Source organism: Streptomyces sp. C (assembly GCF_000158895.1).
GTDB classification, from domain to species: Bacteria; Actinomycetota; Actinomycetes; order Streptomycetales; family Streptomycetaceae; genus Streptomyces; species Streptomyces racemochromogenes.
Window position 1 is genome coordinate 133403 of the sequence record NZ_GG657751.1, and the last position, 55805, is coordinate 189207.

Genomic DNA, 55805 nt, shown 5'->3' on the forward strand with positions numbered 1-55805 from the left:
CGCGGCGGGGGGCGGGGGCAGGGACGGCGCCGACGGCGGGGACGGCGGGGACGGCGGGGACGGCGGGGCGGACCGCTGGCCGGGCACGGTGCCGGCCGACGCCGCCGCCGCTTCGGTGGGCTCGCTCATGCGGTCCACCTCGTATCCGGTCGTACGGCGCGGTGCGCGCGGATGCCGCACCGCTGCGGCTGCGCGGGGCGGGCGGCGGGGGAGGTCCGCCGCCGCTGTTCGAATCCGAGGCGGCAGGGGGCGGGTGCGGGTTCGGGATGCACGGTGTCCTCCATCTGGGCGGCCGGTTGGCACTGGTGCTCCAAGAACGCCCCGCTCCTACGCCCGTAACGGCCCCGGAAGGGCGAATCCCTCGAACGCGAATACGGCCCCGGCGGGCGGGCCAACAGCCGCCTGCCCGCCCACCTTTGAACCCACACGTTCGAGTGGTCGGCGGCGCCCGGCACCCGATCAGGGGCTTGCGCGGCCTGCGGCGGACCGGTTGGCGCGGCGGCGCGTGAAGTGGCCGGACGTGACGATCGACGCTGCCGTCTCCGACTTCTACTGCCATCAGGTGCTGTCCGGCCGGGTGCCCGTCGAGACCGTTGCGGAGACGGATCACGCGCTCGACCGCTGACGCCTCCGCCTCCGGACGGAGACCCCGCACCGATTCGGCCGGGGTCTCCCCGGCCGCTCTACTTCACCGCCGGGTATGCGGAAGTCGGCGGTACGGGGGCGGGGGGCGGCGACGAAACCGGCCCGCGGGTCGGCCCGGAGGTGGACGCGCTCGCCGTCGGAGCGGGCGTGGCGGTCGGGACCGACGTGCACGTGGGGCTCGGCGACGGAGCCGGCGAGGAGGCCGGTACCGGCGTCGGAGTCGGGGCGGCGGTGGGCACCGCCGTGGACGTCGGAGCCGAGGTCGGAGTCGGGGCGTACGTCGGAACCGCCGTGGACGTCGGAGCCGAGGTCGGAGTCGGGGCGTACGTCGGAACGGCCGTGGACGTCGGAGCCGAGGTCGGGGCCGGCGTCGGGAACGGCGCCGGCGGCGGAGCCTGAGTCGGAGCCGTGGTCGGCCCGTACGGTGACACCGCCGTGGACGTCGGAACCGAGGTCGGGGTCGGCTCGTACGAGGGGGCCGGCGTGCGTGTCGGAGCGGAGGTCGGGCGCCACGTCGGGGCCGGCCCCCGGGTCGGAGGCGGGGTCGGGGTCGGTGACGCGCAGGTGGGGCTCGGGCTCGGTGCCGGATCCGGCGTCGTGGGGTCGGCGGCCCGGGCCATGCCGGTCGCGAGGGCGATCCCGGCTATGACGCCGGACGCCGCGACCGCGGTCGCGGCCGTGGCCGTACGGACTCGGTGTGTGCGCATGTGGTGGTTCCCCCCTGGTCAACTCGTCGGCGCGGTCGCCGACCATGATCCAGAGCCAACACCCTCCGTCGCCGACCCGCAACAGGCTTCCACGGCGTCCCTACGGGAAGTGCAGGGCCCTCAGGGCGCGTTCGGCGTGGTCACGCCCTCCCCACCACGGGCCGCCGTCGGCGCAACGCACCCCCGGCGCCCGGGCCGCCCCGGCCCGGTCACGTGCGGGCCGGGGAGTGGACGAGGGCGAGCTCCCGCGCCGTCAGGGGCGGGCCGGTCAGGGGCGGGCGGCGGGGGCCTCGTACGGCTCCCAGCAGGACGCGCGGCCTGGCCAGCGCGGCGAGCGGGGTCTGGAGGGAGGTGACGTCGGTGAGGTCCTTCACCATGGCGAAGCTGCCGCAGCTCGTCGTCACCAGGCGGTCCACGTAGCGGGCCAGGATCCTGTCCCTGCGGTTCGGGCTGCCGCCCCGCACTCCCGGGTAGAAGATGTCCTGCCCGGTGGCCAGGTCCCAGGCGGCGTCGACCCGCTTCGCCATGGCCCGCTGGACCTGCCGCGCGAGATGCGGGGCGTCCACGCCACGGGCGCGGGCCTTGTCGCGGAGGACGGCGGCCGACTGCGCGGCGACGGACATGCCGTGCCCGTAGACGGGGTTGAACGCGGCGAGGGCGTCGCCCAGGACGACGAAGCGTTCGGGCCAGTCCCGCACCTGCTCGAAGTACCGGCGCGTGTTGTGCGTGCTCCTGCTGACCGTCACGCCGGTGAGGGGCTCCAGCCGGGAGATGATCTCCCCGACGACGGGATGGCGGAGCCTGCGGGCGAAGGCCTCGAAGTCCTCGGCGTCACCGGTCGGTTCCCCCTCCCGGGTACCCGTCTGGGTGACGATCCACCGGCCGCCCTCGACCGGCAGGATGCTGGCGCTCTGCCCCGGGCACCCGCCGCGGGGATCCGCGTGCACGCTGACGATGGGGAAGCCGGCGCTTCCCGCCGGGGCGCGGAAGACCCGGGTCGCGTACACCAGGCCGAGGTCCACGGCCCGCTCGGGTGCGGGGCGCACCCCCAGGTCCGCCAGGTACCGGGGCGCGCGCGAGCCGCGCCCGCTCGCGTCGACGACGAAGTCGGCGTCCAGGGTGCGGTGGCGGCCGTCCGCGCCGCGGACCCGGACCCCGGTGACCCGGGAGGCGCTGCCGGACAGGCCTTCGACCCGGGTGTCCTGGAGGACGGCCACTCCCCCGCCGGTCAGGACGAGGTCGCGCACGACGGAGTCCAGGAGGTCGCGGCTGCACCCGATCACGAAGTGGGTCTCGCGGTCCCAACGTCTGAACCAGCCCTGCCCGCTGAGCGCGACCATGCCCGTGGGGACGGGGATGCGGTTCGCACCGGCGGCCAGCCAGCGGTCGGTGATCCCCGGGAGGAGTGCTTCGGCGGCGCGGGCTCCCCCGCTCCAGAGCATGTGCGCGTGACGTGCCTGGGGGAGGCCCCTGCGCGGGAGCGGCCGGGTCGGCAGTCGATCGTTCTCGACGACGAGTACGTCGTCGACCGCACCGCGCAGCGCACTGGCGGCGAGCATCCCGGCCAGGCCGCCGCCGATGACGACGGCGCGCCGGCGGACCGTTGGGACGGGGGCGTCGGCGCGGACCCCGGTGGTGGTCGGCTCGGGCACGTGACTGCTCTCTACGATCTCTGCGGGCCGCCGGACGGGGGGTGCTCCCGTCGGCGAGGGTGGGGTGCGCGGGCCCGCGTCCTGTGCGGGCCGTGGCGTCGGGTCACTCGGCCCGGCCGGAGCGGGCCGGAGGAACGTCCCTGGAGGCGGCGACGCAGGGCGGGACCGCGCACAGCGGCCGCCGCGCGGCGGCGCCTTCGAGCAGCGACATGGCCCGTACGGCGTCGGAGAACCGTACGAGTCCGTCGTCGCTCTCGGTCAGGGACTTGAGGCCGCCGTCCCCGTCGCCCTCGCCGGGATGGGGACGCAGGGAATCGAACGCGGCGATGACCAGCGCGGCGCGCGCCGCCGCTTTTTGGTTTTTTTCGCGCCGGGCCCGGTCGGGCGCCGCTCGTCGGGCGCCCGCTCGTTCGGCCCGCCCGGGCTCCAGATTAGGGGGCAGGAGGCGCAGACCGTTCCCGGATGTCGCAGGTCCGCCGCAGGTGGCGCCTGCCAGGACGCCCACCACGGTATGCGCACCAGTTCGTACGGGATCACCGCGCGCATGGCCTCCCACAGCGGCCGGAGCCTCCTGTAGCGCGAGCGCCGGCGCCACCACCCCACCAGGCCCTGGCCGACGGCGGGCAGGGCGAACCCGACGCACTGGAGCAGGGAGGCCAGGGCGGCCAGGGAGGGGGCCACGGTCGTACTGACGGCGTCCCAGTCGCGGCCCGCCCACCGGGCGCCGACCGCGAGGAGCTTGAGCACGGCGTAGCCGAAGTTCAGGACGCCTCCGGCGACGATGAGGACGAGCCCGGCGCGCAGCAGGCCGCCCACGTCGCGGGCCCAGCGGCGGCACAGGACGGACAGCAGGACGGTCGCCACCGCGTGCGCCAGAACGTAGAGGACGATCATCTCCCGGATGAACGGCGTCGTGGCGTAGTACGTGTCGAAGTCCCGCAGGCGTTCGTCGGGCGCGTCGCCCAAGGCGAACAGGGCGAGCAGCGCCACGATGACGGCCCCGTAGACGCCGGCGCACCAGCGGGTGGCCCTGCGGCGCTGTTCGTCCGGTCCTCCCCGCCACGTCAGCATCAGGATGATCACGCTGGCGCTCCCGGCGGTGACCAGCGCGAAGACCAGCGGGGCGGAGAAGTTGGCGACGCCGGTGAGCCGGTTGACCTGGGACACCGTCGACGGTGCGGCGAAGAAGAAGACCACGGCGCCCACGGGAATCACGACGCCGACCGAGCGGACCAGGGGGTCGCGCCAGTGGCGTACGAGGCCCGGCACCCTCATCGCGAAGGAGACGAGCAGGAGGGCGGCGGGAAGGTAGTAGTAGAGGTTGTTCACCTCGCCCCCCTCACGACCGGTTCGCCCCGCGGCGGCGCGGGAGCCGGCGCGGGAGCAGGCTCAGGAGCCGACGCGGGAGCAGGCGCGGGATCCGGCGCGGGAGCAGGCTCAGGAGCCGGCGCGGGAGCCGGCGCGATCACGTGCTGTAAGCCGGTGTGCTCGGCCACGTTCCTCTGTTCGACGAGGGCGCCGACGGACTGCCGAGCTTCCCACTGCTTGATCACGCTTCTCCCCAATGCCCTTGTCCGCGTGAGGCGGGCGTGCGCGCCCAGGCGGATTCCACACGGCCGGTCTGCCCGGCCGCCGCACCCAGTCGGCGGCATGCCTCAGCGCGTGCCGCCGGCCGGATCCTGCTCCCCCTCGGCCGCGCGCTCGTCCATGTAGTTGTCGAGCCACTCCAGCAGCCTGGTGCGTCCCTGGTCGGGCAGCAGGGCAGCGCGCAGGGCGATGCCGTCGACGCCGTGCCGCTCGTACAGACTCGGCCGCCGGGTGCCGGCGGGGGCGGCCGCCGCGAGCGCGCCGCGCTCGCTGTGCTCCTGGTACTCCTGGAGCAGCGACTTCTCCACGGCGGCCAGCGCGCAGCTCAGGGCCTCGGTGTCTTCCGACTGGAGGAAGCCGGCCGGGCGCCCGAAGAACCGTTCCAGGCGTGCGCAGTGGTCCATCGTCGGCCGGCGGTCCCCGCCGAGCAACGCCTGCACCTGCTGCCGGGAGATGCCGCTCTGCCGGGCGATCTCGCCGTGCGAGAACTTCCGGCCGTTCTCCTTGCGGTACGTCTCGTGGAGGAGGTCGAGCCGCTGCCGGAACCTCTTGTGGATGTCCGGCTCACCCGCCGGACGCCCCTGGAGGAGTGCCCGTACGACGTCGAGTGGAACTCCGGAGGCGAAGTGCAGTTCCTCCGGGACCAGCACCTCGTCCCGGCTCCGGCCGAGCTTGGCCGCCAGATCGACGATCCGTGCCACGGCCCCGGCCAACTGCGAGGCGGTCGCCGCGGATACGGAGAAGGCTGCTGTCACCGGCTGGTCTCCCGAAGTCGCGCTTGCGCAGGACTGATCACCCCGGTGTGCCGGGGAGGCGGAGCCGCCGGAGCGGCAACTGCCGCCCCGATGCTGCCACAACCGTGGCAGGAGCTCATAGGCCTCCGGGCAGACTGCCACAGCAGTGGCAGCAGGTCGGTGGCGGCCCGCCTGCCGGCCGGCCGCCCTCACGAGACCGCTCGCCGTACCCCTCCGCTTCCGGGGCGGCCGTCACCCGACCCGGGAGGAAGGATCCCGGTTGGGCTCGGCGGCGGCCCTGCGCTCGGCGTCGGTCAGCGGCGGTGCCTGGAGGTGCGGCTTCTTCGGGCCGAAGAGCAGGGGGACCAGCACGTCCGGGGAGAACAGCCGGGTCGCGGGCTTCTCCAGGCTCATGACGTCCAGCAGGGCGCCGAGCGCACGGGGGCTGCCGGCGGCCGTCTCGACGACGCGGTCGACGAACCGGGTGAGGAGCCGCTCGACGGCCTTGGGCGGTGTGGCGCCGGCATCCGGGTAGCAGGCGTCCTGGCCCACTGCCAGGTCCCACGCGGCCGACACGGGCCGCGCCGCCGCGCGCTGCACGCGTCGGGCCGTACCGGGGGTGGTGGGGCCGGCGGAGGCCAGTACGGCCCTGAGGGCGAGGGCGGACTGGGCGGCCACGGTGAGACCGTGCCCGTAGACGGGGTTGTAGCCGGCGACGGCGTCGCCGAGGACGACGAACCCGTCCGGCCAGTCCTTCATCTTCTCGTAGTAACGGCGCTGGTTGGCGGTGCTGCGCGTGGTCACGACGCCGCCCAGGGGTTCCGCGTCCTTGATGAGTTCGCCGATGACGGGGTCGCCCAGGCCCAGGGCGAAGGCGGTGAAGGCGGCGGGGTCCTTGGTGGGTTCGCCGCCGCGCGAGCCGGAGAGGGTGACGATCCACCGGCCGTCCTCGACGGGGAGGATGATGCCGCCCTGGCCGGGGGCCTTGGCCGGGTTGGCCTGTACGTTGACCAGCGGGAAGCCCTCGCCGGTCGTCCCGGGGGCCCGGAAGGCGCGGGTGGCGTAGGCGACTCCCGCGTCGACCCGCCGCTCGGTGACGGCGGGCAGGCCGAGGGCCTGGAGCCAGTCCGGGGCGCGTGACCCGCGCCCGGAGGCGTCGACGACCAGGTCGGCGGTCAGGGTCCGCGTCCCGGTGCCGATCCGGGCGGTGACACCGGTGACGCGGCCCGCCGTGCCTTCGAGGCGCTCGACGGCGGAGTCCTCGTGGACGGTGATGCGGCCGGTGCCCGGGGCGCGCCCGCGCAGGACGCGCTCGCGCAGGACGTGATCGAGGAGGTTGCGCGAGCACACGAGGATGCGGTGGGGGGTACCGCTGCCGAAGCGGCGGAACCAGACCTCGTTCGGGGCCCGGGAGACCATGTCACCCATGATGGGAACCAGCCGGCCGCCCTCGGCGACGACGCCGTCGACGAAGCCGGGGAGGAGTTCCTCGAAGGCCCGCACGCCGCCGCTCCAGACGAGGTGCGCGTGGCGGGCCTGCGGCACCCCCTTGCGGTCCTCGGGGCTGGCGGGCAGCGTGTCGCGCTCCATGAGCGTGACGTCGGCGAACTCGGCGAGTACGGAGGCGGCGAAGAGGCCGGCGGCACTGCCGCCGATCACGAGGGCGGTGGGCCGGCCTGAGTTGGCTGCTGTCTGTGACATGTGATGCTTTCTGTCGTGGCCGCCTGCCGGCGGAACCTCGCGGCGGTCCAGGTGCGGCGGAGCGCGGGAGAGCGCGAGAGCGCGTGGGTGTGGTGGTGTGGTGTCGGTGACCTTGGCGCCGGCCTCACAGGCCCGGCCGGGCCTGCCGCCCGGCGGGGACTCCTCAAGTGCGGCAGCACCGAGCGCTCCCCCAGCGCCCGGGACGGATGCTGGGATGCTGCGATCACCGAGTTACGTGTAGTCACCATACGTGTTGCGGCCATCTTTTGGGCCGGCGTGGGTCCGGTCCCCGTTCTCCCGTCTGCCCCTCCGGCCCGGCCGGGCAAGAGCGTTCGGCTGACGGCGTCCGGGTCGGGACGTCACCATGGCTCCATGACCGTCCCCAGCCCTGCCCAGCGGCTCGCCGACCACGTCCAGCACCTCCTCGGCACAGGGCCGTTCCCGCCGCCCGGCGGATGGACCCACATGGGCGCCGTCATCTGCGACGTCAGCTTCCAACCCCGCTGCAACTACGAGGCCACCCTGCGGCCGCGGCTCCTGCGGCTCCAGGCGAGCTGGCCGGACGCGAGCACGGTCAGCGGGTTCCGGAGCCGTCTGGCCACGGAGGACCTCGCCGTCGCCATGCGGTTCAACCACGCCCGGAAGGTCGCGACGGCACGCGCCATCACCGACCTCCTGGCCGGCCACGGGGTCGACACCCGCGACGACCTCCGTACCTGGCTCGACCACCAGTCCAACCGTGCCGCACTGCGCACGGTGAAGGGGGTCGGGCCGAAGAGCGTCGACTACGTCGGCAACCTCGTCGGCCGCTCGCAGGTCGCCGTCGACGTCCATCTGCGCGCCTTCGCCGCGGACGCCGGTGTCGCGGGGCTCCCCTACGAGCGGCTGCGCGCGGCGTACGAGGAAGCCGCCGCGCTCCTCGGGCACGACGAGGCCGGCCTGGAGCACGCCGTGTGGCGGCACGGGGCGGGGGCGAAGGCGGGGGCCGGGACGGCGTGACCGACGCCCCGGCCTCGGCGCCCACCGCGGCCGTGTGAGGATCGGCCATGGACACCACCACGGCCACCCCCACTGCCACCCCCACCCCCGCCCCCACTTCCACCCCCACCCTCACGGAGCGCCGGTCGCCCTGGGTCGTCTTCACGCGCCGCGACGACCCCTGGGTCACCGCCGGGGCGGCGGCACTCCGGGAACAGGGCGGGCGGGTCTTCCGGCTGGACGGCCTCGAGATGCGGGAACCGGCTTCGCTGTTCGCCGCCTTCGCCCGGTCCCTGTCGTTCCCCGGCTACTTCGGCCGGAACTGGCCCGCCCTGGTGGACTGCCTGCACGACTGGCACGGCCACGGGGGCGACAGCAGGGACATCGCCGTCCTGATCGACCACGCCGACGCGCTGCTCGACGCCGGGTTCACGGGCCTCTTCGTGTCCGTGCTCTGCGAGGCGGCCTGGAAGGCCAACCCCCAGCTGGACGCCGACGGGATCCCGCACGAGGACTGGCCGCCGTTCACGCTCCACTTCGTCTTCCTCCTCGAACACGTCCCGCCCGCCGCCTTCGAGCCGGCCGTCCGGCAGGGCCCGGACGTCGTCGTGGCCGTGGAGGACGGCCGGCTCAGCGCGACCCTCACCGGCGACGACTGGCCGGAGGGGGTGCGCGGCGGAAGCTGACCCGCTCGGGCACGGTCGCGCGTACGCCGTTGTCAGTGGCGGCTGGCAGCATCCCTGAGCACCCCACCTCAAGGAGCTCCATGGGTACCTGGGACGTCGGCCCCCTCGACAACGACACCGCCGCGGACTTCGGCGGCACCCTCGACGAGGCCGCAGAGGCCGAGCGGCCCGGTCTCGTACGGGACGCGCTCGTCCGCGTCCTCGACGCCGAGGACACCCTCGACCAGCACCTGGCCGTCGAAGCGGTGGCGGCAGCGGCGCTCGTCGCCGCGCAGTGCCCCGGAGGGCGGCCCGTCACCAGCCCGTACGGGCCGGACCTGCCCGTCCCCGAGCTTCCGGCCGGCCTGCGGGACCTCGCCGTACGCGCCCTGGACCGCGTCGCGGCCGAGCCGTCCGAGCTGCGCGGACTCTGGGCCGACACCGGCAAGTATCCTCACTGGCTCCGCGGCCTGGACCTCCTGCGCAGGGTGCTGGCCTTCCCCGCCCCGCAGCCGGTGGCCCGTTCCTGGGCCCGGATCGACGCCTGGACGCGCCGGCACGCTCCCGCCTCTTACGCCCTGCTCGCGCCGCCGGCCGACCCCGTGGAAGTCGAGACGGCGCAGGAGGCGATGGGGGTCCGCTTCCCCGCCGACCTGCTCGAATCACTGGCCTGCCACAACGGGATCACCCAGTGGGCGAACCTGCTCCCCGGCCAACCGCCGATGTCCGTCGCGGGGATACTCGCCCACTGGCGGATGTGCGTCGAGATCGCCGGTGACGACCCCGACCTGACGCAGTCCCACGGCGACGGCGAGGACGACGAACCCTGGTGGCACCCGCAGTGGATCCCCTGGGCGCAGAGCGACGGCGACTCCCAGGTCATCGACATGCGCGAGGGGCCCGGCCGGGGCCGCCTGGGCACTGCGGCACACGACGACACCGGCCACTTCGGCGACGGCTGGCCCTCCCTGGCCGTGTACCTGACCGCGGTGGCCGACGCGCTCGACCACGGCGGAGAAGCGGACGACATGGCTCCGTACCTCACCCCGCAGGGAGAGCTGTGGTGGGACTTCCCGGGCGAGACCGAGCTGAACGGCGAGCCGCTCACCCCCGCCCCTCCGGCGGGCGGCCCTCCCGGGCGGGGCTAGGGGGTGTCCCGCGAAGTCTCGGGCTCCGGGCGGGATCGGGACGACGGGTTCCAGAGGCGGTCGGCCTCGCCGCGGGCGATGTGCTCCTCGTAGATCCGCACCTTGTACCGCATCACCTCCAGGGTCTCCCGCAACTCCTGGATCTGCGCCTCCACCTGGCGCTCGTGCCGGCGCAGCAGTTCCAGCCGCTCGTGTTCGTTGCCCGGGCCCTGGCGGGCCAGTTCGACGTACTGCCGGATCACCGGCAGCGGCATGCCGGAGGAGCGGAGCTTGGTGCAGACCGCCAGCCACTCCACGTCCGCCTCGTGGTAGACGCGGCGGCCGTTGGACAGGCGGCGCACCGGGTTGGCGAACAGGCCCTCCCGCTCGTAGAAGCGGAGCGCGTGCACGCTCAGCCCGCTGCGCCGCGCCACCTCACCGATGCTCAAGTCCACGAGTGACCCCCGTCACAGAGTTGTTGATCTAGACCCGACTCTAGCTTCTAGCCTCGGACCATCAGCCAGTCAGCCAGTCGGCACGTCAGACGATCGGATTGTGGGAGAACATGGGCGTTTGGTTTGTCACCGGGGCATCGCGCGGGCTCGGCGCGGAGATCACCCGTGAGGCGCTGCGCCGGGGGCACAGTGTGATCGCCACCGCGAGGGACGCGTCGGCACTGCTCAAGGCGTTCCCCGAGAGGCCGGACGGACTGCTGGCGGTGGACGCGGACGTGACCGAGCCGGAGCAGCTGGCGGCCGCGGTGGAGGCCGGTCTGGCGGAGTTCGGCCGGATCGACGTCGTGGTCAACAACGCCGGCTACGGACTCGTGGGCGCGATCGAGGAGACCTCCGACCGGGCCGCCCGGGACCTCTTCGACGTCAACGTGTTCGGCGTCCTCAACACGCTGCGGGCGACCCTGCCGACGCTGCGCGCCCAGCGGTCGGGCCACGTCGTGAACATCGGCTCCGTGGGCGGCTTCGCCACCGCCCCGGCGGTCGGCCTGTACGGCGCGTCGAAGTTCGCCCTGGAGGGCATCACCGAGGCGCTGCACGGCGAGCTCGCCCCGCTCGGCATCCGCGTCACGATCATCGAGCCGGGCGGCTTCCGCACCGACTTCCTCAGCGGCTCCAGCATCCGCGTCGAACCGGCGGCCATCGCCGACTACACCGCCGGCGCGGGGCCGGTGCGCGAGGCGCTGGCCGCGAACGACGGGCTCCAGCCGGGCGACCCGGTCAAGGGGGCCAAGGCCGTCGTCGACGTCACGGAGGCCGCCGAGCCGCCGCTGCGCCTCCAGCTCGGCGCGGACGCGGTCGAGCGGGTCGAGGCGAAGCTGGACCTGGTGCGGCGTGAGCTCGACCAGTGGCGCGGTACCTCCCTCTCCACCGCCATCTGAAGCACCGTCAGCTGTCCCGCCCTCCGGGAATAGGGAGCGCGGGGCGGCGAGTTGCCCGGACTGCAAGATCGACATGTGGTTCGGGAGGGGCGGGGCAAGACAACGGTCCACGGCACGGCGGTGGCCGGTTTCGAAGGCGCGGGCGCGTACGCTCGGCCCGTGACCGATCACGGCATCGCCCTGCCTGCTGGGCGGTCCAGGACGCGGTGGGCGCCGCTGCTCGTGACGAACAACCGGTTGGCGTTGAGCGGGTCGTACCACGCCGACCGGGGCGGGGCAGCCGGGGCCGTGGCCGTGGCCGCCGAGGCGGTCGTGTCGGGCACGGACGACCTGCCCGCCGGTTCCTGAGCCGGTCCGCCTCCCGACGACGCTCCCGGCGGCGGCCCTGCGCGAACGGCTATGACCGGGCGGTCCGTGTCACCCCGGGCATGCGCAGGGCGTCGGCGGCCGCCGGCGACAGCATGGAGTCCCGCAGCTCCGCCACGGGGATCCAGCGTGCGGCGTCGGTCGAACCGTCGACCTCGGCCACCGCCGGCGCCCCGCTTCGAGCTCTACGGCGTAGAACAGCGCGGTCAGGTTCCAGCTCACGCCCCGCCGCTCGACCGCGTACGTCCGCGCGTCGAGCAGCCGGGCAGCGGCGAGTTCGAGCCCCGTCTCCTCCCGGAGCTCACGGGCCAGGGTCTCCACGGGCTGCTCGCCCGGGTCGATCCCCCCGCCCGGCAGGTGCCACAGCCCCGGGGCGAATATCGGCGACGCGTCGGTCAGCCGGGCCAGCAGCAGCCGGCCGTCCTCCACCGCGATGCCGTACACCGACACCCGATTCCGCACGCGCGCTCCGTCCGCCACTGCCCCACCCCTCCCGCTCCGACAGCCCGAGGCGAGAACTCCAGCCCCACCAAGACCGCCCCCAGGGGTGTCCCCGAGACGCCCGGATGTCAGACGAAGCAGATGCTGTTCGGGTCGACGTCATGCCATCCGGGGCCGGTGTGGCGGTCGTAGCCCGTCGTGATGGCCGGCTACACGTGGGGTGGCGGGCGGCCGGTTGCGGTGACCGGGTCACGCGCCCGCGTCCGGCCGGCGTCCCGGCCACTACTGAGCGGTATGTCGCCCCTGCGGTACCGGGGGCGGGCGGGGCGCGGGATAATCGGGGGCATGGTCACGCCGTACTCCCCCGCTCCCGGCCCGTCGGCGGCCGAGGTGCTGCGCGCCCGGTACGCGGGCAGGCTCCCCGCCGCCCTCGACGAGCTGGCGGGCCCCGAGCACGGCGTGGTCGAGCTGCCCCTGCACGTCGCCTGGTCGGGGCTGCGCTCCTACGACCTGGACCGGCCGCGCCTGCGGATGGGCCTGTACCGCACGGTCCTGGCCGAGGGGCAGCACGAGGACCTGGTCAAGCTCCTCAACCGCGACCTGCTCGCCGCCCAGTGGCCGGTGCTGCGCACCCTGGTCAGCCGGCACGTCCGCCAGGTCTGGGAGGAAACCTTCCCCGAGCTGGCCCAGGCCCAGGCCCAGGCCCAGGCCCCTGCTCCGGCCCAGGCCCCTGCTCCGGCCCAGGCCCCTGCTCCGGCCCCGGCCCCGGCGGCCGGGTCCGCGGCGGCGTGAAGCTCAGCGGGCTGCACCGCCGCCTCCTGGACGCCGTGATCGACATCGGCTCCCCGTACCCCCTGGTCCTCGCCGGCGGGTACGCCGTCCAGGCCCACGGCCTGGTGGAGCGCGTCAGCCAGGACCTCGACGTCGCCACCGAGAACCCCGCCCCCATGGCCGACATCGCCGCCGGCCTGGAGCAGGGCCTGGCCACCCGCGGCTGGCGCGTGGAGACCATCGCGGTGGACCCGCTCTCGGCCCGCCTCGTGGTCACCGATCCCGCGACCGGCGAGCGCTGCGAGCTCGACGTGCTCAAGGAGCACTTCTGGACCCCGCCGGCCCGGACCGAGTACGGGCCCGTCCTCGCCCTCGACTCCGTCATCGGCACGAAGGTCCGGGCCCTGGCCGACCGCGGCACCGCGCGCGACCTCATCGACGTCCACGCGGCCTCCCGGCACCGCACCCGGGGCGAACTCGAACGGCTCGGCGAACGGCACGGCCGCGACGAGTTCCGCCTCGCCGACCTCCGCGACCGGCTCGCGGGCGCGGAGTGGACCGACGACGAGGAGTTCACCGCCTACGGCCTCACCGACCCCGAGACGGCCGCGGTCCGCGCGTGGGCGCTGGACTGGGCCACCGACCTCGACCGGCGCCTCCACGGCGACGACGAGGTCTGAAGGACCGGCTGCTGCTCGTCCGGTGGCGGTGGACACGGCCGCCCGGCGGCGCCGTCCCGGGGCGGGCGCCGGAAAATGCCGGGGAGGGAGACCGGCGGTGGTGCGAGACTCGGCTCCATGAAGCCCAATGATCCCAAGGACGATCTGCACCGCTACCTCAAGGCGGCCCGCGAAGCGATCGTCTGGAAGCTGGACGGACTGTCCGAGTACGACGTCCGCCGCCCCCTGACGCCGACCGGCACCAACCTCCTCGGCCTCGTCAAGCACCTCGCCAGTGTCGAGCTCGGCTACTTCGGCCCGACCTTCGGCCGCCCGCACGGCGAGGCCCTGCCCTGGCACGAGGAGGGCTCCGAGCCCAACGCGGACATGTGGGCGACCGCCGACGAGTCGCGCGAGGACGTCCTCGGCCTCTACCACCGCGCCTGGGCGCACGCGGACGCGACGATCGAGGCGCTGCCGCTGGACGCGATGGGCCGCGTCGCGTGGTGGAGCGAGAACGCGGACGTGACGCTTCAGCGGGTCATGCTGCACATGACGGCCGAGACGAACCGGCACGCCGGCCACGCCGACATCGTCCGCGAACTGATCGACGGCACGGTCGGCATGCGGAAGGACAGCGGCAACATGGACGGCGGTGACGAGTCCTGGTACCAGGAGTACCGCGACCGCCTGGAGGCCTCGGCCAAGGAGGCCGAGGCCAGGCACGGCTCACGCTGACCGGCTGAGCCGCCCGGACCCTGCCGTTCCCTTTCAGTCCCTGCCCGTTCCCGCAGGTCAGAGCGGGAGGCCGAGGCGGCTCAGGGACTGAAGGGACCGAGTTTTCGAAATCCGTACGTATGGGCGGGCGGGGCCGCGTCAGGCGACGGTGCGCGTGGCTGCGCCCGCGGCTCCGCGCTGGGAGCGCTCCGTCTTCATGCCGACGTGCCGCGGCTCGACCGTACGGGGGTCCACCGCCTCGCCCGGGGCGCCGGCCCGGTACAGGCCGTCCGGTTCCGCATCGCGGTCGTGCGGGAGGAGGTAGAAGACGCGTCGCTTCTGGAGCCCGCTGTCGGGGTCGGCCTCCGCGCTGTCGCAGAGTTCGGCGAAGCCGACCATGCGGCCGTCGCGGTAGTAGCGGGGCTTGCCGCGCCTGCGCGGGGTCTTGTCGAGGGCCTGGCGTACGTAGTCGAGCTGTGCGGGGTCTTCCAGCCACACCACCTTGTCCTCGTGGGTGAGATCGCTTGCTTGAAGTAGCGAGCTCATGGCCTTGGTCCCTTCTCGGTCTGACGACGTACCTGTTGCGCGGTCCGGAGTGACCACGCTACCGGGCGCCGGGCACGGGCTATCGCGGTGTGCGGGGCGGCGTCCTGTGGCCGGCTCATTCGTTGCGTGTCCATGGTAGGTGGCCGGATGCGGTGGCGGACAGTAGGCCCGGGCGGTTCACCCCCGGGCTGCCCCGTTCGCCGGGCGCGCGCGCCCGCCTCGTACCGGCTCATCCGGACTCGTCCGCGAGCAGGGCGAGGCCGGGGTAGAACTTCTGGCCGTTCGAGCGGAGCATCTCGCCGGGCGAGGAGATGCCGACCTCGGCGCGGATGCGGGTCGCGAAGGCGCGGGTGGTCGCGGGGCGCAGGCCCTCGCCCTCCTGGCACCAGGTGCTGTAGGCGCGGTACAGCGCGCCCTGTTCGACCTTGAAGTCCCGCGGCTCCTCACCGCCGTCGCCGCTGGTGCAGCATTCGGCGAGGAAGCGGCCGATGTGGTCCTCGGTGGTGGCGTAGGCCTGGGTGGCGGTGCGCACGACGGTGGGGCCGGTGAGGGACGGCTTGGTCCGCAGGTAGGCCATGGCGCCCTGGATCATCCAGTGGAGGATGCCGGGACCCTCGTGGTTGACGAGTTCCTCCGCCAGGTTGTCGATCTTGCGGTGGTCGGGGACGACCTTGTCGAACGGGATGAGGCGGATGCGGCGCCAGAACGCGTGTCCGCCGGTGCCGACTTCGGGACGGTGGTTGCCGAGCAGCCAGAGCTTGTGGGTGGGCTCGAAGCTGAAGTAGTCCTGGCGCATGCGGCGGGCCTTGAGGCGGTCGCCGCCGGTGAGGAGCTTGACGCGGGCCTCGTCGAACTTGTCGTGGGGCTTGAGCTCGCTGCACACGAACAGGCGACGGCCGTGGAGTTCGGTGAGCTCGGTCGAGTGCTCGTTGAACTTGCCGCGTTCCATCAGGAAGCCGGGCGGGGCGACGTCCGCGTAGTCGCCGAGGATCTTGATGACGATGTCCATGAGCGCGGACTTGCCGTTGGCACCGATGCCGTAGAGGAACGGCAGGACCTGGCCGCCGACGTCGCCGGTGATGGAGTAGCCGAGCAGGAGATGGACGAAGGTGATCATCTCCTTGCCCTTGTCGTCGTCGCCGAAGGTCTCCGTCAGGAAGCGCGCGAAACGGGGCGTGGGGCTGGCCTCGGGCGCGAGGTAGGTCGCGCGCGAGTGCAGGTCCCTGAGCGGGTCGGGCTTGCGGAGCTCGCCGGTGCGCAGGTCGACCACGCCGGCCGGGGTGCACAGGGCGTACTTGTCGCCGTCGAGGGTGTCGGGGTCCAGGGCCAGTTCCGGGGAGGCCTTGGCCTGGGACAGCATGGCCTTGACCCCGGAGGTCGACATGGCGCGCTTGCGGTGCTGGGCCAGCTCGCGGTCGGTGAAGTGGCCGCGCGGGTCGTGCAGCGGCATCTCCTCGGCCATGTCGCCGGCGGCCCAGATGGCCGCCTTCTCGCCGCCGGTGCGCTTCCAGCGGTACTCGTCCCACACGTACCAGCCGAGGCCCTCGACGTGGCGGAAGCGGTGGTTGTGGAGGTGGGCGAAGAGCTTGGCGTTGCCCCGGTCGGTGAGGTTGACGAGCAGGCCGGCCTGGACGAAGTCGTCGGGGCGGGGCGGCGTGGTCGCGGGCGTGGAGACCTGCTGGGCGGGCAGTTGGGCGGTCTCGGCTCCCCCGGCGGTGGTTGCGGGGTGCCCGGCCGTGAATCCGGGGTTCCCGGCCGTGGTTGCGGGGTTTCCGGCGGTCTCGGCTCGCGTCCCGGCTCCCGTCTCGGCCGCGAAGACCGCGAGCTGCTCGGCGGCGGCGTGCGCGTCGAAGCCCGTGCTTCCTGCGCTGCTCATGAACGTCCCTTGGGGTGGATGGGGCGGTGGCTGCCGGCGCGGAGCGCGGAGTCGATGACGAGTCGGTTGCGGCGCGCCCGGCCCGGGCGGGCCGCGTCCGCGGCTTCGGCGAGGAGGCGGGCGCATTCGGGCAGCGTGATGTGGCCGCCGGCCGCGAGGCCGCCGGCGGTGAAGGCCGCCCGGTTGAGCTTCTCGCTGAAGGCGGTGCCGGAGGGCGCGTGGGCGCAGTCCCGGACTTCGGCGAGGAGGGGGCCGAGGATGCGGTGGGCGTCGTCGGCGCCGGCCCCGGATGCGGTCGTGGTGGTCCGGGCCCGTGCGGCCCCCTGCGGCCTCGGCTGCGGCTGCGGCTCGGGGAGGGCGGGGTGGTGGCCGGTGCGGGCGAGTTCGGCGCCCAGCCACAGCGGCAGGGGCGCGGGGGTCCGAGAGCCGGGCAGGGCTTCGTAGGTGCCGTGGGCCGTCCGCGTACCGGGCGCGACGATGTAGCCGCCGGTGGCCCGGACGTCGACCTGCCAGGCGAGGGCCGTACGGCTGCCGGTGCCGGTGGAGGAGCGGATGGCCGGGCCGCCCAGGGGGGCCCGGTACCAGATGTGCAGGCCGCCGCTGGGGGTGCGTACGCGCAGGGTGGCGGTGTCCTGGGCGGGGTCGGGCCGGCGGCGGACGGCGGCCAGGAGGGCGAGGGTGTCGTAGCCGGAGCGGAGGCCGGTCAGGTCGACGCGGTCGTCGATCGGGATGCCGGGCAGCAGGCGCCCACGCTCCGGCAGCTCGGCCGGGTGGGTGTCGACGTCGATGACGACGAGGCCGGCCGGGCCGCAGGAGACGGCGACGCCGAACCCCGGCTCCTGACGCCACCAGTCCCTGATGACGGCAGCGTCCGTCGTCGCGGCGTGGAAGCCGTGGCACCACCGTCCGCGCGCCGTGCAGGGGCAGTCGGCGGGGGCGTGCTGCTGCTCCCGGCAGGCGGCGCAGTTCCCGGCGGGTGTTTTGGTCCCTGGGGCGAGGGGATGGACGGGCATGCCCCTGGCCGCCAGCCAGAGCGCCACCTCGACGCCGTGCCCGTGCCCCGGGCCCGTGCCGACGGCTGCCGCTGGTGGCGGCGTTGCGCTGTGGGCTGGCACGTGTGTCTTCCTTGGCGGTGCGGCTGGGCTTGGTTCGACTGTGTGGGCTGGTCCGGGCGTTGGCCCCGGCCCCGGCAGGGACTGAAGGGACCAAACTTTCACAATGCCGGAGCCTAGCGCAGCGACACGCCGAAGCGGCGCAGGCTGCTGCGACTGTTTTGAATTCTCAGTCCCTTGAGTCCCTCCGGACGGGGTGGTCGGCCGGTGGTCGGCCGGAGCACGGCTGGAGGCCGGCTTGAGGTCGGCCCGGGGCCACCCTCCGGGCCTGCGTGGCGGATTGCCAGGGTTTGCCGGTTATGGCCGAGTCTTGGGCCAGGGACTGAAGCGGGAGCGGAGTCCTGAGGCCCCCTCCCCCCTTGTCCCCGCTCCCCCTGGAACAGGGTCGGAACGCCCTTCGGTCCCTGTTCCGTCCCTGTCGCTTCGGTCACTGACAAACCTGCAGGTCAACCGGTTGCTCCTGTCGGCTGGAGGGACTGAACAGGGACCGAAGGGACTCAATTTCCTAGTTATGACGTGAATATGAACCAGTACTGCTTACGCCCGCGCATACACGCACGCACGTAAAGGCTGGAAGAGTGAATTCTCAGTCCCTTCAGTCCCTGTGGTCAACGGAGGATGGGCTCTGACCTGCGGAAACGTCAAGGGACTGAGGGACCGAGGGACTCAGGGACCAAACGCAGGTCTCGGCAGGTTTCCAGCAGGGCCCACTCGGGAGCCGGTCGTGGGCGGACTCCGTTTCGGTCCCTGGGTAACGGCCGGACCCGGCGAGGGACCGAAGCCGGTCAGCCGGCGCGGGCGCAGGGGCAGGACCGAACCGGAGCCGCCGTTCTCGGGGTCTTCGCGTCGCGGGCTTCCCGGTTCAGCCGTCCTGCCGGGGCGTGACGGATATAGTGGGGGGACGAGTTACTCAGGCGCGAGGGGCCCTCCACGATGTGGAGGGCCCCTCGTCTTGTTCCTGGCTCAGGCCACCTGGAGCTTCGGGCGGCCCGTCGTCGGGGTGGGTGGGGCCTGGTGGTACGTCGGCAGCTTCAGGTTGGGCAGGTCGCCGGCCTGGATGCGGACGAGGGCCGCGCGGAAGGCCGCCTCCATGCTCTCGTGGCTCTCGTACTTCGCCGCCAGCGGGTGGAGCCGGTAGGAGTTGCCGTTGCGCTCCTCGCTGCGGGGCCTCAGCACGATGTTCAGCTCGCACAGCGGCGCCATGAGCCCGCTGACGGCCTGGGGCGTGACCCCGTACTCGGCCGCCATGTCCTTCTGCCGGACCGCCAGTGCTCCCCCGAAGTCGCTGCGGGAGACCAGGTACTGGAGGAACTTGACGGCGGACCCTGACAACGGCAGGGCCCAGATGCGCTCCGCGACGATCGGAGACATGACGTTAGCCATGGGAGAGCCTTCCTCGTGAGCGGTGGCGGTGGTCCCTGGTGGAGGACGGGCCTGGCAGCACTATCACCCGGTACGTTTCCTTCCGCGGTAGTCGGCCGCCGCCCCGAAGTCGAGGTCGAGTTCCTCCTGATGGGCACCCTGAGGGCCCACAGAGTAGGGGAAGGCCTCGACGTCGTGCTCGTGCCGGCCGGCGATCTCGGCGAGTACGTCGTGCTGCGCGGTGCTGTTGCCGTGGAACCACAGGCGTACGTTGAGCTGGATCCGGCCCCTGCCCGCCTTCTCCACCCAGTTGTAGCCGCACAGCGCCTGCACGGCGCGGTTGACCGTGGAACGCGTGATCATCTTGCCGCCCTTCTGAGCGGCGATCTTGTTCAGTCCGTCGGTGATCTCCTGTTGCGTGTACGGGGTGACGCCGGTCCCCGGTACCTGGCCGCCGGCCACGAAGAGGAAGACGCAGAGCTGTGACTTGGTGATGCTGTTCGCGACGGCGAGCTGCGCGAGCAGCTGGGTGAACCAGTTGCTGGCCAGGCTGTAGCCGGAGCCCCCGGCCATGTCGTGGACGGCCTTCGGATCGGTCGCGTACTCGAAGTGCACGCCCTTGAGCCGTCGGCGGCCCCCGGGGTCGGCCGTCGCGGCGACCTCGGCGACCTTCTCCCCGAGCTGCTGGCCCAGGACGGCCAGGATGTCTCCGTACTCGGCTTCGTTCCCCGCGGAGGTGGGTGCGGGAACGGCCCGGGGCCCGCGCCGGCGACGGGCGGGCGGATCAGATGTCACGTGACCTCCTCGTTACTCAGGCGGTCCGAGAGTATCCAGAAAATCAACGTGTGCTTGTCTTTTGACGTGGCGGCGCGCCGGAGGCGACCTGTGGGCACCGCCCCGTTCGAACGCGGCGACGAAAGTACACGGGGGGTGGAGTTTTCGAGCCCGTAGCCGCCGGAAGTACACGCCTGCTTGATTTCGGTTGCCGCGATGACGGCACGTACGTGCAGCTACCACGCATACCGGTGGGCGGTCCGGGCTCCTCGGCGCAGCGCCCTGACCTGCGGCTCCGCCGGGCTGCCGGGTGCCCGTCAGAAATCAACCTGTGCTTGAGTTTTCCGCCGAATGTGCCCGCCGGGTACACACTCGGCGCCCCCGAACGTGTCCTCCAGGACACACACCCTCGCGCAAACCCGCAGGTCAGAGTCCCGCAAACGTCGCCGCCTCTTACTAAAAGAGCAACCCTCCGAACGGCGCCCGAGCGCCCCGGTCCTTGCCGACACCCTTCCCTTCGGCTGGGCGAGCCCGTCACTCCCGACTCTCCCTCCGACCGACACCCCCGCCGACACCCCCGCCGACACCCACCGACACCCCCACCGACACGCACACCCACGCCCCAGCTCCTTTCCGCCCCTCTTGCCCCGGCCGACACACCCTCAGCACCTCGTGCCCGCAGTCGGCATACCGGCCCAGGTCTCCCCACCCCGGCCACGTCCGGCATCGGCCCCGTTCCGCCCGTGCCCTCGTGCCCAGTGAGGGCGCCCAGCGCCCGAGGGGTGCACCGGCGACCGTCAGGGAGCCGGGGCAGGGCGCGAGGGGGAGCGGGTCCAGGGCGCCGGAGCGCCTGGCGAGGGGGTCTGGGGGGCGAGGAGCCCCCCATGCTGCGGCCGGTCCAGCGCGGCCAGGCGCTGGCGGGGTCCAGGGGCTGGCCCCTGGGATCGACGACGGGCGGCCGACGACCGGCAAGATCCCCGGCCAGAACCCGGACGGCGTTGTCAGAGGGGCCGCGTAGGGTGGCCGACGGGATCACGAACGGGGGACGCGCCTGTGAGCTTGTGGACCAGGAAGCCGCTGGAGGAACGGGCCCGGTGGCTGCTCGAACCCCTGGTGGAGGTGGGGCCGTTGCGCTTCGGGATGACCCCCGAGCAGGTCCGGGCGGCCCTGAGCGGGGCGCACGTATCGCCGTCCCAGACGTCGGGCGGCAGGCTGTCCTGGCAGCGGTACCCCGACGTGGGCGTGACCGCGATCTACGGTCACGGGCCCGAAACCGGGCCGCGCCTGGCCGCGGTGGCGGTCGATCCGTGGTGCGGGCCGCTGGTGCGGCTGGGGGACGTAGAGCTGATCGGCCGGCTTCCCTCCGAGGTCCGCGCGGACCTCCGCAGCCTCGCCCGGCGCGCGGGGGTCTCGGTGAGGTCGAACTGGAGCGGCGATCCGGAGGTGGCAGCCTGGGGGTTGTCCATGGGAGCTGCGCAGGACTGGGGGTCTCGGTCCGGGGAGTGGACGCGTAAGGACCGGGTGATCACGGACGCCCTGCTGGTCGGCCCCGAGCTGGCCGAGGACCCGTACGCGACCGCGCCGGTGATCGGTTGGTACGACGTCCGCGAGGCGAGGACGAACCCCGGGACGCCGCCGCTGCCTCCGCAGGAGCGGCCCCACTGGGCCTGGGCGGCGCTGGAAGGCGTCGGACCGCTCCGGTTCGGGATGACCGTGAACCAGGTGTCCGCCGCACTGGGCGGCGAAGCGCCGGCCGCCCGCCGGGGATGGAACCTGTGGGCCGGACGCGGGGCCGGGCAGTGGTACCTGAGGGAGGAACAGTTCGACGGGGTCGGGTTGACCGCCCACTACTGGTCCCCGGAAGGCCCTCCCACCCTGGCGGCCGTCACCGTGGACGGGCGTACGGGGCCCCAGGTCGACTGGGACGGCATCCGGCTGATCGGCCGGCCGGTCTCCGAGGTGGACGCGGAGGTGATCCGGAGCAGCGAGGAACGCGGCCTGGACTGGGCGGTCCACTGCGACGGCGGCCCGGGGCCGGAGGAGCTCAACATGTACGTACGGGCCACCAGGGCGGGCGACACCGTCGTGAGCGGGGCCCGCTTCTTCGCGCCGGACTGGGAGGATCGAGATCAGCCGATCCCGGCGTGACCTCCGGTGCGACTGCATCCTTCGGCCTACTGGGGTTTCGGTCCTGTGGAGGACGCTCCCGCGGAATCGCCGCGAGAGGGTTGGTCTGTGCGAACAACCATCGGATACACCATCGAAAGCATCGGCTACGTCATCGGGGCCCAGGGGCTCGTCAGCTTCGCCTCGCAGACCTTCTTCGGCACGGAGTGGGGCTGGCTGCACAAGGTCGTCGACCTTCCCTCCACCGCCTACCTCGGTGTCCTCGCCGTGGGGCTGGCGCTCGTCGTCGGCGGGGTGAAGACGCGGAAGGCACCCGAGCGCCCGGAGGCGGCCTGACCGGCGGACGCCTCGCCCGCACGCGCACGAACCCGCCAATGCAGCGCCACGGCCCGTTTTCCGGCGCAACGGACAAAAAACGACCGACAGAACGGCCCCTCTGAGCGCCGATCCCAACTCCCCCGGTGTCCCGCGACCTCCTCGGCCGCCACAGGCCGCCAGCGGGGCGCACAGGGCTTTTTGGCGAAGGCCGATGCCCCTCGGAGGCCCCTCAGGGGCGGTGGGCGTCACCTCGACGGAGCAGAGGTGACGGAGGCGGCGGGTGAACCCCTGTGGACGTCGAGCTTCGAGCCGCGATCCGACCAGCCCCACGGCCACCGGCCGGGCTGCGCGCTGTCCCTGGACGGGCGCAACGTGTGGGTCTACCGGCCGGTTCCCGGGACAACCCTGTCCGCTGGGTACGCGCTCCCCTGCGCTGAGGGGACGGGTCATCCCCGTCGAGGAGTTCGAAGCGGGTTACGACCGGCTCCTCGCCCCGCTCGCCGAGGCGGGCACCGAGCTCATCCTCATCGAGCCGTTCCTCCTGCCGATCCGCGGCGTCGTCGAGGCCGGTGCCGCGCGCATCGGGGAGGAGGAGCGGAAGCAGTGGCGCACCGACCTGAACCCGAAGATCCAGGCCGTGCGCAGCCTCGCCCGCCGGTACGGCGCGCACCTGATCGCCGCCGACGGCATGTTCGCCGAGCTCAGTACGAGGACCCGTCCGGAGTACTGGGCCGCGGACGGCGTACACCCGACGCCGGCCGGTCACGCCGCACTCGCGGCGGCCTGGCTGCGCCTGGTCGCCTGACGGCCTGAACCGGGTTGTCAGGGACGGCAGGCGGAGCAGGCGTGACCGTCGATCGACGCGGACCGCAGCGGGCCGCGCCGAAGGCGGCCAGTCGCCCGCCCCCCTCGGCAACGGGCCTCCAGGCCAAGGTAACCGGTGATCTTTGACAGCAATCCGCCCTATACCAGGGCAACATATTTCGGTGTGCCTCTTCGCCTTCCCGCGAGAAGGTTAGTAAGGTACCCGCATGACCGCCCCATACGATCCGGAAGTCAGGGAAAAGGTAGTTGCCAAGCTGCCCGCGTCCCTGAGGCAGGAACTCAAGGTCCGCGCAGCCCAGTTGGGCGTGGACATCCAGGACGCCGTCACCGAGGGCATTCACGCCTGGCGCGCCGACGCAACGGCCGCCACCCCCGTGGACACCTCCGGCTCCTCATCCTTCTCCACCTACCTCCCCACCGGCCTGTACGGGGAGTTCAAGGACGACTGCCGTACGCGGGAGATCCCGTACAACCAGGGCGTCGCCCAGTCGATCCGCCTCTGGCTCGACACCCACCCCTCCCCCATGGGCCGCCGCCGGCCGGCCAACGAGGGCGCCCGCCGGGTCGTGGTCTGCAACCAGAAGGGCGGCGTCGGCAAGAGCGCCATCAGCAACGGCCTCTCCCAGGCCCTCGCCGAGACGGGCGCACGGGTCTGCGTCATCGACTTCGACCCCCAGGGCCACCTCACCCGCCACCTCGGTGCCGAGATGCTCGGCATCAAGGAGCCCAGCCTCGCCAAGCACATGCTCGGCGAGATCGAGGGCCGGGTCCGCGACCTCCTCGTACCCATCGAGCACGGCGTCTTCGCCGGCCGCCTCTTCCTCCTCCCGTCCTGCAAGGACGCCTTCCTCCTCGACGCCCGGCTGGCCACCACCCGCCACGTGCGCACCAAGGAGACGGCACTGGAGAAGGCGCTCGAAGAGCTGGAGAAGGAGTTCGACTACATCGTCGTCGACTGCCCGCCCAGCCTCGGCTACACCATGGACACCGCCCTCTACTACGCCCGCACCCGCGACGGCGAGGCGCCGAAGACCTCCGGCCTCGTGGTGCCCGTCCAGGCCGAGGACACCTCCGCCGACGCGTACGACATGCTCAGCGAGCAGCTCGAGGACCTCATCGACGACCTCGACATCGACATCGCGCAGCTCGGTTTCGTCGTCAACCTCTACGACAGCCGCAAGGGCTACGTCGTCACCTCCTCCCTCAACAGCTGGAAGGAGTTCGGGGACCCGCCCGTCATCACCGTCATCTCCGACCTGAAGGAGCAGCGCGAGGCCGTGCGCGTCAAGCTGCCCCTGCTGCACTACGCGCCGGACTGCGAGCAGTCCGAGGCCATGCGTGAGATCGCCCGGAGGATCGCGGTATGAGCAAGAGCGACCTCCTCGGCACCGGCGCGGCCTTCAGCAACGCCCGCCGCGCCGGCGGCCGCAGCGAGCGCGGGCGGGCCAAGGCCATCGCGCAGGGCGACGTACCGGCGTACGAACTGATCCGCGTCCCCCTCGACCAGGTCTCCCCCACGCCCCTCAACCCGCGCCGCAACTTCGGCACGGACGAGGAGAAGACCCGCTTCGGCGAGGAGCTGCGGCAGGCGCAGCTCTCGGCCTGTGTCGTCGTCGGCCGCGAGGCCTACCTCGGCCTGTGGCCGGACCACGCGTCGCGGATCGGGGCGGCCGCGTACGTCCTCATCAACGGCGAGCGCCGCTTCCGCAGCGCCGTGCACGTGGGGCTGGAGTCGCTGGACTTCGTCGTGCGCGACGACCTGGCGGTGTCCCGCGCGGACTTCATCGACCACCTCCTCGCGGAGAACCTCGAACGCGAGGACTTCGACGTCATCGAGCGCGCCCGCGGTGTGCAGCAGCTCGTCGACACCTGCGCGGAGCAGGGCCGGGAGCACGGGGCGAAGTCGCGGGCGGCGGAGCGGCTGGGGAAGTCGCCGTCGTGGATCACCAACCAGCTGGTGCTGCTGGAACTCCCCGAGGAGATCCAGGCCATGCTGAGCTCCGGCGACATGCCCGAGCGGGACGGACGCCTCCTGGCGCGCGCGGCGAAGGACCGGCCGGGCGCGGACGCGGCTTCCCTGCTGGACCTGCTCCAGGAGAACAAGGCGCAGGAGGCCCGGGCGAAGGCGGCCCAGCGGGAGATCCTCCGCGAGGCCCGCGAGCCGGTGGCGGTGGCGGCGCCGGCCCCGGTCCCCGCCCCGGTCCCGACCCCCGTCCCGACCCCCGTCCCGGCCCCGGTCCCGGCGGGGGGGCCCGCCGAGCCGGGTCCCTCGGTCGTCGTGGCCGCTCCGGAGGACACCGCCCCGGAGGCCCGACTTTTGTCCGCGGACAAAAGTCGGGCCCCGGAGCCGCAGCCGGCAGCCGTGGTGGAAGCCGTGGTGGAAGCCCCGGCTCCGCTCGCGGTGAGCCCCACTCCCCCGCGGGAGCCGGTCATCGCTTCAGCCGAGCCGGACCCGGAATCGGAAGCCGAGCCGGAGATGGCGATCCCGGTCCAGGGGAAGAGCACGGAGACGGCGTCGGCCCCGCTCGCGTGGGGTGACCCCCAGGCGGTCTTCGAGGCGATCCGCCAGAACATGCCGCCGAAGCAGCGCGCGGAGCTGACCATGCTCCTCATCGACAGCAACGGCAGGACGGCCGGCAGCCGCTGACCGCCCCGCTCCCTCGTGCTGACGACGGCCCGACTTTTGTCCGCGGACAAAAGTCGGGCCGGCGTCAGCACGAGGGCACGAGCACCTCCGCCCGCTGCCAGTGCGCCACGCCCGCGAGCAGAACGTGACGGCAGGTTCGTGGACTGCCGTCAACTCCTCACTCTGTTCCCCCAGCCAGCCGACTCCGGCGGCCCGCTGCGCATTGTCTTTGCCGACGGCCCAGGCGGGTACGTCCCGGGTGGAGCGCCCCTGGGCTCCGGGGACGTGGGCTTCACCTGGGGTGCAGACCTGAACCTTCACGAGCCCGGCGCCGTCGGCGGGCGGTGGAGGTCGACGGCTGGTGCCTGCTGGAGGCGGCGGCCGCCGGGCGCGCCGGGGGAGCGGTTGCGAGGGCTCATAGGGGGATGACTCGCCTTCGCCTGACTCCGTTGATCCTCGGACGAGCTCCGCCGGACGGCGATCGAACTTCGGTGAGACTGGTTCGCTTCGTCGAGTCGGCCCCTTTCCTCCGTAGAGGGCGGCGACTTTTGTCCGCGGACAAAAGTCGGGGTCAGTCGTCGGCGGCGAGTACCTCTCGGGCGCGCAGCACGAAGGCCTCGCAGGCGTGTTCCGCGACCTCGCCCCGGGCGAGCATGTCGTCCCTGTCCGAGGCGAAGAAGATCTCCCGGGTCTTCACCTGGATCTCTGCGGCGTGCTCGGCGAGCCGCTGCGCCTGCGGTTCCGTGGCGACGAGGCGGAGCCGGAAGAGGCTGCTGCGCACCTCGACGTAGAGCCGGTACGACTCCGCCCGTGCGGCGAGGGCCGTCTCGGAGCCGGGGGGCGCCTGCTGGCTGGTCCACCGGTCGTACTGGGCCCGCCGGTACTCCTCGGCCAGGGCGGCGAAGTCGGCGCAGGCGTCGAGGAGGCGCTGGTGGCTCCGCTCGCGCTCGGCACGAGCCGTTGCCCGGGCCGTGCTCTTCTCCTGGTAGCGGTGCGCGATGACGGCACCGAGCAGAGTCCCCAAGACGGCGATGGCAGCCGCGATGATCCCCGACACGTCACCAGCTCACCACCTGAGGCCCGGACCGGGAAGAGTACGAATCGGCCAGCTCCGTTTCCGGCGGCAGCCTTGCTCCGTCGGCCTGGAGCCGGGGATGCTGGGGCGATGCCGGGACAACGGAAGAGGAAGCGCAGGCGTCAGGACGAGGCGAAGCGGACGGCCGCGCGCTTCGCACCCGGCGCGGGCCGATGGGACGTGCTCTTCGAGACCCAGGACGCCTCGGAGTTCCAGGACCGCGTCCGGCGACTCCGAGAATCGGATCCGGAGATCGACTGGAGGGCGGTGCGCGGGGACACCTTCTGCGGGCGCCTGATCCACCCGACCACGTACCGGCTGAGCCTGTTCGTACCCGAACCCGTACCCGAACCCGTACCTGAACCCGAACCCGAACCCGAACCCGTATCCGCCGCGGGCCAGGCCCCGGCCGTCGAGGGATGACCCCGCCGACTTTTGTCCGCGGACAAAAGTCGGCGGCAGGGCGTTGTGGGTGCCCCCGGCCGTCAAGGCCTGTGACACGGGCCATAGGGTGGCGGGCCATGGACATCGCAGAGACACCGCGGCTCTGGGAGTTCCTCAGCTCCCTCGAAATCGGCGAACGGATCTCGGGCCGCGTCGCCTCCATCGAATCCTTCGGTGTGTTCGTGGCCCTGGACGAGGGCCCCGCCCACCCCGTCTACCCGGGCGTCGGGTTCATCTCGTACGCCGAGCTGGCCTGGCAACGCTTCGATGCGGCGACGGAGATCGTTCAGGTGGGGCAGCGGGTCACGTGTGAGTTCCTCCAGTTCGACACCTGGAACGGGGAGGCCCGGCTGTCCCTGAAGGCCACGCAGCCGGACCCGTTCCAGATCTTCGCCGACGACACCAGCGTCGGGCAAACGCTGCCGGGCCGGGTCACCAAACTGGTTCCCTTCGGCGTCTTCGTCGAGGTTGCCAAAGGCATCGAGGGGCTGGTCCCCCTGCTGGAGCTCGCCTGGACACCGGTCGAGGCCCCGGAGGAGATCGTCGGGGTTGGGGACGAGTTCCGGGTCGTCGTCACGGAAGTGGACCGGCAACACCGCCGGCTCGCCCTCTCCCGACGACGGGCGCTGGGGCACCGACCGTGGTCCGGCTGACCGGGCAGACACCCCCATTCCCTGACCGACTTTTGTCCGCGGACAAAAGTCGGGCCTCTTGCCCGGGCTTGGGTGGGCGCGGGTACGCCGTGGGGCGCGGACTTTTGTCCGCGGACAAAAGTCCGGGGCGGCGTCCCGGGCCCTTGTCCGCCCAGGCGGCGGGAGGCTCGGCCGTCAGCCGGGGAGGCCACACGAAGAGGCCGTCCGCCGCGCCGCCCTGCGCCCGACGCCACGCCGGCAGTCCTGATCACCCGCGGCCCGGTTCGCCCGCAACTGGGGAAGATCGCCGGCGGCAGTGTCAGACGGATTCCGCCCGCATGTAGGCGAAGACCCTGCCCAGCGCTCCGTCCTGGTACGGAGTCGCCTCGCTGGAGAGAAACGCCGCGCGGGCGCGGTCGACGTCGTCGCGCCGGACGGGGCTCGGTACGTGGGGGGTCAGCCTGATGACGAGCGGGGGGATCCCCGCCTGCTGGTACGCGGCGAGCTTGTGGTGCCCGTCGAGGAGGTAGCCGACCCAGCTGTCGGCGGTGGGGAACAGTGCGACCAGCGCCGGCAGGTCGCCCCCGGCGCGGATGCGGTCGCGGTAGCCGCGCACCGCCCGGTGGTCGCGGGGCGGCCACGTGTCGGTGGTCACCAGCGCCAAGTCCTCGTCGGGGTACCAGTGCTGGACCTTGAGGGCACGCGGGTGGACCACGCGCAGGTGGTGCGGAGCGACTTCGGCCCTCATCACGTACCGCCCGGGGGCGAGCAGCGACAGCAGCGGCCGCAGGGACTCGGGGTCCGGCGGCTCGACCCGCCCGGTACGCGGATCGGGCACGAGGCCGGGGGCGCTGAGCCACTCGCCGAGGTACTTGACCTCGGCGAGCCCGGGCCCGCCCGCGCCCGCCCGGGCGGCCAGCCAACCCACACTGCCGCAGCCGTCGTTGCCCTCCAGGAACACCGGGTCACCGACGAGGAGCAGCAGACTGCCACCCGCGTCGCCGGTCACTTCGATGACGCCGTGCCCGTCGGGTACGTCGACGCACACGGTGGGGGAGGGGTGACGTCTGCTCATCCGCCGATCCTACGGGCGGGCGAACGCGGTGCCGGAGGTACGGTGACTGGGGGGCCCTGTCGCAAGGGCCGCAGGGGGCCCGCATCGCTTTCGAAGACGGCAGGCTCGTCGTCGTGAGGGTCTCCGGCGAGAGGCTGGTGCCCTCTGGGACCTGGTCCACTCGTTGCCGGCTCAGGGCTGAGAGGTTCGACCATCCCCATCCGACGGCAGTCAGGGCGCGTACGGCCAGAGACTGACGCGGTCTCGTGCCACACGGACCTCCACCCATGCTCCATCCGCGAAGCCCTCCGGCGGCGGCGATGGTTCGGCGAGATCGAAGAGGATCGGTGTGCCGCCCACGTTCAGGGCGGCCCCTCCGTCTTCGAAGAGGCTCAACTGCCCCCGAAAGATGATGTGCTCGCCGTCTTCCCGGAGTTCAGGAGCAGCAGAGGCATTCGGCCAGGCGTTCACCGTCCAGACGATCTCCTCGTCCACGGTCCACTCCACGTGGTGTTCCCGTCCCACCGCCTCAGGAGCCCCCTGCCAGAGCACTGCAACGGTGCCCAGCGTGGAGTGGACCCGGACGATCTGCGAGGAGGGTGGTGGCACCGCTTCTACCCTGACCAGCATCCCACCATCATCTCCGACCCGCTGACCGAGCAGAGGCTGGGACGGGGTCAGCAGCGGCGCGGCCTGCTGTTCGAACCGGGCGAGGCGCTCGGCCCTTCCGGTCCGGGGCCGCCGACCGCCTCGCGGAGCCGCTGCTGCGCGGCGGGGAACACTCCGCTTTCGGCGCCGGTCCCACGGGCGGCTTCGTTCCGCTGCTACGGCCCGTCGTAGGGACGGCGGGCCGGCTTCTCCCTCTTCGCGAGTGCGTGAGCGCGTGAGCGCTTTATGGGTGTGTCCAGCCGTTGGCGAAGTCGCACCACAGGCCGATCCAGCGAAGCGGGCCGGCCGGGTCGTCGGCTGGGTGGGCGTAGGCCGGGCCGCGGGCCTGGGCCCAGCGGTCCCAGGGGCCGTCGGGGTGCGTGAACGTGAGGATCCCGGCGTCCTCCGCAGTGCCGAAGCGCGCCAGGGCGAAGCAGTAGCCGCTGCCCGCGTAGCAGACCTCGCTGTCCAGGAGCAGGGTGCCGATGCGCTCGCGGAACAAGGCCGCGTCTTCGATGCTCGCAGGGCGTCGGTCGTCCGAGACGATGTCAACGTTGAGTCGTGACATGGAGCGAAGCCGAGTATCTGAAGTGCCTGGAAGCCGAACGCCGTGGCTACGCCTGGGTGATGGAACACCACGGGGGACTGACCCCGAAGGAGGCGGAGGAGGCCGCACTGGAGTGGTACCGGTACGAACCCGCCGGGGATCCGTACCGGGGGCTGGTCTTCCACGACGAGTCGTGGCACTGGGCGATGCTGGCGGTCCACGGCCACCGGTACACCGTGGAACACCCCGAGCTGGCCTACCCCTCTCCTGGCTATCTGGCCCTGGAGTAGCCCGGTCAGTCACCAGGGCACTGGCCCGGCGTCGTCGAAGAATCCGCCGCTAGGTCCCTCGTCGGGCAGGGTCGCGAGGTGGATCGCGATCGCCGCGCCCTGGTGGGGAGTGCGGACGCCCTGGAAGCCGTTGAGGTCGGTGGCGGTGAAGCCCGGGCAGCCGGCGTTGACCAGGATGCCGGTGTCCCTCAGTTCCTTGGCGTATTGGACGGTGATGGCGTTCAGGAAGGTCTTGGACGCCAGGTACGCGGCGGGAACCGGGCCCATGCCGATGCCGGGCGTGGTCTGCAGGGTGAGCGAGCCGACGCTGCTGGACATGTTCACGATCCGCGGCGATGCCGAGCCGCGCAGCATGGGGAGCATCGCGTTGGTGACGCGGATGACCCCGATCACGTTGGTTTCCACGACGGTTCGTACGGTCGCGGGATCGACCGTGGTGGGCGTCTGCGGCATACCGCCGGTGATCGCGGCGTTGTTGACCAGGACGTCGAGCCCGCCGGCGCGGTCGGCGATCAGCTCGGCCGCGGCGGCCGTACTCGCGTCGTCCGCCACGTCGAGCGGAACGCCGAACGCGTCCGTCCCGGCAGCGCGCAGCTTCTCCACCGCGGTGTCGCGGCGCTGTCGATCCCGCGCGCCCACGCCGATTCGCCAGCCGAGGCAGCCCAGGCCCGCCGCGATCTCGTATCCGATTCCCTTGTTCGCGCCGGTCACCAGCGCGATCTTCTGTTCGCTCATGTCAGCAAGCGTCGTGCGGACTGGAGTGGGACGTCCAAGACCGACCGGGTGGGCGGTGATACCGCTCGGGTATCGGTCGAGGTGAGCGCCGGATACGATGACGCGGTGGAGACGCGGGAGCTGCGGTATTTCGTCGCCGTCGCGGAGGAGTTGCACTTCGGGCGGGCGGCGCAGCGGCTCGCCATGGCGCAACCACCGCTGTCGCGGGCGATCCAGCAGCTGGAGCGGCGGCTCGGAGTGGTCCTGCTGCACCGCACCGCTCGCGCGGTCGCCTTGACCGAGGCCGGGTCGGTGCTCCTGCGGGAGGCCCGGGCCGCGCTCGACGCCGTCGAAGCCGCCGAGCGCCGCACCCGCCGCGCAGCTGCCGCAGCACCCGGTGTGGTGCTGGCCACGAAGGCCGGGGCGGCCGGCGAACTGCTGTCGAAGCTGCTGGCCGCCTATGCCGCCGAGCCCGGCGCGGTCGCCGTCGAGGTGATGCTGTGCGGGCCCGGCGAGCAGGAAGGGCTGCTGCGCGACGGGCGTGCCGACGTGGCTCTGCTCCAGCGGCCCTTCGACACGACGGCCGGGCTCGACACCGAGGACCTGCACACCGAACAGCAAGTCGTGGTCCTGCCCGCGGGGCACCCCTCGGCCGACCGACAGCGTATGTCGATGGCCGAGGTCACCTCCCTGACGGACCTGCCCCTGCCACGCTGGCCTCGACGGGGCGGGGGCTATCCGGACGGACCTGGCCCGCAGGTGCGCGACCACACCCAGCTGTTCCAGCTGATCGCGCTCGGGCGGGCCTGCGCGGTGGTTCCCGAGTCCCTCCGGGACCACCTGCGCGGCGACCACGCGACGGTGCCGGTGCCGGACGCGCCGGCCGTCACGACCGTCATCGCCTGGCCCCCGCACAGCAGGTCCAAGGCCGTCGCCGACCTCGTCCGCACCGCGACACGCCTCTGGCCAACGGCAAAGGCGTGACGTGAGGTCGGCGCTCAGTTGCCCGTCGTGGCCAGTTTTGCCGCGAAGCCGAGGAACAGGGCTCCCGCCCCGGTCGTGAGGCCCGCCGAGAGCTTTCGGCGGCGGCGGAACTGTGAGGCCAGGTACGTTCCGCTGAAGATCAGCACGGTGACGTACGCGATGCTGATGGCCTGGTAGACGACGGCCAGCAGCGCGAAGGACAGCCCCGGGTACGCGTACCCGGGATCGACGAACTGGACGAAGAACGACAGGAAGAACAAGATCGCCTTCGGGTTCAGGACGGTGATCACCAGCGAGCGCCGGAAGAGTCCGCCGTTCGCCGCCGGGGCGGCGTCGGTCGCCTCCGAGGTCATCTCTGCGGTCGCCTCCGCGGTCGTCTCCGTGCTCTTCTCGTCACGGCGTCGCCACATCGCCCACGCCGCCCGGATCATGCCGACCGCGATCCAGGTCAGATAGCCGGCGCCCGCGTACTTCACCACGGCGAACACCAGCTCGTTGGCCTGGAGCAGCGAGGCCAGCCCGGCGGCCGTCGCCACCATCAGCAGGGTCTCGCCCAGGAACATCCCGGCCGCGGCGCGGTACCCGGCCCTGACCCCCAGCCGCGCGGCGACCGACAGCGTGAACAGGGAACTCGGCCCCGGCAGCAGAATGATCAGCAGCGCTCCCAAGGCATAGGTCAGCAGGTTCTGCACTCCCAGCATTCCGGCACCTTTCCCGGCGGCTATCCGACGTTGTTCCCCGTGCGCACGTTGTGCGCGCTCACCATCTCGTCGACCTCGCTGATCCGCTCCAGCGCGTACTTCTCGCTGATGTGCGTGAAGTTGTCCGCCCAGAACGCGCCCAGCTCGTCGATGTCGAGCAGGTCCTGGTCGCCGAACCTGGCGAACATCTCCTCCCGGTCGTCCCGCGTCACGGTGATGCCCAGGGCGGTCAGGTAGCGGTCGATCTCCTCGCTGTTCTTGAAGAAGTTCGGCCGCTCGTAGTCGACCAGCAGATCCCACGCCGGACTGTTCGGCAACGGAATAAACCGGGAGAACTCCACCGAGGAGAGCTCGACCTCGCCCAGCATCTGCCGGATCCCGGCGATGGTGCGGTCCAGCGTTTCCCGCCGCTCTCCCGGGGCGCCGGCGATGTAGGAGGCGTGGACCGAGATGCCGGCCTTGTTCAGCATGCGGATGGCTTCGAGGTTCGTCTCGCCGGTCGTCTTGTTCTTCCGCTGGGCTTCGAGCATCTCGGGGTCGGCGGCGTCGAGCCCGATGTTGGCGCGGGTGACGCCGAGCCGCCGCAGCTTGTCGACGTTGTTGCGCTTGGTCAGCCCCAGGGCGCGCGCGTAGACCATGACCTGTAGCTCGCCGTCGTCGATGCGGCGCTTCAGGTGCGGCGGGGTGGAGTCGATGAGGGCGTCCACGTAGCGGGGGCTGGCCGTGAAGCTGTCGTAGACCTCGAAGAAGAGGTTGATGCCGTGGTCGCGGTGGTACTGGTCGATCGTCTTCCAGAAGCCGCGGGGATCGCCGGTGTTGACGGTCAGGTCCGCGATGGAGCAGTAGGTGCAGCGCTTGTGGCCGTTCTCGCAGCCGCGCGCGTTGTTCACCGTCACCGGTCGCACCTGGTGGCCGTGGAGGTGGCCGAACTGGGCCCGGTAGTTCTCGGCGTAGACGTCGAGTACGTCGTCGATGAAGGTCAGGTCGGGAATCGTGTTGCGCAGGGAGAGCGCGTACTTCGGGGCAGGATTGACGCGGATCGCGCCGTCGTGCCGGTAGACGAGGGAGGAGACCTCGGATAACGGCCGGCCGCCCTCGAGTAACGCGCGGATCAGCTCCACGAAGGGGATCTCGCCGCCGTCGTTGGCTATGACGTAGTCGATCTGCGGCCGGTTGCGGAGGATCATCTCGGGGAAGAAGATCGCGTGGTCGTCGCCGAGGACGACCCGGGCCCCGCAGGCCTTGGCCGTGTCGGCGATCTTCAGGGCCTCGGAGTAGGTCGGTGTCAGCGCGCTGATGCCGACGACGTCGGGCGCGAAGTCCCGGACGGCGCGCTGGACGGTCTCGGTGTTGCTGATGCCGCCGTCGACGACTCGGATCTCGACGCGGTCGCCCAGGGCCTCCCGGGTCGCCGTGGCGAGCTGGACGATGCCGATGTGGGGGTAGCAGGCGTAGTTCGAGGCGTTCCGGTTGTCCGTGGGGTTGGGGGCGTTCGCGAGCAGGAGCTTCAGCGTCATTCCATCACCTGTGCGGGGGGAGTGAAGCGGAACGGACGGCCGGCGGTGGCACGTCCGTACGGATCACGAACATTTGCACAGGGTATATGCGTGTACCAGGCATCAACCGGCCACGGAGGTATCGAAACCGGACATCCTGATTCCGCTCGGGTACTCGGAAGCCCTTCCGGGCCCGTGGGCCGGGCAATACCGGCGGTCGTGGTGGTGGTTCACTGGTGGACAGCTCGAGGCGATGGGGGAGGGCGGATGGAGGAGCCGGGATTCCGCGTGCTGCTGGCGGAGGCGGGTGAGCGGAGGACCGAGGTGGTCCGCGCGATCCGGACGGTCACCGGCCTCAGCCTGTGGAACAGCAAGCTGCTGCTCGACGGCGCACCCGTGGAGGTCACGGAGCCCAACTGGCTTGAGGCCGCCCAGGACGCGGCCGGCGTCCTGGGGGCGGCAGGGGCGCGCGCGGTGGTGGTGTGCGACTGGTGCGACCGGCACGTCACACCGGGGGCCGGCCACCTCGATCCCGGCCCGTGCCAAGGGCCTTGGTCCTCCGGAACCTGCCGGGCGAGCTGCCCACCGGCGACGGACTGGGTACGGGCACTCCTGACGGGCCGGGTTCATCAGCAGGGAGACGGCTGAAGGCCCCGCTGCTCCGTGAGCCGCGGGGCGGGGGTCGGCGCCGTGCGGCTATTGCCAGAAGACCTCTTCCACGACGATCTGGGGGTCGGCGGTGCGCCGGAGGAAGGTGTAGTGGATCCATCCCCGGCCGTGGTCGAAGTGGCAGACGTGGAGTCCACTCGGCACGGTCGAGAGGAGCGGGGAGATTCTGCAGCCCTCGGGGAGATCCGGGAGATTGTCGACACCGCGGAAGTAGGGGTCCTCGACCGTGACCAGTTCGGCACGGACGGCGTCGATCAGATCGCGTACCCGCCTGGGCAGGGAGTCCCGGGCGGCACGGGCCGTGTCGACCCAGTCCATCTGCCAGGGCGGCCCCATGAACGCACCGCTCACTGGCCGGGCTCCGCCTTACCCGCCTCACGCCGCAGGTGCGCTGCCTGGGTCAGCAGCTGTTTGGCTTCGCTGTTGCTCGTCGCTTCGCCGGCGCGGGCTTCCAGATCATGCACCGTCCGGCACAGTTCTGGGTCCCGGGCGAGCGCGAACTCGGTCCACCATTGCGCCATGAACGCGGGAACGGGGGCCAGGTCGTACGCGTCCGCGATGGCCCACTTCCAGTGAGCGTCGAAGTCGGGCAGCAGCGCCGGCGTGTGCGCGGCAATGGCTGCACGCAGGGCCTTCGGGTTCCGTTCGGGCATGGGCGGGATACCGGACGACCTGGCGGCGGTGGTCATGCCGCCACCTCCTTGTTCCCGGCCTCGGTGGCGGCGTGCTGCTCGGCCTTGGCCCGGTAGGCGAGGGCGAGGTTCGAGACGTGCTGGGGTGTGACGTCCAGGTGCCGGGCGACGGCCGAGTTACCGCCCCGGCCGAGCTCTACGGCGATGCGTCCGGCGGCCTCCGCGAACGCCTGCTTCGCCCCGGCGACGGCCGCCTGAAGTCGGTCGAGTTCGCGACGCTGCGCGGGTGTGAGTTCGGCCTGCCGGGCGCGGGAGCCTGGTGTGTCACTCATGGATGAAGTGTGCACCCCAGCGCGGATTAATTGCAACTGTTCGTTGTCATTAGAGGACGAGTGGAATGGGTGGCGAGCAGGCGAATGCGCAGGTCAGGTCAGGACGTCGTTCGCCGGCAGGTGGGTCAGACCGCACGGGCCCCCGGGGTGGTGGTCAGCGGAGGGGGGCGCGTTCGTCCACGTAGTGGGGCGGGGGGCCCAGGAAGAGGTTGGACGGGGCCGGGCCGTGGGCGATGTTGAGGGTGTCGAGGCGGTAGGCCCAGTCACCGTCGCAGGGGTTCGCGAAGCGGTGGTTGATCTGCCACCGGACCCATTCGCCGGGGGCGAGGCGGACTGCCGGAGGGCGTCGCCACCTGCGCGGCATGCCGAAGGGGGTGACGGTCGGCAGGACCCGGAGCAGGCCGTCGTGTTCCTGGAGGAGCACGTCGGGGGGCGGGCCTTCGTGCGTCTCGGAGCGGGGGCGGAAGCCGTCGGCTTCGTGCATGAGCACGCGGTGGACGAGGGGCGGGGTCCGCGGGGGCAGGGGGAAGGCCGTGGGGGCCCGGTTCCGGAGGGTGGCGGCGGGTCCGCCGCGGGACCGCTTCGTCCATGACGTGCGGACCCACTGCACCACCGTTCCCGTCGCTTCCACGCGGAGGATCCTCCCGCACGGGCGTGATCCGCCGCCACCGCGTTTGCGCGGTCAGCCGCCGTCGACGTACGCGCGGGCCGCCACCATCACGTCGCGCCGCCGGCCGTCGGCGATGCACTGGGCCGGTGCCTCGTCCTCCAGCTGGGGGTTCATGCCGATCATCCAGGCGCGGGCCGTGTGGAGGCTTTCGGCGTCGTGGATGAGCCGGAAGACCTGGAGCGCGGCGCGCAGGCGCTCCTCGGCCTCGGGGCGCGGTTCGGCGGCGCCCGAGGCCCACTTGCCGACCTGCTTGGGGTCGCTGATGTTGGCGATCCGCGCGGTCAGGCGTTGCCCGAGGTTCTCCTGGAGGAAGCGGGCGATCTCGCTGATGCCCATGCGTACGGAGTCCGCGTGGGCGCGCTCGGCGCTGGCGGCGCTCTTCGGGACGGCGACGGCGACCGCGACGGCGGCAGGGGACGTGGTGGTGTCAGAAGGCATGATCGGGTCTCCCTCGTTGCCCTGACTGCGCGCCCGTTCGGCGGCGGGTCGCGTGCTCAGGCGACGGGTGTAGGTGTGTGCGCCCGCGGGACCCGGCTGTCGCGTACTGCCGTGAGGGCAGACGGAGGATGCTCGGTCTCGGCGAGCTGCGAACGCTTCTTGCTGTGTTCCCGGCCCGCCGGGAAGCGTCTACCAGGGCGGGCGGAGTGGGCCGGCCGGCTGGCGGTCGGCGTTCACCATCGATGTATTCCGGTCCACGGGGATCCGGCACACGGGTGACCCGGGCTGCTGAGGAGGCCCGCAAGCGTGACGCTCGTGCCGGGCGGTGGTGGTGCTGCCGTGCTGGGCGACGCGAGCCCGATGCGTAAGAACGCCCTGACGGCGCAGCCGGTGGCACTCATGAGATCCCCCACATGCTCCAAGTCGGTTGGTGTACTGGCTAGGTTACCCATTATCACCCTTCAACTCCACCTCTTAGGCGAAATCCGCCGTGTTGCAGACGAGGTGTCAACTTATCGGTTTCGAAGTCGAGTTCGGCTCTGAGCTGCGGTTATGGCCACCGACCCGGGGAGGTCGGTGGCCTGGAGGAGGGGAGAAGCCGGGTTGATTTCGTCCTTTCGGAGGATGCGGACGTGGTTGTTTTCAGGTGGGTTTCACGGTTGGTTTGGCGGTCGTGTTCCGTCCATGGCCGGCCGGGTCACAGCATCGTCAGCCCGTACTCGTCCGCCACCCGCAGCAGGGCGTCCGACTGGGGGGAGATGTAGGTGGACTCCTCCTGCGTCAGCTCCACGTCGTTGAACACCGCCCAGCACTGGCGCATGCCGAAGCGGGAGCGGTAGGCGATGCCGTGGATGAGGCGCTCCTGCCCCCCGGGGCCGGTGCGCTGGGTGATGGCCCAGGCCGAGATCTGCCGGGTGATGCGGCGGTTGAAGCCCTGGACGTGCTCCGTGGTGAGCCGGTCCACGCCCTGTTCCGCGAGCTTGTCCCCGAGTTCGCGCGAGAGCGTCGCGAGCGTCCGCTCGTCGTCCACGTCGAGGAAGCGGGCCTCCCGGGGAGGCCGCAGGCGCACCAGGATGTGGCTGGTGGTCCACTCCCGGGTCATCTTGCCGGGGGTCATGAAGGCCGGCTCCGGCCAGTCGTCCGCGATGACCTCCCGCATGGCGGGGTGCACGCGGAAGGGGGCTAAGGCCTCGGCGAAGCAGCCGTCGTGCTCGGAGGCGCAGTAGAGGGTGCCGTAACTGACCAGGCTCCAGCGGTTTCCGCCCGTCTGTGCGTGGTCCTCCTGGCTGATCGTTTCGTACTTGACCGGCTCCTTGTACTTTCCCAGGCGCCAGATGCCGTTGGCCGGCGCGGGGACGAGGGCGACGTCCGGCTGTGCGGTGTCCGGGCTCATACGGCCGCTCCTTGCTCCGGCCGCCGCCCTCCAAGGGTCGCCGGCCGGTGATGCTCATGGCTCTCCGGCGGCCGGGCCCGCGGGACGCGGGGCGGTCCGGCCGCCGGGAGGGCCGGTCTCTTGACGGTGTGGTGCTCGTGAGGAGTGCTCAGGAGCGGGGTGCCTCGTAAGGGGCGTTCGGGATGCTCGGATGTTCGGGTGTGCTCATGTGATGGGCGGGTCATGTGCGGAACGCGTTCGCCGAGCGGCGCACTGGTCCGTGACACGTGCCGAACGATCATTTTGGTGCCCGGGTACGACCGAAGCGACCGGGTTGCGGTGGCCGACGGGGGCGCACGAAGGAGCACGGGGGGCGCATGCCGGGATGATCAGGCCCCACCCGCCCCTCGCCAGCGGGCCGGATCGACCTCCGCCACCACCGCTCCGGCGTCGCCCGTGAAGGAGAGGACCACGCGCCCCCCGCCCCCCGGCACCGGGTGCGCGGAGATGCCGCGTACGGGGCTCCCCACGGCCAGCAGCAGCCGGCACCGGCCCGTGGCCGCGTCCCAGACGCGGACGGTCCCGTCGGCCGAGCCGGAGGCGACGAAACTGCCGGAGCCGTCCCCCGCGTTCCACGCGGCCAGGGCGAGGACGGCGGCGGTGTGGCCGGTCAGCGGGCCGCCCAGCGGGAGGCGTTCGCGCAGGTCCCACAGCCGGACCGTGCCCGTGTCACCGCCGCTGGCCAGCAGCGGCGGAAGCCCGCCGCCGGGGGAGGGGTGTATGCCGACGGCGTGCAGCAGCCCTGGTCGCAGCGCAGGGGCGGCGCCCAGCGGCCCGTGTTCCGCGTCCCACAGCCGTACGGTGCCGTCGGAGCCGGCCGAGGCGGAACCAGTCCCGGCCCTCGCCGCCCTCTCACCCTCGCCGCCGTCCCCGCCGGGAGCGCGCGGAGCGGCCGCCACTGCCCGGACGCGCAGGGTCGTGCCCGGTCCACGCGCCGAGCGGGCCCGGGGCGTCGAGGTCCCACAGCCGCACCGTCTCGTCGTCCCCGCCGCTCAGCAGCAGGTGCCGGCCGTCCGCGGTGGTGCAGGCGGCGAGGGCGCGCACGGGGAGGAAGTGCCCTTCGAGGACGTCCGGGAGGGCCTGCCGCGTCTCCGCGTCCCAGAGCCGGCATGCCGTGGTCGCCGTACCCGGCCGATACCAGGAGACGACCCTCCCGTCGCCGGGCCCAGGCCAGCGCGGACGCCGGCCGGCCGGTGTCGATCCGCGCGACCGCGTCCCCCGTGCCGATGTCCCGTACCTCGATGTACGGGTGGTCGCCGCTGAGCGCGAACCACGACGGTTCGGCCTGCTGCCCCGGCCCCTCCGGCGGGAGCAGCGCCCCGCCCGTGGGGGCCGGCCCGGCCGGGGTCCGGGCGGTGTCGAGCGCGAGCTCCAGCACCTCCCGGTTCCACAGGCGCAGCGTGCCGTCGGCGGAGGCGGAGGCGAGCAGCTCCGAGTCCGGCCTCGGGTCCGCGTCCGGGACCGCGTCCGGCGCGGCGTACGCGTACGCGTCCGCGGCCGGGACCGCGACCGGGGCGAGGGCCGTCACTCCGGCGGTGTGCCCGCTCAGCAGGCCCGGCGGCTCGTTCGCAGCGGTGTCCCACCGGGATATGTCCCAGACGGCGATCCGGCTGCCGGCCCCGGCGGCCAGGAGATGCCGTTCCCCACGGCCCCCGCGCTCCCCCCGGCCCCGCAGGGTGAGCGCGGCCAGGCCGGTCACCGGCCCGCCGGCGCCGGTGAGGGTGGCGAGCGGCCCGCCGGTGCCCCAGACGGTGACGCTCCCGTCCGCGTGGCCGGCCGCGACCGTCCCGGGCCGCGTGGTCGGCGCGAGCACCCGTACGTCGGCCGGGAACTCGAACCGGGCCACCTCCGTCCCGGCCTCCGGATCCCGGAACACCAGGTGCGCGTCATCGGCCACCGCCAGCAGCGGCCGCCCGGGCGGGTCCTCCACCGCCGCCAGCGCGGTCGTCGTCGTACGCGGCGTGTCCCCGGGCAGGGCGAACAGGTCCAGCGCGCCCATCCGCTCGTTCCACCAGACCACCGCCCCGTTGCCGTCGACGCAGACCACCGCGAGTTCGTGTCCGCCGTCGCGGTACGCGCACACGTCGGCGATCCAGATCCCGCCGGTCCCGCGGACCTGGTCGAGGCGGCGGCCCGTCGCCGGGTCCCACAGCCGCAGCGTGCCGTCCGTACTGCCGGACACCAGCAGCGGCGACTGGGCCGGACGCGGTGCGAGCAGCAGGTGGCGTACGGACCCGTCGTGCGCGCCGATCGGCTCGCGGACCGCCGTGCCCTCGACGGCGTCGATCAGTTCGATGCGGCCCTCGTCGTCGCCGGCCGCGAGCGCGGGGCGCCCGTCGGGTGCCGGCACCGCCGCCAGGGAGCGCACGGTGGTGCGGAGGGCGGCCAGGACGTTCACCGGCGGCGCCCACCGGGACCACAGCACGGCCAGCGGTGCCGTGCCCCCCGGCGTACGCGGGCGCGGGAGCCCGGGGTGGCGCAGCGCCGTGTGCGCCAGGTGCAGGCTGGCCAGCCGCGAGGGGTGGTCCGCCCGGTGCAGGTACGGCTCCACCGCCGCCCACGCCTCCAGCCACAGCCGGCCCTCCCGGCCCCGGCCCGGCCCGAGCAGCCCGCGGACCGGGCTGCCGGTCAGCCACGGCAGCACCTCGGCCGGCACGTGCGCGTCGTCCAGGACGCCGCCGAGGCGGGCGTGGCGCGCGAGGTGGCGCCGTACGTACGGGTGCGGGGCGGTGGCGTTGGCGGCGTCGGAGGCGCCGGTGGTGTGCGGCGCGGCCAGATCGGCGAGCGCCTGCGCGATGCGGGCGTGCACGGCGGCATCGGCGCTCCGGCCGACGGTCTGGCCGAGGGGTTCGTCGGCGGGCTGGCCGGTCGTCCGGTCGGTGGTCTGGTGTGCCGTCGCCTCGGCGGCTGTCTGGTCGGCCGTCTGGTCGGCGGGCTCGGCGGGGCCTTGGTCGGGCGTCCGGTCGTCGGCGCGGTCGGCCGTCCGGTCGGTGGGCTCGTTGGCGGGCTGGCCGGTCGTCCGGTCGGTGGTCTGGTGTGCCGTGCCCTCGGCGGCAGTCTGGTCGGCCGCCTGGTCCGCGGGCTCGGCGGCAGGCGTGGCGGCAGTCTTATCGGCAGGGTCGTCCTGAGCGTCCGTCATTCCCATCCCCCCTACAGGCGTCCGGCCCCCCACGGGCCAGGCGCGCAGGACCGCGGCCAGCCGGTCGTGCGCCGGCCGGTACACCCGCTGGTCCTCTTCGACGTCACGGGTGAGATACCCAGCCAGACGCCCTTCCAGCAGCACCCGGATCTTGGCGTCGGCGTCCTCCACGACACGGCCCGCGACGGCGGACGCCACGGCCGGCCACACCTCGCCCCAGGCGAGGCCCCGACCCTGGGCGAAGGCCGTCGCGCGCAGCAGCGCCAGCGCCTCGTCGGCTTCCAGGCCGTCCTCCGCCGCACGCACCAGGTCGTCCTCCAACAGCCCGGCCGTGCCCTCGCCCAGCCGCTCCAGCCAGTCGGCGTCCGCCAGCAACCGCGGCCCCTCGGCGCGCAGCTGGTGCGCCGCCACGCGTGCGTCGAGGAAGGACCGCCCGGCCGCACCGGCCACCGTGCGGGACACCTCGGCCAGGTCCTGCCCCGCCCAGCCGCCCTCCCCGTCCAGGAGGGCCCGTACGTATCCCGCGACGTCCGCGCTCATGCCCTCGCCGTCGGTACGCAGCACGGCGGCCGCGGGGAACGCCTCCCGCAGCCGCCCCAGCAGCTCCACGTCCTCGTCCACGCCCTCGCCGTCGCTGCTGCGTACGGCGACGACCAGCCGCACCCCGCGCCGCACGGGCAGCGCCTGCCCGGCGGGGGCCGGGTGGGAGAGGTGCCCGGCCAGCGGCACCAGCACCTGGTGCACCAGCGCCGCCGGGTCGGTCGCCTCGTCCAGGGCGTCGACGACGACCGTCACCATCGGGCCGGGCGAGTCGAGGAACCCCCGCAGCCCCTGCTGCCAGCGGCTCAGGTGGTCCCTGCCCGAGGGGTCCGGGGCGGCGCCGAGCCGTTGCGCGATGACCTTCAACAGCCCCAGCGGCTCACGGTTGTGGGCGGTGACCGCGATGGTCACCGCGCCCTCGTCCGGGACCGTGTACGGCGGGCAATGGTCGACGGCCGCCGCGTAGAGGGCCGAGGCCCGGAACCGCGCGTCGCTGAGGGTCACCGCACGGCCGAGGATGGCGGACTTCCCGCTCGCGGTGATGCCGGTGACGACCAGGACGCCGGGGGCGCCCGTCAGGAAGGAGACCACCGCGGTGTTCAGCTCCCTGCGGCCGGAGAAGTACCAGCCGGGGTCGTCGGCGCCGGTGCGGCCGCTGGCCTTCTCCAGCCAGTAGCCCAGGTCCTCCAGGCTCGCCGCGACCTCCCGCCGGCTCTCCTCCACCGCGGCCTCCTCCGGCCGGTGGCCCGGGTTGGGCAGGGCCGGGGTGGGGACGTGCTGCCTGCCGACCGTGAGCGCGCGGCAGTCCACGGAGGGCCTGCGGCCCTGTTCCCGGCCGATCGCCTGCGCCGCCTGGTACAGGGCGCGGCTGAACTCCTCCATCGTCAGGTACGCGCGGGTGATCCCGCCGGCCGTGCGCAGCCACTCGTGGGCCCGCCGCAGGACGAGCGCGAACTCCCCGCCCGTCACCCGCGACTTGGGGGCGGCGGTGGTCAGGACGTTCAGCGTGGCGTGCTCGGTGCGTGCGGCGTCCAGGCTCTCCACGAGTTCCAGCAGCTCCGGGCGGACGGCGGCGGACTCGCACATGTTGACGACGACCAGGACGTCCCGGGCGTGCGAGTCGAGTGCGGCGATCACGATCTCGGACGTACGCAGCCCCGTGCCCAGGAGCCGGCCGGGATCGGTGCCGCTCAGCACCGCGAAGTGCCGGCCCGCGCCCCCGGTCAGGCCGTGGCCCGTCACGTACAGCACCACGGGGACGTGCGGCTCCCCCTCCCGGACGCCGGCCGTCTCCAGGAAGCGCTCCACGTCATGACGGCTCGTCACCGGCCCGCCGGGCGCCACCCGTACGAAGCCGGGCCCCTCCGGCGGCCGCCGTTCCCACCACAGGGACACCGCCTCCAGCTGCGCACCGACGGCCTGCCGCAGCGCCTCGGTCCCGTCCTCCATGGGCAGCACGTACACGGTCCCGGTGGACGGTCCCCCCTCCGCGGCCGCGACCTCGGGCAGGCCGGCTCCGACCGCCTCCTCCACGGCGTCGGCTAAGCCGATCTCGCCACGCTCCCCGTTCACGGTCCCTATTCTTCCCTCCCATGGACAACCGGCAGCACCAGCACCAGCACGGGCACCAGCACGGGCACCGGCACCGGCAGCAACCCGGTGGCCCGGACGGCGGCTTACCCGACCACGTCACGCAGGACGCGGTGGTCGTCGTCCCCGGCATCATGGGCAGCACCCTGCACGACACGACGACGGGCAAGGACGTCTGGGGCCTCGGCGGGATCTCCTGGCTGCTCAGGGCCTGGACCACCCCCTCGGGGCTGAAGTCCCTGACCATGACCGAGGACGAGCTGGCGGGCAAGACCGGCCGCATCAAGGCGACGGGCCTGCTGAGGCACTCCGCCTGGACCCCGTACCTGGCCGGCAGCGAGCCGTACACCGATCTGGTGGACACGATCCGCACCAGCGTCGCCGACGAGGCCGCGATCCTGGAGTTCGCCTACGACTGGCGGCTGCCGGTCGCGGTCAACGGCCGTCTCCTGGCCGACGCGGCGCGCGTCCACCTGACCGCGTGGCGCCGCCACCCCGCGCACGACGAGGCGCGCCGGCACCGGGTCGACCAGCGGGAGGGGCGGCTGGTGTTCGTAGCGCACTCCATGGGCGGGCTCGTCACCCGCGCGGCCCTCGACCCCGGCTACGACGGCGACCTCCAGGGCGACACCCGGGGCGTGATCACGCTCGGCACTCCCTTCCAGGGCTCGGCGAAGGCGGCCGTCATCCTCGCCACCGGCCGCGGCACCCCCGTACCCCTCCCGCACCGCAAGCTGCGGGCCATGTGCGCGACGATGCCGGGCCTGCACGACCTGCTGCCGCAGTACCGGGGCGTGCGCACGGGGGACGACGTACGCCACCTCACGCCGAGTGACGTCGCCGGGATCGGCGGCAGCGCGGAACTGGCCCGTGAGGCGGCCCGTTTCCACCACCGGCAGAAGGCCATCACCCTGCCCGGGCACCGCTCGGTCGTCGGCGTCAACCAGCCCACCTGGCAGAACCTGACGATCAGCGGCGGCAGCGTCGAGCCGCACCTCGACGGCGCCCGCCAGAACTCCGACGGCACCCTCATCCGGGACCGGCAGGACCGGGTCCGGTACTTCCAGGTGCACGGGGACGGCACGGTCTACAAGGAGTCGGCGGTCCTCACCGACATCGTCACCCACCTGCCCCTGCAACACGGGGACGTGGCCCGGGCGAGGACCGCCCTGGAAGCCGTCACCGAGATCGTCCGGGACGACGTCCACCCCGGCCCGCCGCTGGGCGAAGCGGGCTGCGGCCTGACCGCCCCGGACCTGGTGGAGGCGGGCCGCCCCTGGAAGCTCCGCCTGACGGACGTGGCCACCCTGGCGGGCCTGGACTGCCGCCTCACGGCCCTCGACCACCCGTCCCGCCCTGTCTCCCTCACCCCGACCTGGGAGGACGGCACCGCCACGGCCACGGCGACCGCCCCGGCCCCGGGCCTGTACCGCATCGACGTCCGCACCCCGGACGGCTTCGCCATCACCCAGCTGGTCATGTCGGCGGACCCGTCGGACCCGTTGGCGGAAACGGAGGACTGACGGACCGACGGGGTCGGTCCTAGAAGCCGCTGGTGTCGAGCTCCAGGTCGAACGGCTCCGGGAGCGCCAGGGGAGTGCCGAAGGGGTACGGTCCCGCGACCCGGGTGTAACCGAGCCGGCCCGGCTCGGAGAACAGGGTGCAGGTGCCTTCCTGCCGGTCGACGAGGAGGTAGAGCGGCGCCCCGTACTCGGCGTACCGCCGGCGCTTGGTGACGCGGTCGGTCTCCCCGTTGGAGGGGGAGGTGATCTCGACGACCAGGAGCGTCTGGTCGGGGAGGACCGCCCTCGCGTCCCGCTTGAAGAACTCGGCGGGGACGACCGCCAGGTCCGGCACGTACCAGTTCGGACTGCCGGGGAGGTCGACGTTGCCCGAACCCGTCCGGCAGCCCAGCGCCCGGACCCGCGCACCGATCTGCTCGCGGATGTCCTCGGCGGCCCCTTCGTGGCCCCAGCTCGGCGACATGGGGGTGATGACTCCCTCGATGATCTCGGCCCGGTCTCCCGCCATGTGCTGGACGGCGTACTTCAGGGCGTGCTCGGGGTCGACGTCGTGGTACGGCTCGACCGGCTGTGCGCTCATATGCGTGGCTCCTTCCCTGCTGGTGAGGTTAGCGGGGACCGCCACGTTGGCCATGCGCGCGGGCTCGACCAGGTCCTCCTTGCGCATGGCGGCGACGGACCGGCTGGTCGAAGTTCTCTGGAATCAGAGGAAAGGGTGACGGGAACTGTCACCTTTGGCGTGCACCGTGAAGGCATGGACAACGAAACCCCCATCCAGGCCCCCACCCCGCTCACCGGCCGGATCGCCCTCGTCGCCGGGGCCACCCGCGGCGCCGGACGCGCCCTCGCCGTCGAACTCGGCCGCGCCGGGGCCACCGTCTACGTCACCGGCCGCACCACCCGCGCACGTGTCAGCGAGGTCGGCCGGACGACGGAGACCATCGAGGAGACGGCCGAACTCGTCACCGCGGCCGGCGGCACCGGCATCGCCGTACCCACCGACCACCTGGAGGAGGACCAGGTGCGCGCGCTCGTCAGCCGGATCGACCGCGACCACGGCAGGCTCGACGTCCTCGTCAACGACCTCTGGGGCGGCGAGAACCTGATCGCCGGCTCCGTCTTCGGCAAGAAGAGCTGGGAGACGCCCCTCGCCGACGGCCTGCGCATCCTGGAACTCGGGGTCCGCTCCCACGTCATCACCGCGGCGCTCGCCCTCCCCCTCCTGATCCGCTCGGACGCGCCGCTGCACGTGGAGGTCACCGACGGGACCGAGCGCTCCAACCGCCGCTACCGCGAGAACCTCTACTACGACCTCGCGAAGAACGCCCCGATCCGCATCGCCTTCGGGCTGGGCCGGGAACTGGCGGAGTACGGCGGCACCGCCGTCGCCGTCACACCGGGCTTCCTGCGCTCCGAGCAGATGCTCGCCCACTTCGGCGTGACGGAGCGGAACTGGCGCGACGCCGCCGCCCAGGACCCGCACTTCGCCATCGCCGAGTCACCGCACTACCTCGCCCGCGGCGTCGCCGCACTCGCCGCCGACCCGGACCGGGCGGCCCGCTGGAACGGCAGGTCCGCCTCCAGCGCGGACCTCGCCGAGGCCTACGGCGTACGCGACGTCGACGGCAGCAGGCCGGACGCCTGGGCCTACTTCGAGGACGTCCTGTACGGGGGCAAGGACGCCTCCGCGGACGACTACCGCTGATCCTCCGCCGCCCCGTACAGGGCGGCCAGGGCCTGCGCACGCTCCTGGAAGCGGGCGCGCAGGCCCTGCGGGGCCAGCACCTCCACCTCCGCGCCCAGCACGCCCAACTGCTCGAACGCGACCTCCTGCGACTCCACCGGCAGTTCGAGCGTGACGCGCCCGGCCGCGTCCGGTACGCCCGCGGACGCCAGCGCCTCGCCCGCACCCGCCGGATCCACCACGGCCGGCAGGCGCCGCAGCCCCTGCTCCGTCACCCGCACGGTGACGCTCGTACGCAGCAACGCGCGCGCGAAGGCGGCGGAGTGCTCCTCCCAGTACGCGGCCAGGTCGAACGCAGGATCACGGACGAAGGGCTCCTCGACGCCGGGAGCCGGCGACAACGCCGTGACACGGTCGACCCGGTACGTCCGCCAGGCACCGGCCCCGCCAGCGGCCGGGCCGCCCGGCACCCGGCCCACGACGTACCAGACCCCCGCCTTCAGGACGAGCCCGTACGGCTCCACCAGCCGCGTCACCTCCCGGCCGGGCCGCGCGTACGCCAGCTCGACGGTGCGGTCGGCCCAGACGGCGCGGGCCAGCTCCGGCAGCAACTCCGGTGCCGACGGCTCGCGGAACCAGGCCGGGGCGTCGAGGTGGAAGCGGTGCACCGACGACTCGGCCGCCGCCCGCAGCGAGGGCAGCAGCGTGGCCGACAGCTTCAGCCGTGCCGCGTCCGCCGCCCCCGACAGCCCCAGATCACGCAGGGCGGCCGGCATGCCCGAGAGGTACAGCGTCTCCGCCTCGGCCGGACGCAGCGTGGTCAGCCGCGTCCGGTACCCCGGCGCCAGCCGGTAGCCGCCGGTGCGCCCGCGCTCGGACCGGATGGGAACCCCCGCCTCCTGCAACGCCTGGGCATCGCGGATCACCGTACGCTCGGACACGCCCAACTCAAGGGCCAGGGAGGCGGCGGTCAGCCCAGGGCTCGACTGGACGAGGAGAGCCATACGGATCAGCCGGGCGGCACGCATCCCCCCATGATCCCGGACCCGGACCCGGACGCGCGCGCCAGGGCGAGGGCGCCCGGCAGGCCGTCCGGGACCGGGTGGGGGGTCAGGGCCCAGGGGGACAGGCGGGTGGTGAGGCGGGGCAGGAGCGGGCCGGCGGGGCCGATCAGGCCGCCCACCGTCACCAGGGGTTCGCCGCGCCGGGGGCGCAGTGCGGCGGCGCTTCCGGCCAGCAGGCCGGCGGCTTCGTCGAGGATCCCCTCCGCGACGGGGTCGCCGTCCGCGGCCGCGTCGAACACCACGGGGCAGAGCCGGGCCAGCCGGGCGGGTTCGGAGGAGGCACGCGCGCCGTCGATCAGGACGTGGCGCAGGGCGACGGGTCCGCGGGTGCGGGCCCGGCGCCGAACGCGGCGGCCAGCCGGGGCAGCAGTGCGGTGGCGGGGCCGCGGCCGTCCAGGCCGCGCAGGGCCCGGCGGAGGCCTTCCCGGGTTTTTCAGAAGCCGCTGCCGTCGTCGCCGGTGAGCCAGCCGCAGCCGTCCGCGGCGGCGGCCAGCCTGTGGCCGCGGATCCGGACCGCGGCCGCGCCCGTTCCGGCGACCAGGACCAGGCCGTCCGGCGGGGTCCCCGGAGCCGCGGCGAAGGCCACCTCGGAGTCGGCCATGACGTGCACGGCGGCGGCCCGTACGCCGTGATGTGCGAGGGCGGCGTCCAGGGCCCGGCGCGCCCTGCCGCGCCCGCCGTGGCCCGCCGCGTCCGCGACGCCCGCTCCGGCGAAGCCCGCGACCACGCACCGCACCCGTGCCGCCCGGTCCTCGGCGTCCAGGACCTCGCCGACGGCGTGCGCCAGGCGTTGCACCAGGAGCCGTTCCGGGACGGAACGCGCGTTGCCCGCACCGGCCGACGCCGTGGCGAGCGGCGGGCCGCCGTCCGCCGCGGCGACGGCCGCCCGCAGCCCGCTGCCCCCGGCGTCGATGCCCAGGACCAGCGACGTCCTGGCGGTCCGCGTCATCCGCTGGTCACCTCCTCGGTGGTACCGGCAGCGTACGCGCGCCGACCGGCGGGCGGGCCGCGGACGTAAGCAGAACGTCAGCGGAACGATAGGGGCGGCCGTCAGGGTGGGTTCCGCACCGCTACCCGTACTCGCACTGGAGTGACATGTCCCGCACCACCCCCCCTTCCGCCGGTGTTCCCCCACGCCGGCGGTCGCGTCGGCTGGCGTCCCTGATGACGGCCTGCGTCGCGCTGGGCGCCGCTCTGCTGGCTCCGGGAGCCGCCGAGGCCGCCGGTTCGACCAACCGCGACGCCTTCGAGAACCTCGGGCAGGCGGACCGAGCCGAGTGGATGTGGGGCATCGCGAGCGACACCAAGCTCTCGAACATGTCCATCCCCGGCACCCATGACACGCTCTCCATCCACGGCGGGGCCTGGGTGCAGACGCAGGAGGACTACGGCGACAGCGCGAACACCCTGGCCGCGCAGCTGGACCGCGGCATCCGGGCCATCGACATCCGGGCACGCGTCTCCGGGGGAGGCGCCTTCACGATCCACCACGGCGTGAAGTACCAGAACGCCAACTTCGACGACGTCCTGACCAAGGCGCAGTCGTTCCTCCGCCAGCACCCGACCGAGTCGATCGTGATGCGGCTGAAGGCCGAGTGCGTGTACGGGAGCGAGTCCAAGGTCACCGAATGCGAGAACGACCCGAACTCGGCGACCCCGGACACGGTCCGGGCGATCTTCGGTGAGTACGTGCGGAAGTATCCCGGTCTCTTCTACGCGCCTTCGGTGTCGGGTGGCGGCCGGGCGGGCGTGCCCACGCTCGGGGAGGTCCGGGGCAAGGTGGTCCTGGGCAGCTTCGACAATGCCGGAGCCGACGACACCCACGGTCTCAAGGGCTTCAACGACCGCCAGGAAGACCACTGGGAGCCGGACAGCGTCGGCGAGAAGTGGAACTACGTCAAGGGCAACGTCAACAAGGCGATCACCGGGAACGCCAATGACCTGTACGTGACCTATTCGTCCGCGTCCAAGTTCCCCAGTCTTTCCCCGACCCTGGTCGCCGGTGGCTACTGGGAGGTCCGGGGCGGTGTGAACACCGAGGTCCCCGCGGTCAACTACAACCTGATGAAGCACCTCAACAGCAGCGCGGGCCGCGTCGGCATCATCATGACGGACTTCCCGGGCTGGGGCCTGGTGAACGCGATCATCGACCACAACGACGACAACATGGTCAAGGGCGGCCAGCGGTCCATCTGGCTGGTCAACGCCGACAAGACGTACTCCAACAGCCAGTACCAGGGCCGGTGCATGGTGCGCGGACCGGAGTTCGGCTCCGGGGACGGCGGCCTCGTCACCCAGCGCGCGTGCCAGTCGAGCCCGCCCAGCAGCCACCAGTGGACGGCCACGAAGCCGAACACCTTCGACGGCAAGGGCTACTTCTGGATCAAGGCGAACAACGGCCAGTGCCTGACGATGCCGTACAACAACGGCACCGCGCCGGCCGCCGGCACCCAGCTGTTCTGGTGGCCCTGTGAGACCCGCTGGTTCTCCGGCAGCCAGATGTGGAACGTCATGCCGACCAAGCTCGCCACCTCGACCGGCTCCCGGCCGGCCTACTACTTCGTCAACAACTGGACGGGCCTGTGCCTGTCGATGGACCCGGCCACCGCGTCCACGTCCGGCGGCAAGGTGACCCAGGACGCCTGCCCGAGGTAGTACCCGCCCGGTGCCCGGCCCCCAGGGGGCCGGGCACCGGCTCGTGTGCGGGGCGTCAGCCCCGTACGCCCAGGTCCAAGCGGTCGAGCAGCCCGGCCTCGGTGAACGCGGCGACCAGTTCGTCCCGTCCTTCGGTGAAGTGCCCCCAGCTGTCGTAGTGGACGGGCACCACCCGGCGGGCGCCGAGGAGCTTCGCGGCTTCGGCGGTCTGAGCGCTGTCGAGGACGATCAGCGCCCCGTCGAAGAGGCGGGTGAACCGGGGGGCCCCGGCGAACAGGACGGCGGTGTCCACCGGCCCGAACCGCTCGGCGATCTGCCCGACCAGTTCGAGGGAGGCGTTGTCGCCGCTGACGTAGACCGTGGGCAGGTCCCGTCCGGTGAGGACGAACCCGACGACCTGGCCCGTGAACGGTTCGACCTCCTCGCGCGCGCCCGGCCCGTGGAGGGCGGGCACGCCCGTGACCGTGACGGTGCCGCCGCCGGGGCGGTCGAGGTCGACCGACTCCCAGTCGGCGAGCCCCCTGGCTCCCGCGCCCAGGCGCTCGCCGCCCCCGGGCGTGGTCAGGGTCAGGGGGACGTCGGCGAGCAGGGCGCGGCCGGACTCGTCGAGGTTGTCGGGGTGTTGGTCGTGGGAGAGCAGGACCACGTCTATCCGGCCGAGGTCGGCCGGCGCGGCCGCGGCGGGGGCCGTCTTGGTCAGCAGGCCGTTCGGTACCGGGTACTCGCGCGGTGCGTCGAAGGTGGGGTCGGTCAGGAACCGCAGGCCGCCGTATTCGAAGAGGGCGGTCGGACCGCCGAAGACGCGGACGGGCATGGACTCGACGGGCGTGCTGGTGTCAGCCATCTGAACCTCACGGATGAGTTGTGGGTTATCCGTGATGATCATAGGGGTGTCTCACGGATGGGCGCAACGCTTAACATGAGACCCATGAGTGAGATCCCGGTCGGCGCATCCGTGCCAACACCCGCGCCGGGGGCGGAGGAACACCTCGCCCTCGACTTCGTCAACAGCGCCGTCGCGCAGCCCGGAGGGCAGTTCGCCGACCTGCTCGGCACTCCCGAGAGCGCGAACCGGTGGCTGACCGCACACGGCCTCGCGCCCGCCGACGCCGGGGTGCGGGAGATGTGCGCGGCGCAACTGCGCTCGATGCGCGAGCACCTCCGGTCGCTGTTCGCCGCCCGCGCCGACGGCCTCCCCGCCCTGCCCGCCGCGCTGGCCGCCGTCAACGACGCGCTGAGCAAGGCCCCCACGGCCGCCCTGCTGCACTGGGACGAGAAGAACGGCCCCTACCGCTCGACCCCCTGCCCCACCAGTGAGATCCTCGACCGCGCCCTCGCGGCCATCGCCGCCGACGCGGCGGACCTCCTCACGAGCCCCGACGCCGAACGCCTCACGGCCTGCGCCTCCCCGCCCTGCAACCGCTACCTGCTGCGCCACGGCCGCCGGCACTGGTGCTCCACCCGCTGCGGCGACCGCGCCCGCGCCGCCCGCGCCTACGCCCGGCGCACCCGGTCGAAGGCCGGATGACGTACCCGGCCGAACACCCCGCGGCGCAGAAGCCTTTACCCGGTACGACTGATCCACCCGCACGGGTGGATCACCGTTCCGCGGCGGTCCGGCGGCCTGTCCCCCGTCTATAAAGAGGGGGTTTCGCCCTCTGGCCGTTCGACTGATGGGTCGTCATCCAATGCCGCACGCCGTTCTGCGCCTCGCCGCCGCCACCGCCTTCCTCCTGTCCGCCGCCGTCACGCCGTCCGCCGCCGCTGCCGCGCCCGCGGCGGACGGGGACACCAGCGCCCCGTGCGGCCCGGTCGTGGAGTACCGGGCCTGGGACTGGTGGCGCACCACGACGAACACGGAGATCGCCCGCCCCGTGGCCGCCACCGCCTCCAGCGAGCGCTGGCAGTGGCGCGAGGACGTCAACGCCCTGTGGCGCGGCGACACGAGGGAGAACGTCGAGGAGATCTTCCGGACCGGCTTCACCCCGCGCGGCGACCAGCTCATCCCGCTCGCCGAGTACATCGTCAAGGGCGGCGGCCAGCAGAGCGCCCACCTCAGCACCAGCTGCGACCAGAGCGTCGCCAAGCGGTTCGCGACGTACGGGGCCGAGAAGACCGGCTGGGTCTACGAGATCTACGCACCGGGCGGCATCGACGTGAACGCCACGGCGCAGGTGAACAACTACCAGTCGCCGTACCTGTGGAACAAGGAGGTCGACTTTCCCGGAGGCGTGCGGGGCAACTTCATCAAGGGCGCGTGCAAGTACCGCCTGACGGGCACCGACCCGGTGACCAACGAGAAGACCTGGCAGCAGCTCGGCTGCAAGGACAACGCGGACTTCGCCCCCTACAAGACCGCGCCGACCGCGTACAAGCTGGCGAGCTGACGGGCAGGGCGCCGTCCACCGGCCGGCGGTTACGGCGCCCCCGCGCGCCGGCCGACCCGCTCCACCGGGATCCACAGCTGGGAGCGGGTCTCCTCGCCGGTCGCCGCCGGGGCGGTCCGCAGGAGTTCCGGGCCCGGGCGGCTCGTGTACGGGTTCGAGGGGAACCACTGCGTGAACACGTCCCGCCACAGTTCCTGGAGCGCGCCCGGAAGGGGCCCCCGGCACTCGAAGACCGCCCAGGTCCCGGCCGGCACGTCGAGGACGTCGAAACCGTCGAAGTCGAAGTCGGCGGCGGCGGCCGTGCCGGGAGCGGTCAGCACGCCGATCCAGTAGTCCGCGAGGGCGCCCTCCTCCCGGCTGTCGGTCAGGTACACCGCCGCCGACAGGATCCCCTCCGGCTCCAGGCCCCCGGACAGCTCCTTCATCCGTACGACCGCCCGCTCGTCCAGGTCCTCCAGGTGCGCGGCGGCGGCCGCGTTGACCCCTTCGTGGACCAGGGGCACCCGGGCCTTCCTGCCGACGAACCGGAACGACTCCTTCTGCACGGTCCGGTACCGCATGGCCGTACTGCCCTCGACCACGACGCGGAAGGACATGCGCGGCTGCGCCGTGAGCACCGCACCCGTCCGCCGGGCCTCGCCGGGCCCGATGCCGTGCACCGACCGGAACGCCCGGGCGAACGCCTCGGCCGACCCGTACCCGTACCGCACCGCGATGTCGAGCAGCGTCAGCTCCCCGGCCGTCACCTCGGCCCCGGCGAGGGTCATCCGGCGCCGCCGCAGGTAGACCGGCAGCGGCATCCCGGCGAGCGCGGAGAACAGCCGGCGGAAGTGGTACTCCGACACGGCGGCGATCCGGGCCGCCCCCGCCACGTCGACCTCCTGGTCGAGGCGGGCCTCCAGGTGGTCCAGCGCCCGGTTCAGCTGCTCCAGCACGCGTCCGCGTCCTTGTCAGAGAAGGAGTGTGACCGGCCCCGCCCGACAGAACCGGTGCGGGAACTGTCGGGTACGAAGCCCCCGCGCTGCCCGAGGCTTCCAGCCATGACTGATGATGTTAGGGGACTCTGCGAGCCGCGGTTCGCCGCGGTGCGCGCCGCCTTCGCCGCCTCCCTCGCCCGCGACGACGTGGGAGCCTCGGTCGCCGTCCTCCTCGACGGTGAACCGGTGGTCGACCTCTGGGGCGGTCACGCCGACGCGGACCGCTCCGTCCGCTGGGAGCGCGACACCCTCACCGCCGTGAACTCGACGACCAAGAACATGACCGCCCTGTGCGCCCTCGTCCTGGCCGACCGGGGCCTGCTCGACCTGGCCGCGCCGGTCGCCGCCTACTGGCCCGGGTTCGCCGCGGCCGGCAAGGAGGGCGTGCTGGTGCGGCACGTGCTGTCGCACAGCGCGGGGCTCCCCTCCCTGCCCGGGACGGTCTCGGTCGAGGACCTGTACGACTGGGACCGCGTCACGGCGCGGCTGGCCGCGCTGGCCCCCGCGTGGGAGCCCGGGACGGCCGCCGGCTACCACGCGCTCACCTTCGGGTACCTCATCGGTGAGGTCGTCCGCCGCGTCACCGGCCGCACCCTCGGCACGTTCTTCGCCGAGGAGGTGGCCGGGCCGCTGGGCGCGGACTTCCACATCGGGCTCCCCGCCCGGCACGACCACCGCGTCGCACCGCTCCTGCCGCCGCCCGCACTGACCGACGAGTACGCCGCCACCGCACCACCGGGACCGGACGGCGTGCCCCGGGAGGTCACCGGGCCGGTGGTCCGGGTCAAGGACGTCAACTCGGCGGCCTGGCGCCGTGCGCAGATCCCCGCGGTGAACGGCTTCGGCAACGCCCGCTCCGTCGCCCTCCTGCACACCGCGCTGGCGAACCGGGGCACGGCCGGCGGCGTGCGGCTGCTGTCCGCCCGGGGGTGCGAGCCCGCCTGGCAGGAGCTGTTCCGCGGCGAGGACCGGGTCCTGGGGACGCCGATGTGCTGGACGGCGGGCTTCGGCAAGTTCGGCGACGCCTTCGGCTGGGGCGGTTGGGGCGGTTCGCTCGTCGTGAGCGACCCCGGCTCCCGCCTGACGGTGGCCTACGTCATGAACCGGATGCTCGACGGGGACCGGCAGCAGGACGACCGCGGCACGGAACTCGTCACGGCCGCCTTCGGCGCCCTGTACTGACGGGGGGTGGGGGCGGGGGCAGGGGCGGGGGCACGGCCGGACCGCCGCCGGCTCCCGCAGCAGGCGTACCGCGGCATCGGCATCCGCTGACGCGCCACACCTCACCCGGGGTCGACGACGAGGTCGGCGTGGTGGCGGCCGCGGGCGACGAGCACGGCGTTGGCCTCGTCCGACCGCGCCACCCACGCGCGCGCCCGCGCCGGGTCCTTGCCGTGGCGCACGTGCCGGCCGACGAGCCGGTCCACCCGCACGGCGTCGTCCGGAGCGAGGTACCAGGCCTCGTCCAGGAGGGCCCGTACCGGCGCCCAGCCCTCCGCGTCGTGCAGCAGGTAGTTCCCCTCGGTGATCACCAGCGGTACGGCCGGCCCCACGGGGATGCTGCCGGCGACCGGCTCCTCCAGCGAGCGGTCGAAGGCCGGCGCGTACACCACGCCCTCCCCGGGGGAGCGCAGCCGGCGCAGCAGGCAGACGTAGCCGGCCGCGTCGAAGGTGTCCGGGGCCCCCTTGCGGCCGGCCCGCCCCAGCCGGTCCAGCTCGGCCTGCGCGAGGTGGAACCCGTCCATCGGCACCACCACGGCCCGCTCCGGTCCGAGCGCC

The 55805-nt window shown here is 72.9% G+C and carries 56 protein-coding genes and 1 pseudogene (1 of these 57 cut by a window edge); 24 read left to right on the top strand and 33 right to left on the bottom strand.

All coding sequences use genetic code 11. The features are described 5' to 3' along the window. Positions 1-606 precede the first annotated feature (606 nt). The 5 genes from SSNG_RS33865 to SSNG_RS33885 all read right to left on the bottom strand — a co-directional run bounded on the left by SSNG_RS33865 (position 607) and on the right by SSNG_RS33885 (position 7026). Positions 607-1158, bottom strand: coding sequence for a hypothetical protein (locus SSNG_RS33865; RefSeq protein ID WP_042804609.1), 552 nt, complete (start codon positions 1156-1158; stop codon positions 607-609). Positions 1159-1561: 403 nt separating this feature from the next. Then, entirely contained in the window at positions 1562-3004 is a 1443-nt protein-coding gene (locus SSNG_RS33870) for an FAD-dependent monooxygenase (RefSeq protein ID WP_277752174.1), read from the bottom strand. 258 nt (positions 3005-3262) lie between these two features. Further along, positions 3263-4333 (bottom strand): MAB_1171c family putative transporter, encoded by a 1071-nt coding sequence (locus SSNG_RS33875; protein ID WP_007268478.1) that lies wholly within the window; start codon positions 4331-4333, stop codon positions 3263-3265. A gap of 326 nt (positions 4334-4659) precedes the next feature. Beyond that, positions 4660-5346: a helix-turn-helix transcriptional regulator gene (locus tag SSNG_RS33880; RefSeq protein WP_042804610.1), complete on the bottom strand. Its 687-nt coding sequence runs from the start codon at positions 5344-5346 to the stop codon at positions 4660-4662. Between the two features lie 231 nt (positions 5347-5577). Next, the gene (locus SSNG_RS33885; protein WP_007268480.1) at positions 5578-7026 is read right to left on the bottom strand and encodes an FAD-dependent monooxygenase; all 1449 of its coding nucleotides are present in this window, start codon (positions 7024-7026) and stop codon (positions 5578-5580) included. 372 nt (positions 7027-7398) lie between these two features. On the opposite strand from SSNG_RS33885, the gene SSNG_RS33890 reads away from it, so the two are divergent. The 3 genes from SSNG_RS33890 to SSNG_RS45485 all read left to right on the top strand — a co-directional run bounded on the left by SSNG_RS33890 (position 7399) and on the right by SSNG_RS45485 (position 9817). Further along, the gene (locus SSNG_RS33890; protein ID WP_206731425.1) at positions 7399-8025 is read left to right on the top strand and encodes a hypothetical protein; all 627 of its coding nucleotides are present in this window, start codon (positions 7399-7401) and stop codon (positions 8023-8025) included. 47 nt (positions 8026-8072) lie between these two features. Further along, entirely contained in the window at positions 8073-8690 is a 618-nt protein-coding gene (locus tag SSNG_RS33895) for a barstar family protein (protein WP_007268482.1), read from the top strand. Between the two features lie 80 nt (positions 8691-8770). Further along, positions 8771-9817 carry a DUF4259 domain-containing protein gene (locus SSNG_RS45485; protein ID WP_128637605.1) on the top strand — a complete coding sequence of 349 codons (1047 nt, stop codon included), beginning with the start codon at positions 8771-8773 and terminating at the stop codon, positions 9815-9817. On the opposite strand, the gene SSNG_RS33905 is transcribed toward SSNG_RS45485, so the two are convergent. Then, on the bottom strand, positions 9814-10245 hold the full coding sequence (locus SSNG_RS33905; protein WP_241695302.1) for a MerR family transcriptional regulator: 432 nt from the start codon (positions 10243-10245) through the stop codon (positions 9814-9816). The genes SSNG_RS45485 and SSNG_RS33905 overlap by 4 nt on opposite strands. A gap of 116 nt (positions 10246-10361) precedes the next feature. On the opposite strand from SSNG_RS33905, the gene SSNG_RS33910 reads away from it, so the two are divergent. Both SSNG_RS33910 and SSNG_RS33915 read left to right on the top strand, forming a co-directional pair. Beyond that, positions 10362-11189: an oxidoreductase gene (locus tag SSNG_RS33910; RefSeq protein WP_042804742.1), complete on the top strand. Its 828-nt coding sequence runs from the start codon at positions 10362-10364 to the stop codon at positions 11187-11189. 159 nt (positions 11190-11348) lie between these two features. Beyond that, a complete protein-coding gene (locus SSNG_RS33915; protein WP_129593410.1) occupies positions 11349-11537 on the top strand; it encodes a hypothetical protein in 189 nt (62 codons plus the stop codon). A 69-nt stretch (positions 11538-11606) separates the two neighbouring features. Here the strand turns inward: SSNG_RS33915 and SSNG_RS38355 are convergent, their stop codons facing one another. After that, entirely contained in the window at positions 11607-12017 is a 411-nt protein-coding gene (locus SSNG_RS38355; protein WP_241695303.1) for an NUDIX domain-containing protein, read from the bottom strand. 324 nt (positions 12018-12341) lie between these two features. Between SSNG_RS38355 and SSNG_RS33925 the strand changes: the two are divergent. From SSNG_RS33925 to SSNG_RS33935, 3 genes and pseudogenes are all read left to right on the top strand, one after another. Next, positions 12342-12683 (top strand): annotated as a pseudogene (locus tag SSNG_RS33925) (hypothetical protein); the annotation flags it as partial. A 101-nt stretch (positions 12684-12784) separates the two neighbouring features. Continuing rightward, positions 12785-13447: a nucleotidyl transferase AbiEii/AbiGii toxin family protein gene (locus SSNG_RS33930; RefSeq protein ID WP_007268489.1), complete on the top strand. Its 663-nt coding sequence runs from the start codon at positions 12785-12787 to the stop codon at positions 13445-13447. Positions 13448-13564: 117 nt separating this feature from the next. Then, a complete protein-coding gene (locus tag SSNG_RS33935; protein ID WP_007268490.1) occupies positions 13565-14164 on the top strand; it encodes a DinB family protein in 600 nt (199 codons plus the stop codon). Positions 14165-14302: 138 nt separating this feature from the next. On the opposite strand, the gene SSNG_RS33940 is transcribed toward SSNG_RS33935, so the two are convergent. The 5 genes from SSNG_RS33940 to SSNG_RS33960 form a co-directional block, all read right to left on the bottom strand. After that, positions 14303-14689, bottom strand: a complete 387-nt coding sequence (locus tag SSNG_RS33940; RefSeq protein WP_042804613.1) for a DUF6009 family protein — start codon at positions 14687-14689, stop codon at positions 14303-14305. Between the two features lie 229 nt (positions 14690-14918). Continuing rightward, a complete protein-coding gene (locus SSNG_RS33945) occupies positions 14919-16565 on the bottom strand; it encodes a phage/plasmid primase, P4 family (RefSeq protein ID WP_007268492.1) in 1647 nt (548 codons plus the stop codon). Further along, positions 16562-17605, bottom strand: a complete 1044-nt coding sequence (locus SSNG_RS33950) for a bifunctional DNA primase/polymerase (protein WP_007268493.1) — start codon at positions 17603-17605, stop codon at positions 16562-16564. Before SSNG_RS33950 ends, SSNG_RS33945 begins: the two co-directional genes overlap by 4 nt. Before the next feature lie 1035 nt (positions 17606-18640). After that, positions 18641-19060: a hypothetical protein gene (locus SSNG_RS33955; RefSeq protein WP_007268494.1), complete on the bottom strand. Its 420-nt coding sequence runs from the start codon at positions 19058-19060 to the stop codon at positions 18641-18643. Positions 19061-19123: 63 nt separating this feature from the next. Continuing rightward, positions 19124-19834 carry a hypothetical protein gene (locus SSNG_RS33960; RefSeq protein ID WP_007268495.1) on the bottom strand — a complete coding sequence of 237 codons (711 nt, stop codon included), beginning with the start codon at positions 19832-19834 and terminating at the stop codon, positions 19124-19126. Between the two features lie 1032 nt (positions 19835-20866). On the opposite strand from SSNG_RS33960, the gene SSNG_RS38360 reads away from it, so the two are divergent. From SSNG_RS38360 to SSNG_RS38365, 5 genes are all read left to right on the top strand, one after another. Then, positions 20867-21961 carry a hypothetical protein gene (locus SSNG_RS38360; protein WP_050779987.1) on the top strand — a complete coding sequence of 365 codons (1095 nt, stop codon included), beginning with the start codon at positions 20867-20869 and terminating at the stop codon, positions 21959-21961. Between the two features lie 87 nt (positions 21962-22048). Next, entirely contained in the window at positions 22049-22276 is a 228-nt protein-coding gene (locus SSNG_RS33970; RefSeq protein ID WP_042804614.1) for a hypothetical protein, read from the top strand. A gap of 262 nt (positions 22277-22538) precedes the next feature. Next, on the top strand, positions 22539-23063 hold the full coding sequence (locus tag SSNG_RS33975; protein WP_007268498.1) for an SGNH/GDSL hydrolase family protein: 525 nt from the start codon (positions 22539-22541) through the stop codon (positions 23061-23063). Positions 23064-23289: 226 nt separating this feature from the next. Continuing rightward, positions 23290-24450 (top strand): ParA family protein, encoded by a 1161-nt coding sequence (locus tag SSNG_RS33980; RefSeq protein WP_007268499.1) that lies wholly within the window; start codon positions 23290-23292, stop codon positions 24448-24450. Next, complete coding sequence (locus tag SSNG_RS38365; protein ID WP_007268500.1) at positions 24447-25730, top strand: ParB/RepB/Spo0J family partition protein; 1284 nt, start codon at positions 24447-24449, stop codon at positions 25728-25730. Before SSNG_RS33980 ends, SSNG_RS38365 begins: the two co-directional genes overlap by 4 nt. Positions 25731-26280: 550 nt before the next feature. Here SSNG_RS38365 and SSNG_RS42660 read toward each other — a convergent pair. Further along, positions 26281-26733, bottom strand: a complete 453-nt coding sequence (locus SSNG_RS42660) for a hypothetical protein (RefSeq protein WP_165365077.1) — start codon at positions 26731-26733, stop codon at positions 26281-26283. 141 nt (positions 26734-26874) lie between these two features. Between SSNG_RS42660 and SSNG_RS33995 the strand changes: the two genes are divergently transcribed. Then, the gene (locus tag SSNG_RS33995) at positions 26875-27207 is read left to right on the top strand and encodes a hypothetical protein (protein WP_007268502.1); all 333 of its coding nucleotides are present in this window, start codon (positions 26875-26877) and stop codon (positions 27205-27207) included. A 98-nt stretch (positions 27208-27305) separates the two neighbouring features. Further along, complete coding sequence (locus tag SSNG_RS34000) at positions 27306-27881, top strand: S1 RNA-binding domain-containing protein (RefSeq protein ID WP_042804615.1); 576 nt, start codon at positions 27306-27308, stop codon at positions 27879-27881. Positions 27882-28179: 298 nt separating this feature from the next. Here SSNG_RS34000 and SSNG_RS34005 read toward each other — a convergent pair whose 3' ends face one another. The 3 genes from SSNG_RS34005 to SSNG_RS34015 form a co-directional block, all read right to left on the bottom strand. Then, entirely contained in the window at positions 28180-28935 is a 756-nt protein-coding gene (locus tag SSNG_RS34005) for a hypothetical protein (protein ID WP_007268504.1), read from the bottom strand. A gap of 210 nt (positions 28936-29145) precedes the next feature. After that, entirely contained in the window at positions 29146-29409 is a 264-nt protein-coding gene (locus SSNG_RS34010; protein ID WP_241695304.1) for a hypothetical protein, read from the bottom strand. Positions 29410-29806: 397 nt separating this feature from the next. Beyond that, positions 29807-30130: a DUF6000 family protein gene (locus tag SSNG_RS34015; protein WP_129593411.1), complete on the bottom strand. Its 324-nt coding sequence runs from the start codon at positions 30128-30130 to the stop codon at positions 29807-29809. On the opposite strand from SSNG_RS34015, the gene SSNG_RS34020 reads away from it, so the two are divergent. Continuing rightward, a complete protein-coding gene (locus SSNG_RS34020; protein ID WP_007268506.1) occupies positions 30124-30399 on the top strand; it encodes a hypothetical protein in 276 nt (91 codons plus the stop codon). The two genes, SSNG_RS34015 and SSNG_RS34020, sit on opposite strands and share 7 nt — an antisense overlap. A gap of 9 nt (positions 30400-30408) precedes the next feature. Here the strand turns inward: SSNG_RS34020 and SSNG_RS34025 are convergent, their stop codons facing one another. After that, positions 30409-31134 carry an SDR family NAD(P)-dependent oxidoreductase gene (locus SSNG_RS34025; RefSeq protein WP_007268508.1) on the bottom strand — a complete coding sequence of 242 codons (726 nt, stop codon included), beginning with the start codon at positions 31132-31134 and terminating at the stop codon, positions 30409-30411. A 105-nt stretch (positions 31135-31239) separates the two neighbouring features. Here SSNG_RS34025 and SSNG_RS34030 point away from each other — a divergent pair, with 105 nt between their 5' ends. Beyond that, positions 31240-32097 carry a LysR family transcriptional regulator gene (locus SSNG_RS34030; RefSeq protein WP_007268509.1) on the top strand — a complete coding sequence of 286 codons (858 nt, stop codon included), beginning with the start codon at positions 31240-31242 and terminating at the stop codon, positions 32095-32097. A 14-nt stretch (positions 32098-32111) separates the two neighbouring features. On the opposite strand, the gene leuE is transcribed toward SSNG_RS34030, so the two are convergent. Further along, a complete protein-coding gene (gene leuE, locus SSNG_RS34035; RefSeq protein WP_007268510.1) occupies positions 32112-32798 on the bottom strand; it encodes a leucine efflux protein LeuE in 687 nt (228 codons plus the stop codon). A gap of 20 nt (positions 32799-32818) precedes the next feature. After that, positions 32819-34315 (bottom strand): radical SAM protein, encoded by a 1497-nt coding sequence (locus SSNG_RS34040; protein ID WP_007268511.1) that lies wholly within the window; start codon positions 34313-34315, stop codon positions 32819-32821. A 246-nt stretch (positions 34316-34561) separates the two neighbouring features. Here SSNG_RS34040 and SSNG_RS34045 point away from each other — a divergent pair, with 246 nt between their 5' ends. After that, positions 34562-34942, top strand: coding sequence for a ribosomal protein L7/L12 (locus SSNG_RS34045; RefSeq protein WP_128637606.1), 381 nt, complete (start codon positions 34562-34564; stop codon positions 34940-34942). 48 nt (positions 34943-34990) lie between these two features. Here SSNG_RS34045 and SSNG_RS34050 read toward each other — a convergent pair whose 3' ends face one another. From SSNG_RS34050 to SSNG_RS38370, 7 genes are all read right to left on the bottom strand, one after another. Further along, positions 34991-35314 carry a hypothetical protein gene (locus tag SSNG_RS34050; RefSeq protein WP_007268513.1) on the bottom strand — a complete coding sequence of 108 codons (324 nt, stop codon included), beginning with the start codon at positions 35312-35314 and terminating at the stop codon, positions 34991-34993. After that, positions 35311-35652: a DUF6247 family protein gene (locus SSNG_RS34055; protein WP_007268514.1), complete on the bottom strand. Its 342-nt coding sequence runs from the start codon at positions 35650-35652 to the stop codon at positions 35311-35313. The genes SSNG_RS34050 and SSNG_RS34055 overlap by 4 nt, the downstream gene beginning before the upstream one ends. After that, positions 35649-35927 (bottom strand): hypothetical protein, encoded by a 279-nt coding sequence (locus SSNG_RS34060; protein WP_042804617.1) that lies wholly within the window; start codon positions 35925-35927, stop codon positions 35649-35651. The genes SSNG_RS34055 and SSNG_RS34060 overlap by 4 nt, the downstream gene beginning before the upstream one ends. Positions 35928-36081: 154 nt before the next feature. Continuing rightward, the gene (locus SSNG_RS34065; RefSeq protein ID WP_007268516.1) at positions 36082-36558 is read right to left on the bottom strand and encodes a hypothetical protein; all 477 of its coding nucleotides are present in this window, start codon (positions 36556-36558) and stop codon (positions 36082-36084) included. 51 nt (positions 36559-36609) lie between these two features. Further along, entirely contained in the window at positions 36610-37035 is a 426-nt protein-coding gene (locus SSNG_RS34070; RefSeq protein WP_007268517.1) for a hypothetical protein, read from the bottom strand. A 697-nt stretch (positions 37036-37732) separates the two neighbouring features. Beyond that, entirely contained in the window at positions 37733-38428 is a 696-nt protein-coding gene (locus SSNG_RS34075; RefSeq protein WP_007268519.1) for an RES family NAD+ phosphorylase, read from the bottom strand. 649 nt (positions 38429-39077) lie between these two features. Next, complete coding sequence (locus SSNG_RS38370) at positions 39078-43718, bottom strand: hypothetical protein (protein ID WP_050779994.1); 4641 nt, start codon at positions 43716-43718, stop codon at positions 39078-39080. A gap of 20 nt (positions 43719-43738) precedes the next feature. Between SSNG_RS38370 and SSNG_RS45055 the strand changes: the two genes are divergently transcribed. Further along, on the top strand, positions 43739-45259 hold the full coding sequence (locus SSNG_RS45055) for a hypothetical protein (RefSeq protein ID WP_277752175.1): 1521 nt from the start codon (positions 43739-43741) through the stop codon (positions 45257-45259). Positions 45260-45278: 19 nt separating this feature from the next. Here the strand turns inward: SSNG_RS45055 and SSNG_RS34090 are convergent, their stop codons facing one another. Next, positions 45279-45839, bottom strand: coding sequence for a Uma2 family endonuclease (locus SSNG_RS34090; protein ID WP_007268522.1), 561 nt, complete (start codon positions 45837-45839; stop codon positions 45279-45281). Between the two features lie 174 nt (positions 45840-46013). On the opposite strand from SSNG_RS34090, the gene SSNG_RS34095 reads away from it, so the two are divergent. Then, positions 46014-46964 carry an SDR family oxidoreductase gene (locus SSNG_RS34095; protein ID WP_007268523.1) on the top strand — a complete coding sequence of 317 codons (951 nt, stop codon included), beginning with the start codon at positions 46014-46016 and terminating at the stop codon, positions 46962-46964. Here the strand turns inward: SSNG_RS34095 and SSNG_RS34100 are convergent. The 3 genes from SSNG_RS34100 to SSNG_RS44465 form a co-directional block, all read right to left on the bottom strand. Then, the gene (locus tag SSNG_RS34100; protein ID WP_007268524.1) at positions 46955-47971 is read right to left on the bottom strand and encodes a WYL domain-containing protein; all 1017 of its coding nucleotides are present in this window, start codon (positions 47969-47971) and stop codon (positions 46955-46957) included. The two genes, SSNG_RS34095 and SSNG_RS34100, sit on opposite strands and share 10 nt — an antisense overlap. After that, positions 47953-48249, bottom strand: coding sequence for a hypothetical protein (locus tag SSNG_RS44460; protein WP_007268525.1), 297 nt, complete (start codon positions 48247-48249; stop codon positions 47953-47955). Before SSNG_RS44460 ends, SSNG_RS34100 begins: the two co-directional genes overlap by 19 nt. Positions 48250-48440: 191 nt before the next feature. After that, a complete protein-coding gene (locus SSNG_RS44465; RefSeq protein ID WP_050779996.1) occupies positions 48441-48956 on the bottom strand; it encodes a hypothetical protein in 516 nt (171 codons plus the stop codon). Between the two features lie 215 nt (positions 48957-49171). On the opposite strand from SSNG_RS44465, the gene SSNG_RS34110 reads away from it, so the two are divergent. Then, positions 49172-50662, top strand: a complete 1491-nt coding sequence (locus tag SSNG_RS34110; protein ID WP_007268527.1) for a phosphatidylinositol-specific phospholipase C domain-containing protein — start codon at positions 49172-49174, stop codon at positions 50660-50662. Between the two features lie 55 nt (positions 50663-50717). Here the strand turns inward: SSNG_RS34110 and SSNG_RS34115 are convergent, their stop codons facing one another. Beyond that, entirely contained in the window at positions 50718-51506 is a 789-nt protein-coding gene (locus SSNG_RS34115; RefSeq protein ID WP_007268528.1) for an MBL fold metallo-hydrolase, read from the bottom strand. Positions 51507-51590: 84 nt separating this feature from the next. On the opposite strand from SSNG_RS34115, the gene SSNG_RS34120 reads away from it, so the two are divergent. Both SSNG_RS34120 and SSNG_RS34125 read left to right on the top strand, forming a co-directional pair. Continuing rightward, a complete protein-coding gene (locus SSNG_RS34120) occupies positions 51591-52190 on the top strand; it encodes a CGNR zinc finger domain-containing protein (protein WP_007268529.1) in 600 nt (199 codons plus the stop codon). 160 nt (positions 52191-52350) lie between these two features. Continuing rightward, entirely contained in the window at positions 52351-53049 is a 699-nt protein-coding gene (locus tag SSNG_RS34125; protein WP_007268530.1) for a hypothetical protein, read from the top strand. Between the two features lie 29 nt (positions 53050-53078). Here SSNG_RS34125 and SSNG_RS34130 read toward each other — a convergent pair whose 3' ends face one another. Further along, complete coding sequence (locus tag SSNG_RS34130) at positions 53079-53984, bottom strand: AraC family transcriptional regulator (RefSeq protein ID WP_007268531.1); 906 nt, start codon at positions 53982-53984, stop codon at positions 53079-53081. A gap of 105 nt (positions 53985-54089) precedes the next feature. Between SSNG_RS34130 and SSNG_RS34135 the strand changes: the two genes are divergently transcribed. Next, a complete protein-coding gene (locus SSNG_RS34135; protein ID WP_007268532.1) occupies positions 54090-55208 on the top strand; it encodes an EstA family serine hydrolase in 1119 nt (372 codons plus the stop codon). A 101-nt stretch (positions 55209-55309) separates the two neighbouring features. Here the strand turns inward: SSNG_RS34135 and SSNG_RS34140 are convergent, their stop codons facing one another. Further along, positions 55310-55805 carry the 3' portion of a nucleoside/nucleotide kinase family protein gene (locus SSNG_RS34140; protein ID WP_007268533.1) on the bottom strand. It continues 122 nt past the right edge of the window, so the window shows 496 of its 618 coding nt (coding positions 123-618); the start codon falls outside the window, past its right edge; its stop codon occupies positions 55310-55312.

Coding starts and splice junctions, on each gene's coding strand:
- SSNG_RS33895 (WP_007268482.1), top strand. CDS start 8,073: ATGGACACCACCACGGCCACCCCCACTGCCACCCCCACCCCCGCCCCC.
- SSNG_RS34125 (WP_007268530.1), top strand. CDS start 52,351: ATGCCGCACGCCGTTCTGCGCCTCGCCGCCGCCACCGCCTTCCTCCTG.
- SSNG_RS38365 (WP_007268500.1), top strand. CDS start 24,447: ATGAGCAAGAGCGACCTCCTCGGCACCGGCGCGGCCTTCAGCAACGCC.
- SSNG_RS34015 (WP_129593411.1), bottom strand. CDS start 30,130: ATGTCACGACTCAACGTTGACATCGTCTCGGACGACCGACGCCCTGCG.
- SSNG_RS34115 (WP_007268528.1), bottom strand. CDS start 51,506: ATGGCTGACACCAGCACGCCCGTCGAGTCCATGCCCGTCCGCGTCTTC.
- SSNG_RS34000 (WP_042804615.1), top strand. CDS start 27,306: ATGGACATCGCAGAGACACCGCGGCTCTGGGAGTTCCTCAGCTCCCTC.
- SSNG_RS33945 (WP_007268492.1), bottom strand. CDS start 16,565: ATGAGCAGCGCAGGAAGCACGGGCTTCGACGCGCACGCCGCCGCCGAG.
- SSNG_RS33910 (WP_042804742.1), top strand. CDS start 10,362: ATGGGCGTTTGGTTTGTCACCGGGGCATCGCGCGGGCTCGGCGCGGAG.
- SSNG_RS34095 (WP_007268523.1), top strand. CDS start 46,014: ATGGACAACGAAACCCCCATCCAGGCCCCCACCCCGCTCACCGGCCGG.
- SSNG_RS33980 (WP_007268499.1), top strand. CDS start 23,290: ATGACCGCCCCATACGATCCGGAAGTCAGGGAAAAGGTAGTTGCCAAG.
- SSNG_RS34100 (WP_007268524.1), bottom strand. CDS start 47,971: ATGCGTGCCGCCCGGCTGATCCGTATGGCTCTCCTCGTCCAGTCGAGC.
- SSNG_RS33995 (WP_007268502.1), top strand. CDS start 26,875: ATGCCGGGACAACGGAAGAGGAAGCGCAGGCGTCAGGACGAGGCGAAG.
- SSNG_RS34040 (WP_007268511.1), bottom strand. CDS start 34,315: ATGACGCTGAAGCTCCTGCTCGCGAACGCCCCCAACCCCACGGACAAC.
- SSNG_RS45055 (WP_277752175.1), top strand. CDS start 43,739: ATGGACAACCGGCAGCACCAGCACCAGCACGGGCACCAGCACGGGCAC.
- SSNG_RS33885 (WP_007268480.1), bottom strand. CDS start 7,026: ATGTCACAGACAGCAGCCAACTCAGGCCGGCCCACCGCCCTCGTGATC.
- SSNG_RS33940 (WP_042804613.1), bottom strand. CDS start 14,689: ATGAGCTCGCTACTTCAAGCAAGCGATCTCACCCACGAGGACAAGGTG.
- SSNG_RS34025 (WP_007268508.1), bottom strand. CDS start 31,134: ATGAGCGAACAGAAGATCGCGCTGGTGACCGGCGCGAACAAGGGAATC.
- SSNG_RS33955 (WP_007268494.1), bottom strand. CDS start 19,060: ATGGCTAACGTCATGTCTCCGATCGTCGCGGAGCGCATCTGGGCCCTG.
- SSNG_RS34135 (WP_007268532.1), top strand. CDS start 54,090: ATGACTGATGATGTTAGGGGACTCTGCGAGCCGCGGTTCGCCGCGGTG.
- SSNG_RS34055 (WP_007268514.1), bottom strand. CDS start 35,652: ATGACCACCGCCGCCAGGTCGTCCGGTATCCCGCCCATGCCCGAACGG.
- SSNG_RS34060 (WP_042804617.1), bottom strand. CDS start 35,927: ATGAGTGACACACCAGGCTCCCGCGCCCGGCAGGCCGAACTCACACCC.
- SSNG_RS33890 (WP_206731425.1), top strand. CDS start 7,399: ATGACCGTCCCCAGCCCTGCCCAGCGGCTCGCCGACCACGTCCAGCAC.
- SSNG_RS34045 (WP_128637606.1), top strand. CDS start 34,562: ATGGAGGAGCCGGGATTCCGCGTGCTGCTGGCGGAGGCGGGTGAGCGG.
- SSNG_RS34075 (WP_007268519.1), bottom strand. CDS start 38,428: ATGAGCCCGGACACCGCACAGCCGGACGTCGCCCTCGTCCCCGCGCCG.
- SSNG_RS33935 (WP_007268490.1), top strand. CDS start 13,565: ATGAAGCCCAATGATCCCAAGGACGATCTGCACCGCTACCTCAAGGCG.
- SSNG_RS45485 (WP_128637605.1), top strand. CDS start 8,771: ATGGGTACCTGGGACGTCGGCCCCCTCGACAACGACACCGCCGCGGAC.
- SSNG_RS34070 (WP_007268517.1), bottom strand. CDS start 37,035: ATGCCTTCTGACACCACCACGTCCCCTGCCGCCGTCGCGGTCGCCGTC.
- SSNG_RS34090 (WP_007268522.1), bottom strand. CDS start 45,839: ATGAGCGCACAGCCGGTCGAGCCGTACCACGACGTCGACCCCGAGCAC.
- SSNG_RS34005 (WP_007268504.1), bottom strand. CDS start 28,935: ATGAGCAGACGTCACCCCTCCCCCACCGTGTGCGTCGACGTACCCGAC.
- SSNG_RS34120 (WP_007268529.1), top strand. CDS start 51,591: ATGAGTGAGATCCCGGTCGGCGCATCCGTGCCAACACCCGCGCCGGGG.
- leuE (WP_007268510.1), bottom strand. CDS start 32,798: ATGCTGGGAGTGCAGAACCTGCTGACCTATGCCTTGGGAGCGCTGCTG.
- SSNG_RS34110 (WP_007268527.1), top strand. CDS start 49,172: ATGACGGCCTGCGTCGCGCTGGGCGCCGCTCTGCTGGCTCCGGGAGCC.
- SSNG_RS44465 (WP_050779996.1), bottom strand. CDS start 48,956: ATGACGCGGACCGCCAGGACGTCGCTGGTCCTGGGCATCGACGCCGGG.